At 66.9% G+C, this 53,142-nt stretch carries 49 protein-coding genes and 2 pseudogenes; 19 read left to right on the top strand and 32 right to left on the bottom strand.

Annotated features, from left to right (window positions below; all coding sequences use genetic code 11):
- From NM2_RS39965 to NM2_RS39950, 4 genes are all read right to left on the bottom strand, one after another.
- Positions 1 to 803 (bottom strand): ABC transporter permease (locus NM2_RS39965; RefSeq protein ID WP_245718456.1); only part of this gene is annotated, 803 nt, incomplete at its 3' end.
- A complete protein-coding gene (locus tag NM2_RS39960; RefSeq protein WP_067680908.1) occupies positions 800 to 1,726 on the bottom strand; it encodes an ABC transporter permease in 927 nt (308 codons plus the stop codon). The genes NM2_RS39960 and NM2_RS39965, both read right to left, overlap by 4 nt.
- A gap of 489 nt (positions 1,727 to 2,215) precedes the next feature.
- A complete protein-coding gene (locus NM2_RS39955; RefSeq protein WP_067680878.1) occupies positions 2,216 to 2,815 on the bottom strand; it encodes a maleylpyruvate isomerase family mycothiol-dependent enzyme in 600 nt (199 codons plus the stop codon).
- 74 nt (positions 2,816 to 2,889) lie between these two features.
- Positions 2,890 to 3,846 (bottom strand): RNA polymerase subunit sigma-70, encoded by a 957-nt coding sequence (locus tag NM2_RS39950; RefSeq protein ID WP_245718454.1) that lies wholly within the window; start codon positions 3,844 to 3,846, stop codon positions 2,890 to 2,892.
- A 116-nt stretch (positions 3,847 to 3,962) separates the two neighbouring features.
- Between NM2_RS39950 and NM2_RS39945 the strand changes: the two genes are divergently transcribed.
- Positions 3,963 to 4,775: a PIG-L family deacetylase gene (locus NM2_RS39945; protein ID WP_067680874.1), complete on the top strand. Its 813-nt coding sequence runs from the start codon at positions 3,963 to 3,965 to the stop codon at positions 4,773 to 4,775.
- A gap of 82 nt (positions 4,776 to 4,857) precedes the next feature.
- Here the strand turns inward: NM2_RS39945 and NM2_RS39940 are convergent, their stop codons facing one another.
- On the bottom strand, positions 4,858 to 5,817 hold the full coding sequence (locus NM2_RS39940) for an amidohydrolase family protein (RefSeq protein ID WP_067680869.1): 960 nt from the start codon (positions 5,815 to 5,817) through the stop codon (positions 4,858 to 4,860).
- A gap of 263 nt (positions 5,818 to 6,080) precedes the next feature.
- Here NM2_RS39940 and NM2_RS39935 point away from each other — a divergent pair, with 263 nt between their 5' ends.
- Both NM2_RS39935 and NM2_RS39930 read left to right on the top strand, forming a co-directional pair.
- A complete protein-coding gene (locus NM2_RS39935) occupies positions 6,081 to 7,451 on the top strand; it encodes a lipase family protein (RefSeq protein WP_245718453.1) in 1,371 nt (456 codons plus the stop codon).
- 177 nt (positions 7,452 to 7,628) lie between these two features.
- Positions 7,629 to 8,960: a lipase family protein gene (locus NM2_RS39930; protein WP_245718452.1), complete on the top strand. Its 1,332-nt coding sequence runs from the start codon at positions 7,629 to 7,631 to the stop codon at positions 8,958 to 8,960.
- A gap of 407 nt (positions 8,961 to 9,367) precedes the next feature.
- Here NM2_RS39930 and NM2_RS39925 read toward each other — a convergent pair whose 3' ends face one another.
- Positions 9,368 to 9,832: a MarR family winged helix-turn-helix transcriptional regulator gene (locus tag NM2_RS39925; protein WP_067680857.1), complete on the bottom strand. Its 465-nt coding sequence runs from the start codon at positions 9,830 to 9,832 to the stop codon at positions 9,368 to 9,370.
- Positions 9,833 to 9,906: 74 nt separating this feature from the next.
- Here NM2_RS39925 and NM2_RS39920 point away from each other — a divergent pair, with 74 nt between their 5' ends.
- The 3 genes from NM2_RS39920 (at position 9,907) to NM2_RS39910 (ending at position 13,967) form a co-directional block, all read left to right on the top strand.
- Positions 9,907 to 11,253, top strand: a complete 1,347-nt coding sequence (locus tag NM2_RS39920) for an aminomethyltransferase family protein (protein WP_067680854.1) — start codon at positions 9,907 to 9,909, stop codon at positions 11,251 to 11,253.
- A gap of 258 nt (positions 11,254 to 11,511) precedes the next feature.
- Positions 11,512 to 13,071 (top strand): MFS transporter, encoded by a 1,560-nt coding sequence (locus tag NM2_RS39915; protein ID WP_067680851.1) that lies wholly within the window; start codon positions 11,512 to 11,514, stop codon positions 13,069 to 13,071.
- A 392-nt stretch (positions 13,072 to 13,463) separates the two neighbouring features.
- Positions 13,464 to 13,967, top strand: coding sequence for a hypothetical protein (locus NM2_RS39910; protein ID WP_169816324.1), 504 nt, complete (start codon positions 13,464 to 13,466; stop codon positions 13,965 to 13,967).
- 128 nt (positions 13,968 to 14,095) lie between these two features.
- Here the strand turns inward: NM2_RS39910 and NM2_RS49790 are convergent, their stop codons facing one another.
- The 8 genes and pseudogenes from NM2_RS49790 to NM2_RS39870 all read right to left on the bottom strand — a co-directional run bounded on the left by NM2_RS49790 (position 14,096) and on the right by NM2_RS39870 (position 21,463).
- Positions 14,096 to 14,776 carry a hypothetical protein gene (locus tag NM2_RS49790; protein ID WP_067680846.1) on the bottom strand — a complete coding sequence of 227 codons (681 nt, stop codon included), beginning with the start codon at positions 14,774 to 14,776 and terminating at the stop codon, positions 14,096 to 14,098.
- Between the two features lie 35 nt (positions 14,777 to 14,811).
- Complete coding sequence (locus NM2_RS39900) at positions 14,812 to 15,306, bottom strand: hypothetical protein (RefSeq protein WP_067680845.1); 495 nt, start codon at positions 15,304 to 15,306, stop codon at positions 14,812 to 14,814.
- 268 nt (positions 15,307 to 15,574) lie between these two features.
- Complete coding sequence (locus tag NM2_RS39895) at positions 15,575 to 16,372, bottom strand: HpcH/HpaI aldolase family protein (RefSeq protein ID WP_067680838.1); 798 nt, start codon at positions 16,370 to 16,372, stop codon at positions 15,575 to 15,577.
- Positions 16,357 to 17,142 (bottom strand): 2-oxo-hept-4-ene-1,7-dioate hydratase, encoded by a 786-nt coding sequence (gene hpaH / locus NM2_RS39890; protein WP_067680836.1) that lies wholly within the window; start codon positions 17,140 to 17,142, stop codon positions 16,357 to 16,359. Before hpaH ends, NM2_RS39895 begins: the two co-directional genes overlap by 16 nt.
- A pseudogene (locus NM2_RS39885) lies at positions 17,142 to 17,846 on the bottom strand (RraA family protein); the annotation flags it as partial. The gene hpaH and the pseudogene NM2_RS39885, both read right to left, overlap by 1 nt.
- Before the next feature lie 165 nt (positions 17,847 to 18,011).
- Complete coding sequence (hpaD, locus tag NM2_RS39880; protein ID WP_067680833.1) at positions 18,012 to 19,007, bottom strand: 3,4-dihydroxyphenylacetate 2,3-dioxygenase; 996 nt, start codon at positions 19,005 to 19,007, stop codon at positions 18,012 to 18,014.
- Between the two features lie 41 nt (positions 19,008 to 19,048).
- Positions 19,049 to 20,362, bottom strand: a complete 1,314-nt coding sequence (locus NM2_RS39875) for a DUF3500 domain-containing protein (RefSeq protein ID WP_084532036.1) — start codon at positions 20,360 to 20,362, stop codon at positions 19,049 to 19,051.
- 51 nt (positions 20,363 to 20,413) lie between these two features.
- Positions 20,414 to 21,463, bottom strand: coding sequence for an amidohydrolase family protein (locus tag NM2_RS39870; protein ID WP_067680828.1), 1,050 nt, complete (start codon positions 21,461 to 21,463; stop codon positions 20,414 to 20,416).
- 95 nt (positions 21,464 to 21,558) lie between these two features.
- On the opposite strand from NM2_RS39870, the gene NM2_RS39865 reads away from it, so the two are divergent.
- From NM2_RS39865 to NM2_RS39850, 4 genes are all read left to right on the top strand, one after another.
- Positions 21,559 to 22,833 (top strand): FAD-dependent monooxygenase, encoded by a 1,275-nt coding sequence (locus NM2_RS39865; protein ID WP_067680824.1) that lies wholly within the window; start codon positions 21,559 to 21,561, stop codon positions 22,831 to 22,833.
- Positions 22,834 to 22,995: 162 nt separating this feature from the next.
- Positions 22,996 to 23,502: a YybH family protein gene (locus NM2_RS39860; protein WP_067680822.1), complete on the top strand. Its 507-nt coding sequence runs from the start codon at positions 22,996 to 22,998 to the stop codon at positions 23,500 to 23,502.
- A complete protein-coding gene (locus NM2_RS39855) occupies positions 23,499 to 24,353 on the top strand; it encodes a fumarylacetoacetate hydrolase family protein (RefSeq protein ID WP_067680820.1) in 855 nt (284 codons plus the stop codon). Before NM2_RS39860 ends, NM2_RS39855 begins: the two co-directional genes overlap by 4 nt.
- A 1-nt stretch (position 24,354) precedes the next feature.
- On the top strand, positions 24,355 to 24,753 hold the full coding sequence (locus tag NM2_RS39850) for a RidA family protein (protein ID WP_067680818.1): 399 nt from the start codon (positions 24,355 to 24,357) through the stop codon (positions 24,751 to 24,753).
- Between the two features lie 159 nt (positions 24,754 to 24,912).
- Here the strand turns inward: NM2_RS39850 and NM2_RS39845 are convergent, their stop codons facing one another.
- Positions 24,913 to 25,368: a hypothetical protein gene (locus NM2_RS39845; protein WP_067680813.1), complete on the bottom strand. Its 456-nt coding sequence runs from the start codon at positions 25,366 to 25,368 to the stop codon at positions 24,913 to 24,915.
- Between the two features lie 976 nt (positions 25,369 to 26,344).
- Here NM2_RS39845 and NM2_RS39840 point away from each other — a divergent pair.
- From NM2_RS39840 to NM2_RS39830, 3 genes are read left to right on the top strand one after another with little or no spacing between them, the layout of a single operon-like run.
- Positions 26,345 to 26,671, top strand: a complete 327-nt coding sequence (locus NM2_RS39840) for a hypothetical protein (RefSeq protein WP_067680810.1) — start codon at positions 26,345 to 26,347, stop codon at positions 26,669 to 26,671.
- A complete protein-coding gene (locus tag NM2_RS39835) occupies positions 26,652 to 27,185 on the top strand; it encodes a DUF6879 family protein (protein WP_067680808.1) in 534 nt (177 codons plus the stop codon). Before NM2_RS39840 ends, NM2_RS39835 begins: the two co-directional genes overlap by 20 nt.
- The gene (locus NM2_RS39830; RefSeq protein WP_369690359.1) at positions 27,137 to 28,027 is read left to right on the top strand and encodes a helix-turn-helix domain-containing protein; all 891 of its coding nucleotides are present in this window, start codon (positions 27,137 to 27,139) and stop codon (positions 28,025 to 28,027) included. Before NM2_RS39835 ends, NM2_RS39830 begins: the two co-directional genes overlap by 49 nt.
- Positions 28,028 to 28,066: 39 nt before the next feature.
- Here the strand turns inward: NM2_RS39830 and NM2_RS39825 are convergent, their stop codons facing one another.
- The 4 genes and pseudogenes from NM2_RS39825 to NM2_RS39810 all read right to left on the bottom strand — a co-directional run bounded on the left by NM2_RS39825 (position 28,067) and on the right by NM2_RS39810 (position 31,292).
- Complete coding sequence (locus NM2_RS39825) at positions 28,067 to 28,288, bottom strand: S1 domain-containing protein (protein WP_067680802.1); 222 nt, start codon at positions 28,286 to 28,288, stop codon at positions 28,067 to 28,069.
- A 289-nt stretch (positions 28,289 to 28,577) separates the two neighbouring features.
- Positions 28,578 to 29,772 (bottom strand): annotated as a pseudogene (locus NM2_RS39820) (acetyl-CoA C-acetyltransferase).
- Positions 29,765 to 30,418 carry a CoA transferase subunit B gene (locus tag NM2_RS39815; RefSeq protein ID WP_281182821.1) on the bottom strand — a complete coding sequence of 218 codons (654 nt, stop codon included), beginning with the start codon at positions 30,416 to 30,418 and terminating at the stop codon, positions 29,765 to 29,767. Before NM2_RS39815 ends, NM2_RS39820 begins: the two are co-directional and overlap by 8 nt.
- A gap of 130 nt (positions 30,419 to 30,548) precedes the next feature.
- Complete coding sequence (locus NM2_RS39810; RefSeq protein ID WP_439956970.1) at positions 30,549 to 31,292, bottom strand: CoA transferase subunit A; 744 nt, start codon at positions 31,290 to 31,292, stop codon at positions 30,549 to 30,551.
- 170 nt (positions 31,293 to 31,462) lie between these two features.
- Here NM2_RS39810 and NM2_RS39805 point away from each other — a divergent pair, with 170 nt between their 5' ends.
- Positions 31,463 to 32,236 carry an IclR family transcriptional regulator gene (locus tag NM2_RS39805; protein WP_067680900.1) on the top strand — a complete coding sequence of 258 codons (774 nt, stop codon included), beginning with the start codon at positions 31,463 to 31,465 and terminating at the stop codon, positions 32,234 to 32,236.
- A gap of 7 nt (positions 32,237 to 32,243) precedes the next feature.
- On the opposite strand, the gene NM2_RS39800 is transcribed toward NM2_RS39805, so the two are convergent.
- The 5 genes from NM2_RS39800 to NM2_RS39780 form a co-directional block, all read right to left on the bottom strand.
- The gene (locus NM2_RS39800) at positions 32,244 to 33,065 is read right to left on the bottom strand and encodes an HpcH/HpaI aldolase/citrate lyase family protein (protein ID WP_067680897.1); all 822 of its coding nucleotides are present in this window, start codon (positions 33,063 to 33,065) and stop codon (positions 32,244 to 32,246) included.
- A 16-nt stretch (positions 33,066 to 33,081) separates the two neighbouring features.
- Positions 33,082 to 33,582 carry a MaoC family dehydratase gene (locus tag NM2_RS39795; protein ID WP_067680796.1) on the bottom strand — a complete coding sequence of 167 codons (501 nt, stop codon included), beginning with the start codon at positions 33,580 to 33,582 and terminating at the stop codon, positions 33,082 to 33,084.
- Positions 33,583 to 33,802: 220 nt separating this feature from the next.
- Positions 33,803 to 34,966, bottom strand: a complete 1,164-nt coding sequence (locus NM2_RS39790; RefSeq protein ID WP_067680794.1) for an acyl-CoA dehydrogenase family protein — start codon at positions 34,964 to 34,966, stop codon at positions 33,803 to 33,805.
- Complete coding sequence (locus NM2_RS39785) at positions 34,963 to 36,984, bottom strand: acetyl-CoA carboxylase biotin carboxylase subunit (RefSeq protein ID WP_067680892.1); 2,022 nt, start codon at positions 36,982 to 36,984, stop codon at positions 34,963 to 34,965. The genes NM2_RS39790 and NM2_RS39785 overlap by 4 nt, the downstream gene beginning before the upstream one ends.
- Before the next feature lie 185 nt (positions 36,985 to 37,169).
- Entirely contained in the window at positions 37,170 to 38,765 is a 1,596-nt protein-coding gene (locus tag NM2_RS39780; RefSeq protein ID WP_067680792.1) for a carboxyl transferase domain-containing protein, read from the bottom strand.
- Positions 38,766 to 38,898: 133 nt separating this feature from the next.
- On the opposite strand from NM2_RS39780, the gene NM2_RS39775 reads away from it, so the two are divergent.
- The 3 genes from NM2_RS39775 (at position 38,899) to car (ending at position 44,000) form a co-directional block, all read left to right on the top strand.
- A complete protein-coding gene (locus tag NM2_RS39775) occupies positions 38,899 to 39,510 on the top strand; it encodes an SACE_7040 family transcriptional regulator (protein WP_067680789.1) in 612 nt (203 codons plus the stop codon).
- Positions 39,511 to 39,655: 145 nt separating this feature from the next.
- Positions 39,656 to 40,237 carry a TetR/AcrR family transcriptional regulator gene (locus tag NM2_RS39770; RefSeq protein WP_067680782.1) on the top strand — a complete coding sequence of 194 codons (582 nt, stop codon included), beginning with the start codon at positions 39,656 to 39,658 and terminating at the stop codon, positions 40,235 to 40,237.
- Positions 40,238 to 40,481: 244 nt separating this feature from the next.
- Positions 40,482 to 44,000 (top strand): carboxylic acid reductase, encoded by a 3,519-nt coding sequence (gene car, locus NM2_RS39765; protein ID WP_067680780.1) that lies wholly within the window; start codon positions 40,482 to 40,484, stop codon positions 43,998 to 44,000.
- Positions 44,001 to 44,051: 51 nt separating this feature from the next.
- Here the strand turns inward: car and NM2_RS39760 are convergent, their stop codons facing one another.
- The 5 genes from NM2_RS39760 to NM2_RS39740 are packed head-to-tail and all read right to left on the bottom strand — an operon-like array spanning position 44,052 to position 48,511.
- Positions 44,052 to 44,483: an OsmC family protein gene (locus NM2_RS39760; protein ID WP_067680889.1), complete on the bottom strand. Its 432-nt coding sequence runs from the start codon at positions 44,481 to 44,483 to the stop codon at positions 44,052 to 44,054.
- Complete coding sequence (locus tag NM2_RS39755) at positions 44,480 to 45,844, bottom strand: LLM class flavin-dependent oxidoreductase (RefSeq protein WP_067680775.1); 1,365 nt, start codon at positions 45,842 to 45,844, stop codon at positions 44,480 to 44,482. Before NM2_RS39755 ends, NM2_RS39760 begins: the two co-directional genes overlap by 4 nt.
- 15 nt (positions 45,845 to 45,859) lie before the next feature.
- Positions 45,860 to 46,924 carry an ABC transporter substrate-binding protein gene (locus NM2_RS39750; RefSeq protein ID WP_245718450.1) on the bottom strand — a complete coding sequence of 355 codons (1,065 nt, stop codon included), beginning with the start codon at positions 46,922 to 46,924 and terminating at the stop codon, positions 45,860 to 45,862.
- A gap of 22 nt (positions 46,925 to 46,946) precedes the next feature.
- Complete coding sequence (locus NM2_RS39745; RefSeq protein WP_067680771.1) at positions 46,947 to 47,678, bottom strand: ABC transporter ATP-binding protein; 732 nt, start codon at positions 47,676 to 47,678, stop codon at positions 46,947 to 46,949.
- A complete protein-coding gene (locus NM2_RS39740) occupies positions 47,675 to 48,511 on the bottom strand; it encodes an ABC transporter permease (RefSeq protein WP_245718449.1) in 837 nt (278 codons plus the stop codon). Before NM2_RS39740 ends, NM2_RS39745 begins: the two co-directional genes overlap by 4 nt.
- A gap of 198 nt (positions 48,512 to 48,709) precedes the next feature.
- Here NM2_RS39740 and NM2_RS39735 point away from each other — a divergent pair, with 198 nt between their 5' ends.
- Positions 48,710 to 49,342: a GntR family transcriptional regulator gene (locus tag NM2_RS39735; protein WP_067680769.1), complete on the top strand. Its 633-nt coding sequence runs from the start codon at positions 48,710 to 48,712 to the stop codon at positions 49,340 to 49,342.
- Between the two features lie 78 nt (positions 49,343 to 49,420).
- Here the strand turns inward: NM2_RS39735 and NM2_RS39730 are convergent, their stop codons facing one another.
- Together NM2_RS39730 and NM2_RS39725 are read right to left on the bottom strand one after the other, a co-directional pair.
- Positions 49,421 to 50,284, bottom strand: a complete 864-nt coding sequence (locus tag NM2_RS39730) for a COG4705 family protein (protein ID WP_084532034.1) — start codon at positions 50,282 to 50,284, stop codon at positions 49,421 to 49,423.
- Between the two features lie 130 nt (positions 50,285 to 50,414).
- Entirely contained in the window at positions 50,415 to 50,990 is a 576-nt protein-coding gene (locus NM2_RS39725; RefSeq protein WP_067680766.1) for a TetR/AcrR family transcriptional regulator, read from the bottom strand.
- A 132-nt stretch (positions 50,991 to 51,122) separates the two neighbouring features.
- Between NM2_RS39725 and NM2_RS39720 the strand changes: the two genes are divergently transcribed.
- On the top strand, positions 51,123 to 52,265 hold the full coding sequence (locus NM2_RS39720) for an acyl-CoA dehydrogenase family protein (protein WP_067680763.1): 1,143 nt from the start codon (positions 51,123 to 51,125) through the stop codon (positions 52,263 to 52,265).
- A gap of 102 nt (positions 52,266 to 52,367) precedes the next feature.
- Here NM2_RS39720 and NM2_RS39715 read toward each other — a convergent pair whose 3' ends face one another.
- On the bottom strand, positions 52,368 to 53,120 hold the full coding sequence (locus NM2_RS39715; RefSeq protein WP_067680881.1) for an SDR family NAD(P)-dependent oxidoreductase: 753 nt from the start codon (positions 53,118 to 53,120) through the stop codon (positions 52,368 to 52,370).
- Between the last annotated feature and the right edge of the window lie 22 nt (positions 53,121 to 53,142).

Here is a 53,142-nt window from a genome sequence, read left to right as displayed (position 1 = left end):
GCGATCACCATCCGGCGGCCGAGCACACCGATGGTGGCGTTCACACCGACCGCGAGCACCCCGATGGCCACCGCGGGCGCGACCACGGCGTAGGGGTTGAGCAGGATGCCCGCGCTGTTCTCCCGAACCATCAGTGCCCAGTTCGTTTCCCCGATCGAGGTGGGCAATTGCAGGAATGCGGCCGTGCTGACCAGATAGGTGGCCTCGACGAACCGTAACCCCAGCTGCGTCGCGACCGTCTCGCGCAGGTTCGGCAGCACTTCTCGAAAAATCAAGTACGACAGCCGTTCTCCGCTCGCCACGGCGACCTCCACATACCCCGAGGAAGCGGTCCGCGCGGCTGCGGCCGCGAATACCCTTGCGGTGTAGGGAGTTCCGACGACCACCGCGATCACCACCAGCCCGGCCGTGCCCGATTCCGGCCACGACAGCATGACCAGCAGGATCGCCAGCACCGGCGGGGCGAGCATCAGCGCGTCGGTGGTGCGCTCGATCAGCGCGCCGATCGCGGGCCGCAACGCGGCGACCGCGCCGATCACCGAGGCGAGCCCGGTCACCAGCACAGCGATGACCGCCGCCAGCACCAGCAGTCCCCATCCCCCGAGCAGTACCCGGCTCAGGACGTCCTGGCCCAGGTGATCGGTGCCCAGCACCGCGGTCGCCGAGGGCGGCGCATACGGAATGTCCACGGGTTCGGCGGCCGGATGCGCGGCCAGGAACGGTCCGGCGACGGCCAGCACGACGACCGCGACGGCCGGTGACGCGACCGCGCCCGCGCGCGCATACCGCATCGAGACGCTCACAGCCGCCCCCGAACTGCCCACGCCCGCAACGCATCCGCCAGCAACAGCGCGAGCGTGATCACCGCGCCGGTCACCGCGACGACGGAGACGACGACCGAAGCGTCCCGGTCGGTGACCGAGCTCGCCAGCACCGATCCGATGCCGGGATAGTTGAAGATCGTCTCGACCACCAGCGCCCCGCCCAGCAGCATCCCGGCCGAGGTCACCAGCGACGCGGCGATGGTCGGTGCGGCGATCGGCAGGATGTGGTGCGTCATGATCCGCCGGGCGGGCAGGCCGTCCAGTTCGGCGGCGTGCACGTGCGGCAGGGCCGCCGCCTCCGCCAAGGCCGCGCGGGTGACGCGAATGTTCCAGCCCGACTGGGGAATTGCCAGAGCGAGCACCGGCAGCACGAGCATCGACCACTGCGCGGGCCGCCCGGCGTGATCGATCTGCGTCACCGCCGGAAACCACCCCGCACCCAGTGAGAAGACGAACACCAGCAGCGTCGCGATCACGAATTCGGGTATCGCGATCACCATCGTCGTAGTCGGCCCGAGCACGCGCGCCACCGGCCCGCGCGGGCGCATCGTCCACCAGGCGCCACCGGCCAGCGCGGCGGCGGCCGTCACCGCCAGCGCCACACCACCCAGCAGCAGGGTGCTGGGGAACTTGGTGTCCAGCAGGGCATTGATGGACGCGCCGCGCACGGTCGCGCCGAAGTCGCCGGTGAACAACCCGCCCAGCCACGACGCGAACCGGACCGGCAGCGGACGATCCAGTCCCAGGGCGTGTTCACGTGCGGCGATCTGCGCGGGTGTGGCGTCGCGGCCGAGTACCGCGGCGACACCGTTTCCCGGCAGCAGGTCTACCGCCGCCCACACGACGAACAGCACGATCAGCAACGTCGCGGCTCGCCCGCACCCCCGGGGTCGTTGCCGCAGGCCGCCGCGGCGACGACAGCACTCGCACCAACCAGACCGGCCCCCAGAAACCGCCGCCGCGACAGACTCAACCGACTCCCCCTCACCACAGAGAATATTGGACAGCATAACCTAACCCATCTGCTCGAGCGGCTGGTTGCGGTCACATCCCTACTGCGAGTCGCCAATTCGTTCCCCGCGACGCCGCCGACCGCGGCGGGCGCGCGAGAATCGCACGGCGGCGCGGGCTTACGGGGAGCGCGAGGACAGCTCGCGGAGCGGTAGCGCGATGTCAGCGCGACGGCACGGCACAGCAGCCGTTGACGGTCGGCACGATGTCCTCGGTCCGACCCTCACTCGATGGGCCGACGCGGGACCGGCCGCGCGGCCAGGTCGAACGACAAGGTCATTGCGAGACCGCGGCGACACGCAACCACCGAATATGTACAAGAGCCGAAAGTCACCGGGAACGAACCGATGTCCACGAAATCCCGATGCGCGTCGCCGCGGTCAGTTCGCCGGCAGGGCGCGGCGGCCGGTGACGGCGAGCAGGATGTCCTTGGCGGGCATGGTGATCGGCGCGCCCGAGCCGACAACGACCTCGGCGTCGGTGGCGCGCAGTTGCCGACCGGCCAGGTCGATGCCGAAGTAGGCGAAGGATTTCGGCGTCGAGCTGTTCAGTACCATGGCGATGCGCTCCGGGGGTGCCGACGGCAGGCCGAGCGGCTCGGTGATGTCCAGGCCGTGGATGACGTCGTGGCTCAGCGCGCCCGCGGCGCCGCCGCCCGGGGGACGCCACGGGTGCCGCGCGTTGTCGCGCAGCGCCGCGAGCAACTCGGCATCCGAGAGCCGGGCGGTGTCGCGGTGCGCGGCCTTGTCCGCATAACGGTCGAAGGAGAATCGGGCGGCGATCAACCCCGTCAGAAACGACAGCGGCCCGGTCCGATAGGGCATGGTCATGTGGGCGAGGACCTCCCGGATACGCCATCCCTCGCACAGCGAGGGCGTCGCCCACTGGTCGGGGATCAATCCCGCGAGCAGGTCCGCGAGACGTTCGCGTTCGGCGATCGTGTGCTCGCGTTCGGGGGTGTGGTCGTCGGTGCCGGTCATTGCCGATCCTTCCGCTCGGAGAACGTGGGTCATCACTGTTACGACCGGGACGACCGGAAATAATCGGTGTGCGATCAGATTGTCGCGGGGAGTCCGAATTCGGCGAATCTGTCCCCGCTGCCGAGGAAGGTGACCAGCTGCGCGATCGCGCCGGCGCGCGCGTGCACGGCCACCAGCGCGAAGGGACGCAGCACTCCCTGCGCATCGGGCCGGTACTGGCCCACACCGGTGACGCCGTTCATCCGGACCGGCACCATCCGGTCCCCGGCGCAGGCGTCGCTCGAGGCGAACACCGCCAGCGTGGCATCGCGGCCGGTCATCCGCCACGCGAACGGCGGCATACCCGATTCGGCGTCCGCGCACAGCACCGCGGCCAGTCCGGCGACGTCGTGATTCTCGAAGGCCGTCGTGTACCGCCGGAGCAGATCCTGGTCGGCGGCCTCCAGGTTGGGCTGCGACGCGCTCGCCCGCGCGGCGGCCAGCGTGCCGCGGGCCCGCTGCAACGCGCTGTTCGCCGCCGCGACGCTGACGCCGAGCATGTCCGCGGTCTCGGCGGCGGTGAAGGCCAGCACGTCGCGCAGGACCAGTACCGCCCGCTGCCGCGGCGGCAGATGCTGTAGCGCCGCGACGAAGGCCAGCCGCACCGATTCGCGCTGGATGGCCAGCTCGGCGGGGTCGTCGGTGTCGATCAGGCGGGCGTCGGGCATCGGATCCAGCCACCGGTCGGGCAGTACCGCCTCCGGATCGAAATCGGGCGTCGACGGCCCCTCCCAGATCAGCATGCGCCGCCGGGCCGCGCGCAGCATGTCCAGGCATACATTGGTGGCGATGGCGTGTACCCAGGTCGACAACCGGGCCCGGTTCGGATCGTACGCATCGAACCGGGTGTAGGCGCGAATCAAGGTCTCCTGCACGGCATCGTCGGTGTCGGCGGCCGTGCCGAGCAGGCGATAGCAGTACCCGGTCAGCGGAACCCGCAACGCCTCGAGTGCGCTGGAATCCATCCCCGCCTGCCCCGGCGATGAGCTCACCGGCCAATGCTAGCCCAGCCGCCCGATTCCGCTCGGCGCGGAATCACCGCGTCGATGTCGGTGTTCATTCGTAGAGTGACAGGACCGAATCGCCGAGCACACACGGACGGGAACTCATGGCCGACCAACTGACCATCATGGCGGTACACGCCCATCCGGACGACGAGGTCATCAGCACCGGCGGGGTTTTCGCGCGGTACGCCGCCGAAGGCATCCGGACGGTCCTGGTGACCTGCACCAACGGCGAACAGGGTGACGCACCCGGCGGCATCAAGCCCGGCGAACCCGGCCATGACCCGAATGCGGTACGCGCACAACGCCTTTCCGAACTCCGCGAGTCGGCGTCACTGCTGGGCATCGAGCACGTCGAACTGCTCGGCTACCGGGATTCGGGCATGGACGGCTGGGCGGGCAACCACGATCCGGAGGCCTTCCGCAACATCCCGGTCGAGCAGGCGACCGAGCGGCTCGCGGACCTCATCCGGCGGTACCGCCCCCAGGTGGTCCTCACCTACGACGAGAACGGCAACTACGGCCACCCCGACCACATCCAGGCCAACCGCATCGCGGTGGCGGCGACCACGGCGACCGGTATTCCGGACAAGCTGTACTACGCCGCGATTCCGCGCGAGAGCTCCCTCGAGATGTTCGCGGAACTGCGCGCGCGGGGCTTCGCCGATTTCGAGCCGCCGGAGGACTTCGGCACACCGATGGATCGGATCACCGCGTTCGTCGACGTGGCCCCGTACGCGCAGCGCAAGGTCAAGGCGCTCGAAGCCCACGCCAGCCAGGGCGACAGCGTGCCGTTCCTGCGCATGCCGTCGGATCTACAGCAGATGATCTTCGCCACCGAGAGCTTCACCCGCCACTTCAACCGCGTCCCCACCGCGCCCGACCAGGAAACCGACCTCTTCGCCGGGCTCCGCTGACCGCCGCATCGGCGACGCCGGACGGACGCGATGTCCGAATGAATCCGGATGCCGACCACGATCGGCATCCGGATTCACACGCTCACTCGGAGTCCCGGTTCAGCGCCGGGAACAGTTTCCGGGTATGCCGGGTGGTGAGGGTGCGCCACGTGGGCTCGCCCGGTCTGTCGGCGGCATCGATACCGGCGATCTGCGCGGCCACGGCGGCCTGCGGCGTCCAGCAATAGTCGCTCCCGTAGACCAGACGGTCGAGACCGAACGCGGCCTCCAGCGCCGGAATCTGGTGCGGGAAAGGCGTTCCCGCCATGTCGAACCACAGACCGCGCAGCTGTTCCGAGGTCGTCCGCTCCTGCTGATTCCCGGCGAACGCGGTCCGGAACAGGTGGATGCGATCGGCGAGCAACGGCAGCACGCCACCGCCGTGGGTGAAGATCCACCGGATCCCGGGATACCGCTCGAAGACTCCGGCGAAGAGCAGATCCGTCGCCGACCGCGCGGTGTCGAACAGGAACTCCAGCATCGGACGCGGCAACCCGACCGAAATCGCCTCGGCATGCGGCGGCGAGGTGGGATGCACGAACACCGCGGCGCCGCGGCGGTCGAGTTCGGCCCAGACCGGGACGTAGTGGTCGTCGCCGAGATAGCGGCCGTGCGCGTTGGTCTCGATCGCCACCCCGTCGCTGCCGAGAACATCGAGCGCATAAGCGATTTCGGTCAGCGAGCCGTCGATGTCGGGCAGCGGCAGACTCGCGAGGTGGCCGAACCGTCCGGGATGCGCACGCACCACCTCGATCGCGAATTCATTGACCTCCCTGGCCAACTCGCGCGCGGCGGTGTCGTCACCGAAGTGCACGCCGGGCGAGGACACCGACAGCATCGAAGTCGCGATGCCGGATTCGTCCATCAGCGCCAGATGCGCCTCGGGACTCCATTCCGGCCAGCCCGGCATGCCATCGGGACGGTCGTGTCCGGCGGCGCGCGCGGCCGCGACGTAGCGCTCGGTGACGAAGTGGGCGTGGACGTCGATCAGCGCGGTGGTCACCGGGTGACGATACCGCCGCTTGTAATCATTGATAGACGGCTCGCGGACGATCCGGCCCGAATCACGTACGCGTGGTAGGACTTCCGAGTGAAGGTAGAGTCCCCTGCAGCTGCCCGGGATCGGAGTTGGGATCCGACACAATCCGACTCGAGCGAATGCCGAATCGATCACAGACATCCGGCGTCGATTCGTGAAAACCGTTGCCGGGGACCGATACTCGTTGAGGTTCGCCCGAACCGGGTATTTCGATGCGAGGATTCGTTGTGAAAGCGTTACTGGCAGTTGCGTTCACCGCGGCGCTGGTCGGTTGCACCTCCGTGGGAGCCGGGGCGGCCCATGCCGATCCGGGTGCGCCGACAAACCCGAGCACGCAACCGATGCCCGGCACCGCGGGGCCCACCCCGCTGCAGCAGTGGATCGACAACACCGTTCCGGCCCTGCCGTACACCGGTGACGACCAACTCACGGCCCTGTGGCGCGGCGAGCTGTCCCCGCCCACCGGAGACCCGATGTTCGACGCCTGGCCCAGCGATCTCGCCGCCGCGCACCCCGGCCAGATCCTCGAGGCACGGGACGTGACGGCGACCGCGGCCCCGCTCGTGGCGGTACCCATCCAGCGCGCGGTCCTGCTGAAGTTCCGTAGCACCTCGGCGACCGGCACACCGTCGTTCGGGACCGCGACGCTGATCGTCCCGGCCGCCAAGTGGACCGGACCGGGGACCCGGCCGGTTCAGGTCAACGCACTGCCGATCAACTCGCTCGGTGCGCACTGCACCACGAGTTACACGATGGCGCACGGCGTATTCGACAAGCCGAACACCGATCTGGCGGTATTCCTGCCGACGGTGTGGTCGGCTCTCGGACAGGGCTATGCGGTCGTCCTGCCCGATCACGAGGGTCCGCGGATGGCGTACGCCGAGCCGAATATCGCCGGACATGTGATGCTCGATTCTATTCGCGCCGTGCGCAACAGCACGCCGAGCGAATTCACCGACAGCCGTTTCACCGTCAACGGGTATTCGGGTGGCGCGATCGCCGCTTACGCCGCGGCCATGCTGATGAACGAGTACGCGCCCGACCTGAAGGACATTCTCGTCGGAGCCGCCGCGGGCGGTTTGGTCACCGACTACCGGGACGTGGCCCACCGATTCAACGGCAATATCGAATCCGGAATTCTGCTGTCGGTGGCGATGGCGATGACACGTGAACACCCCGAGATGTTGCAGTACATGAATCATCTCGGCGAGTGGGTGTCGACCTCGCCCATCAAGGACATCTGCGGCGACGCCGACGGACCGCTCGGCGTGGCCGGTTTCCCGGTCGATATCGCCGCGAACATCGGTAATCCGCTGGACAGCCCGATCGCCGACGAGATGTTCGGTCAACTGGATCTGACCAACCGTAAATCGGGTGTCCCGCTGTACATCTACCACGGCGGGCTCGACTGGTGGCTCCCGATCGAGGATGCCGAGAAGATGTACCGGGAACAATGCGGCAAGGGCGTGCCGGCGGTTTTCCGCAATGTGCCCGGCGAACACATCATCGGCTTCCTCACCGGATATCCCGAGATGAACGATTGGCTCAGCGCACGCCTGCACGGTGTACCGGCTCCCAGTGAATGCCCGGCGCACTGACGCGAATTATTGTGTCAGACACGATGATTGTCACTCCTGCCCGCCTGGGCTTCGGAGAGGAATGAGTACCGGCAAATACAGATGTACAAGGGTGTGCAGCGATCCGGCGCTCGGAACGAGGATGCTGATTTGAAAACCCTGATACTGAGTGTAGTTACTTTGATTGTCAGCTGTACGTTGTCTACGGCACAAACCGCGCACGCGGACGACGGATCATCCGGTAATCCCCCATTCTCGGTGACGCCCAACGCCGCCCCGTCCCCATTGCAGAAATGGATCGACGGCAACGTTCCACAGCCCGCGCTTCCCGCACCGGCGCAACAGAATGCGAACGGTGCGGAATCGGCATTGTGGAAGTCGATACTGCCCACCCCCACCGGGGATCCGACGTTCGACAGCTGGCCCGCCGGCCTCGCCGCCCTGCGTCCGGGCCAGTCGATCTCGACGCGGGACATCACCTCGACAGCGGCCACGCTGTTCAACGCCCCGATCGCGCGTGCGTCGCTGCTGAAGTTCCGCACCACCTCCTCGAGCGGCGCGCCCTCGTTCGGCACGGCGACATTTCTCGTACCCACCGCCGAGTGGACCGGCCCCGGCCCCCGGCCGGTGAACGTGGACACCATGCCGATCAACGCTCTCGGATTGCGCTGCACTCCCGGTTATACGATCGCGCACGGAGTCCGCGACAACAGCGACATCAACGTGTTCCTCCCGGCGGTCGCGACGGCGTTGAACAAGGGGCAGGCGGTTCTCATCCCCGATCACGAGGGGCCGTACATGACGTACGCGGAACCGGCCGTCGCCGGGCATCTGACCCTGGATTCGATTCGGGCCGTACGGTCGCTGTTCCCGACCGAATTCCACGACAGCCGGTACGCGGTGACCGGCTACTCCGGCGGGGCGATCGCCGCGTACGCGACGGCGATGCTCCAGCACGAATACGCGCCGGAGCTGGCCGATTCGCTGGTCGGTGCGGCCTTCGGCGGCCTGGTGACCGACTACGGCGCGGTGGCGCACGTGTTCAACGGCCACAGCGCATCGGGCATCCTGCTGTCGGTGACGCTGGCGATGGCCCGCGAACACACCGAGATGTTGCAGTACATGAACCACCTCGCTCAGTGGGCGGCGATCTCGCCGTTGAAGGACATCTGCGGTGAAGCCGACGGTCCGCTCGGCGCGGTGGGTATCCCGATCGATGTCGCCGCGAACATCGATCATCCGCTCGAGAGCGCCATCGCCACCCGGATCGAGCGCCTCACGAACCTGACCGACCGCAAATCCACCGCGCCGCTGTACATCTACCACGGCGACAACGACTTCTGGATCCCGATCGCAGGACCACGCCAGGTGTACCGCCGCCAGTGCGAACTCGGCGTGAGCGTCGAATTCCGCACTGTCCCTGGCGATCACGTATCCGCGATGCTCAAGGGCGCGGGCGGCGCCGCCGACTGGATCGATGCCAGGCTCCGCGATGAGCCCGCACCGAACGAATGTCCCGCCATGCGTTAGATCGACCGGAGAACATCGAGCAGGGGCTCGGCCGAGCCCCTGCTCGTATCCATTCCCAGGGAAAACGCCCGGAGCACAAGACGGTTCGTAGTCCCGCGCGCTTCCGGAGGCGGCAGCGTCCACCGCACCAGGTCGCGACGACGTCATCGACGTTCCATTCCAGATCGGCCAGCGTGCGAGGGCTCCGGGCGTACGTCGCGGACGGCTCGCCATATCTCGTTGCCCGCCTCGACCGGACCGTGCACTTCGTAGCCGAGCTCACCCGGAGATGCCGGTACGCAGCACGTCCACGGTCGTGCCGGCCATATCGATCCGCATACTGCCGTAGCGGCCGAAGTCATCGTCCGGCAACCGCCACCGAACCGGCCCGGAACACGGGCGGCTCCCGAGCCCGACGGTGGCGAAACTCAGTGTCGGAGAGCCTGATCCAGGGCCATCAGGACCTCGCGGAACGTCACGGCCTGTTCGAGGAGTTCCTCGGGCGCCACCTCGCGCAGCCGCCGGACCCAGAGCGCCCGGACGCTCGCCGTACTGTCGACAGCGACGTCCGTGGCCGTCAGTCGCACGTAGCGCGCGTCCTCGGCGCTCTGCTCCTTGGTGATGAAATCGCGAGATTCCAGAACCCGAACCGCGGCACTGACATTGCTGCGCCGCAGACCCGTGGCCGTGGCGATCTGGGTGGGAGTGGTACCGGGGCTCCGCAGGATTTCACGCAGCACTTCCACCTCGGTACCGGTGAGCGGAACGATCTCGCGCATATCCTCGCCCCGCAGGGCGAGTTTGCGCGCGAGGTTGTTGATCGCGTCCATGACGTCGGCCAGCCGTTCGTCGAACTCGACGCGCCCGGGAACCTCTTCTGCTTCTTCGCTCACTCTTGACATGCTATCCACTCTAGTACGTATGCTTTCGTACACATACACACTATGGGAGTGGTAGGGAGCACAGCGTGGTCACGCCAAGCGTTCAGGACGGCATCGCACAGACCGGATCCGCCGTCAATCTGCTCTGGAAGCCGGGCACCGAGCCATGGGCGGTGCCGGTGGTGGCGCCCGAATACGCGGGCTGGGCAGCCGAACAGGAGGCGTGGCGCTCGGGCGTGGCGCTGTTCGATCTCTCGTACCACATGTTCGACACGCGCGTCGATGGGCCGGACGCGACTCGCCTGCTGCGCGGGGTCAGTGCCAACAACTACGGGAAGTTCGCGATCGACCAGGCCAAGCAGTTCATCCCGGTCGCCCAGGACGGCAACATCATCGTCGACGGAATCCTGTTGCGGGAGAATGAGAACACCTACACCCTCAGCGGCGTCCCGGCCGCGCAGAGCTGGGTGAAGTACTGGGGTGAGAAGGGCGGGTACGACGTCGAATTCGACACCGATCCCGACTCGTCGGTGCGCACCGACCGCGACCCGAAGCTGTTCCGCTATCAGGTCCAGGGGCCGCACGCGATGGAGGTCATCGAGCGGGCGTTCGGCGGGCCGCTGCCCGAGGTGAAGTTCTTCCACTCGCAGCCGGTCGCGTTGGCGGGCAAACAGATTCGCGCGCTCCGGCACGGCATGGCAGGGCAGGCCGGATACGAGTTCATCGGCCGGTACGAGGACCACGAAGTCGTCAGGGACGCGCTGTTGGCGGCCGGAACCGATTCGGGGATCGTCCGGGTAGGTGGTCTGGCCTACTTCACCAACGGCATCGAAAGCGGCTGGATCCCCACGCCGACCCCCGCGATCTATACCGATCCGGCCCTCGAGGACTACCGCAGATCGCTGAGCCTGTTCTCCTACGAGGGCCAGAAGCCGCTGCACGGAAGCTATTTCTCGGAGAACATCGAGGACTACTACTGCTCGCCCTGGGAACTCGGGTACGGCCGGTCGATCTCGTTCAACCACGACTTCATCGGTCGCGACGCCCTGCTCGAAGCCAAGCAGAACGTGCACCGCTCGCGGGTCACGCTGGTGTTCAACCCCGACGACGTCGACAACGTGTTCGGCGCGGACAGCGGGTTCCAGCTCAGCTACGGCCGCTACCGCGTCGAGAATGCGAGCGGCCTGGCGGGAATCACCTTCTGGACCGCGACCATCGGGCCGGTCGGCACCATCTTGTCGCTGGCCTTGGTCGAAGACGAGTTCACCGCGCCCGGAACCGAGGTCGAAGTCGTCTGGGGCGACCACCCGGGAGCGGGCACCGCACCCGATGCGGATCTCGGGTTCCCCCGCATCCGCGCCACCGTCCAGCCGTCCCCGTACAACGAATTCACCCGCACCCGATACCGCTCGAACTCCGCAGTCGAGGGATAGGGCATCGTCAAAGTCACCCCGGGCTCGTTCAGCGACGGCGGAATACGACCACCGTAATCGCCGCGATCTCGGCAAACAGTTCGAATATCTTGCCGCGGAACAGGATCCACGTCTCTCGATGCCGGTCATCGAGGAGAGGATCGCGACGAGGTCGAATTGATCTCCATCTCATCGAATCAGACTGCCTGCTTCGACCTCGTTTCAGCGAGGCGGGGCAGTCGAGCAATTCCGGAAACCGAAAAAGAGTGGATTACATCAATGGCGCTCAACCCACCGAACCGGTCGACCACCGCATTACCCACCACACCGAGCAGGAGCGGGATCACCATCGCTCTGGCATGTCTCGGTGCGTTCGTCTCCTATCTTCCGCTCGTCGGCGTTTCGGCGGCCCTGCCGATCCTGGGAGCCGGACTGCACGCCTCCACCAGCCAATTGCAATGGATCACAGACACATTCATCCTGCCGACCGCGGTGCTGGTGCTGACCTTCGGAACGCTCGGTGAGCGATACGGCCGCAAGAGGATCTATCTGACCGCGATGACGCTGTCCTGCGTCGGCTGGGTGGTCTGTCTCACCGCCGACAGCGTGCCGCAGTTGTACGTGGGCCTCGTGCTCGCGGGTATGGGCACCGCCGCGATGATGCCCACAACCTTGGCTCTGGTCAGCCACGCTCGCGAGGATCATCGCGGGCGGGCCACCGCGATCGCGCTGTGGACCGGCTCGCTCGGACTGGGCCTGACCCTCGGTCCGGTGTTCAGCGGGCTGATCGCCGAACATGCCCAATGGCGCTGGATCTTCCTGCCCGAACTCGTTTTGTGCGCGCTGACCTTGGCCGCCGCGGCCATGGCCCTGACGGAGGTCCGCACCGAGCGAACCCGCCACCTCGACGTGCCCGGCCAACTGCTCGCCATCATCGGGCTCACGGGCGTGGTCTTCGGCGTGATCCAGGGCGGTGCCGCCGGATGGGGCACGCCCGCCACGATCATCGCCTTCGTTGTCGCCGTCCTGGCGCTGCCCGCGTTCGTCGTGGTGGAGTTGCGCTCTCCCAACCCGATGTTCGACGTCCGGCTGTTCGCCTCGGCCGCGTTCTCCGGAACCGCGCTGGTCATGACGATCACGCTGTTCGCCCAGGTCGGGCTCGTATTCACACTCAGCGAATACTTCGGCCTGGTACGCCACGCCTCGACGCTCTACATCGGCGTCCTGCTCATCGCGCTCAACGGCTTCGCGGTTGTCCTGGGCCCGATACTGGGCCGGATGATGTACCGGCTGACCCCGGGCCTGGTCCTGGTCGCCGGTCTCGGGATCGGCGGGGTCGCGGCGCTGTGCATGAGCTTCATCGCCCCCGACACCGGCACCGGTACCGCAGTGCTCTTCATCGCGCTGTTCGGCCTCGGCATCGCGCTGGCGCTGGCGCCGATCACCACGATCGCGGTCAACAGCGTGCCGCCGCGGCTGGCCGGTACGGCCGGTTCGGCGAACAGCGCACTGCGGCAGATGGGCAGTGCGCTGGGTCCGGCCGTGTTCGGGGTGGTCCTGACCAATCGGCTCCTGGCCACCTTGCCCGGCCACCTGGCCGGCTCCGCTCTGGAGCCCCGCGATCGGGGCATGGTCGCCGGGATCGTGTCGAAGGCCGGTATCCAGGCCGGAGCGTTCATGCATCTCGACAGCGGGCGCGGCACCGCGCTCGCGCATGCCGCCTACGCACTGAGTTTCAGCGACGCCCTGCACATCTGTGCTCTGATCGCCGGAATCGGGATGCTGCTGGCCGGGGCCATAGCCCTAGTGCTGATCGGTGTGCGCCGAACGCGAATGTAGGGCATTCGAACGGTGCTGCCCCGCAGCGGATCTCGCTATCGGTCGACCGGCCAGGCCGAGACCACCGGCAGATTTCGCCGCCGACCAGGCCGAACAGCTCGTCACCGTGAATGAGAACGGCCTGCTGGTCGGCGATGGAATCCTGCTGCGGCGGGGCGAACAGGACTACGTCGTCACCGGATTGCTCGCGCGACCCGAGCCACATCCCGCCGTTCTTCCGACCACGCGGATCATGCGGCGGTTGAGGAAGCGCTCGTGGCGGCCGGGGAGCAGTTCGGCCTCGAGCTCGTCGGCTCGCAGGCCTACCCGACGGCCCAGGCCGAGGGCGGATGGATCCCCGCGCCGGTCCCGGCGATCTACGACGCGACCCCGGATCAGATCGCCTATCGCTCGTGGCTGCCCCGCACACGCCGGACGGCATGCAGCCGTTGCATGGCAGCTTCTACTCACCCGACATCGCCGACTACTACGTCACCCCGGACGAACTCGGCTACGGACCATCGATCTCCTTCGACCGCGACTTCCTCGGTCGTGACGCGCTGCGTGCGCTGCGGGACGCCGACCGACGCCACAAGGTGACGCTGGTGCTGAACGCCGACGACGTACAGCGGGTCCTGGGCGCGGACCATGGGATCGTGAATACCCTTGCGCACCAACGTGTCGAGCGCGGCGGCGAATCGGTGGGCGTCGCCTTCAACGACCCCTACGGAACGATGCTGAGCCTGGCCCTGCTGTCCGAGCAGGCGGCTGTGCCCGGCACCGAAGTGACCGTCGTCTGGGGCGATCACCCGGGCGGCGAGGTCGCCCCCGACGCCGACCTCGGACTCCCGGTCATCCGTGCGGCCGTGCAGCCGTGCCCCTTACAACGAGCCCGTGCCGGATACCGGCGGAACTGACGTCCAGAGGAACGATACGGGGTGGCACCGCTGGAGCAGTGCCACCCCGTTCGCTTCCGGTGCCCGGTTCGCTGGACCGTGCCGGAATCATCGCGCGGCCCGGCGTACCGTGCGGCATACCGGAAGTGTCAGCCGCGGGGGGCCGCGGCGCGCTGTGCCTGCATCCGGTTGTACTTGTCCACGGTGACGGCCACGCCCACCGGGATGCCGACCGCTCCGGCGCCCAGCATGCCGCCGACCGCCGCGCCCATCGCCGCGCCGCCCATGCAGCCGCCGATCATGCCGGGGACGGTCAGCGCGGTGGCGGACATGACGGTGACCATGCTGCCCAGGGTGATCGCGCCGATGGGACAGCCGACGGCCGCACCGGCGAATCCGCCTGCCATACCACCGATTCCGGCCGCGAGGCCGGTGTACGCGCCCGCCTGCTGCCAGGCGGTGTGCACGTCACCGAGAACGTTGCCGCTCGCCGCGGGCGCGGTGGGCGCGGCCGCCGGAATGGCGGCGGGCGTGGCCGGATCACCGGCGACGGTCTGCAACGGAGTGCCGAAAACCTGTTGCCGCGCGGCATTTTGGACCGAGACCTGTCCGCCGTGCATGGTGACGGTTCCGGCCGGGGTGGTCAGCATCGACGAATTGTCCGATGTCGCACCGGTGAATTGAATGCCGGGCGCGACCTGAACGCCTACCTTGCCGGGATCGGTGGGGGTCGTATCCGCGTGCGCGGAACCTGCGCCGAACGCGACGGCCACGGCTGTCAATGCGGTGACCGTGGTTCCCGCGGTGGTGTATTTCATGGTGATACTCACTTCATCGTGATGGAGGTCCGGCGATCGGCCGGGAGCTACTGCGCGGCGGGCAGCGGGGCGGAGACGAATCCCTTGGCGTGCAACTGGTTGTACTGGTCGGTGGCCGTGCCGACCAACGGCGGAATGCCGGTGAGCGCGCCGCCCACCAGGGTGCCCAGACCGCCGCCGGTGACGCCGCCGAGAATGCAGCCGCCGACGACGCCGACCGGGGTGAGTGTCCCCGCCGAGACCAGGACGGTCAGCGTGCCGCCGGTGATCGCCCCGATGGGGCAGCCCAGCGCGGCCCCGATCGTGCCGCCGAAGAGCTTGCCGTCGTTGGCGCCGTTGTTGAACGCGTTGCTCACCGCGCCGACCGCGGCATCGATGGCGGCGCTGCGGTCGAGATCACTTGTGGGAGAGGGCGAATCGGAAGCATCGACCACTGCGGGCGATGCGGCCGGAGCGGGTGCGGCAGAGGCGGCGCCCGCGGTGGCGGCCGTCGTGGCCATTGCCAGCACGGCCAGTGCCGCGCCTCGGGGAATATTGTTCATGATTTCTCATTTCGATTTTTCTCACCTTCCCGGCCCTGTCCGGCCGGAAAACTGCGCAGCTCACCCACCGAGTTGTTCGGCGAGCACGCCGAATTCGTCGGGAATGGTTTCCGCTATGCCGAGACCGAAAGTCTCCGCACGCCGGGCGGAGCGTCTGCGTCTCGCCCCTCGGTATGAACTTGGTTGAAAGTTCCTTCCCTACAACGCTTTCGGTGGTCGCTCCCCGATCGCCGATCCGACCGGACGGACCGGTGGATCCGCCGCGCCCTCATGCGGGCGCGGCAGATTCCCCGGCACTGATGAAGCGCGCGGCCAAGGTTTCCGAACCGCGTGCCAGGAGGGCGACGTCGGCCCCGACGAGCACGAAGGCGGCGCCCGCGGTCAAGTACCCGTCGGCGACGGCATGGTCGAATGCGTTGACGCCCACGGGAATTCCCGCATCCGCGACCGCTTCGAACGCGCGCAGCACGGCGGCGACGACATCCGGGTGCGTCTGCTGCCCGAGCAGGCCCATCGATGCGGCCAGATCCGAGGGCCCGACGAATACGCCGTCGATACCGTCGACCGCCGCGATCTGTCCGGCGACCTCGACCGCGTCGATCGTCTCGACCTGAACGAACAGCGACACATGGGAGTCGGCGTCGGTCAGATATCCCTCGACACGGTTCCAGCGCGCCGAGCGCGCGAGCGCCGAGCCGACTCCGCGCCGGCCGCGCGGTGGATAGCGTGCCGCCTCCACGACCCGGTGGGCCTGTTCCGCGCAGGACACCATGGGGACCAGCAGGTTTCGCGCGCCGAGATCGAGCACCTGTTTGATGACCACGGGATCGTCGCAGGCCAGCCGGACCACCGGCGAGATCGGATACGCGGCGATCGACTGTAGTTGCGCGAGAACCGATTCCAGGCCGTTGGGGCCATGTTCCATATCGATCAGCAGCCAGTCCAGACCGCTGCCCGCGCAGATCTCGGCGATCAGCGGGCTGCCCGAACACACCCACATCCCGGCCAAGGGACGCGAGCGGGCGGCGAGGACATCGCGGAAGGTGGAGGTCAGCGGAAGCGGCACGAGATGGTTCCCATCGGTCCGTAGTCGCACAGCACGCTGTCGCCGCGCTGGATCCACACCGGGCGGGTGAACGATCCGGCGAGGATGATCTCGCCCGCGCCGATATGTGCGTCGTGTTGGTGAAGTTTGTTCGCCAGCCACGCGACCCCGGTCGCGGGATGGTTCAGCACCCCGGCCGCCACGCCGGTCTCCTCGATGGCCTCGTTGCGGTAGAGCAGCGCGGACACCCATCGCAGGTCGACATCGGCCGGGGCGGTCGGGTTGCCGCCCAGCACCAGACCGCCGTAGGCGGCGTTGTCGGCGATGGTGTCGACGATCGTGCGGCCCTCGAGTTCGATGTGCGAGTTGAGGATTTCCAGTGCGGGAGTGACGAATTCGGTGGCCCGCAGTACGTCGAACACGGTGCAGTGCGGTCCGCGCAACGGCTGGGCCAGGACGAAGGCCAGTTCGACCTCGATGCGGACGTTGGAGAAGTCGTCGAAGGGCACGACCGCGCCGTTCTCCCACACCGTGTCGTCGAAGATCACGCCGTAGTCGGGTTCGGTGATTCCGGTGGCGGCCTGCATCGCGCGCGAGGTCAGGCCGATCTTGCGGCCGACCAGACGTCGCCCGTCGGCGATATTGCGATCCCGCCACCTCCCTTGGATCGCGTAGGAGTCCTCGACGGCGGCGTGCGGGTAGCGGGCGGTGATGCGTGGGATCAGCCCGCGGCTGCGGCCGGCCTCGGCCAGTTCGTCGGCGATGGCGGTGATCGTCTCGGGAGGCAGCATCAGTGCTCCTTCTGCGCGGCGCGCCACTGCTCGTATTTCTCGCGCCACCGCGCGTTCATCGGGAACAGCCCTTCGACGCGATGTCCCGCGGCTACCTGCGTGGCGATCCACGCGTCCTCGTCCTCCTGCTCGAGGGCGGCGTCCACGACGTCCTCGGCCAGGGCCCGTGGCAGCACGATCACACCGTCGGCATCGCCCACGATGATGTCGCCGGGCTGGATCGTCGTCCCGCCGCAGGCGATCGTGAGATCGGTGTCCCACGGCACGTGCACGCGGCCGAGCACCGCGGGGTGCGCACCGGCGGTGTAGACCGGAATGCCAACCGCCGCAACTGCTTCCACATCGCGCACGCCGCCGTCGGTGACTATTCCGGCCGCACCCGCGACTCGCGCGCGCAATGCCAGCACATCCCCCAACGTGCCCGACCCGGTTTCGCCCCGCGCCTCGATGACGATGATCTCCCCCGGACCGACCGAGTCGAACAGCCGCTTCTGCGCGTTGTATCCGCCCCCGTGCCCGGCGAACAGGTCCTCCCGGTTGGGCACGAACCGCAGCGTTCTCGCCGTGCCCACCATCTTCACGCCGGGCGTCAGGGGCCGCACGCCCTCGATCGTCACATTGTTCAGCCCGCGCTTGCGCAACTGCGCCGAAAGACCCGCAACGGTCGCACTCATCAGCTTGTCCCGCAACGCATTCGGCAATGCCGAGGGATTCACCGCATCAGCCGCCTCGATCGTCATCGGATTTCCGCCTCGGATACCCCGTCGTTCACTGCGGCGAGATGAAAGCGCGGGTGCGTGACAACTTCTTTCGATAGCACGTGGGCTCCTGGGGAATTGTGTTGGCGGGTTCGGGGTGCAGGGGCACCGTTAATGGATGCCGAGGTAGTCCTCGAGGGTGTCCGGGTTGGCCTTCAGCAGCGGTTCGTGAACCGCTTCGCCCGGAAATTCGCTGGCCTCGAAGAACCAGCGGCGCGAGGCGGGCATGCCCCACAGTTGCGCGCGCCGGGGGTCGGTAACATCCCAGCGGATGGGCGGCGTCTCGAGGTCGATGAACTGGTAGTGGGTATTGAACAGTTCGATCCGGTGCTGGTCGGGGTCGCGCAGATAGAGGAACAGCGCGTTGCTGATGCCGTGCCGGCCAGGGCCGCGGTCGATCTCGTCGCCGAGTCCGAGCGCACCGACGACGTCGGCTGCGTGGATCAGCGACGTGGCGTCGGGTACGGCGAAGGCGAAGTGGTGCAGTCGCGGACCTCGGCCATTGGTGAACACCAGATCGTGCGTGTTGCCCTTGACCTCCATCCATGAACCCCACAGTTCGTCGGTGCCGTCCTTGGCGGTGTACTCCGACATGCGCATGCCGAGTCCGGTCCAGAACTCCGTGGCCGCGCCCACGTCGTAGGTGACCACCTGGAAGTGGTCGATACGTTGCGGCGCACCGGATTTGAACTCGTCGTAGTTCTGCATCCGGCGCGGCACGACGTCCATCTCGGAGGTCAGTTCCATGAGCGTGCCGACCGGGTCGCGGAACTGCAGGGTCGCACCCTGGTACGCGCGTTCGATCCGCTGATGCTCGATGTTGTTGTCCGCGAAGAACTTTTCCGCGAACCGAATGTCCGCATCGGTGCGCACCCGCAGACCGACTCGCCGCGCCTGGGCGATTTCGGACTGTTCCAGGACGAGGCTGTGGTGCGCGGCCTCCTCCAGGCCGCGCAGGTACACGGTGTCGCCGGTCTCCTCGGTGACGACCAGGCCGATGGCGTCGCGGTAGAAGTCGCGACTCTTCGCCAGATCGGTGACGGCCAGGGTCACATGGCTCGCGCGGGTGATCCGAAAGGCGGGATTCGGGTTGGTGACAGGTAGCATGATGACTCCAAAACAAGTGTGGGGCAGTCGATGTCAGCTCCTCAGCGGGAGCGCGACTCCCACTCGGCGATATATCTGCGCCCGTAGTCGTTGCCATTGGGCAGCCGGAACGTGCTGTGCACATGGAATCGGGCCGGTAGCCGATTGGTCAGCCACACACCCGCGTGGTGATCCAATTCGGCCAGGAACACCGGACTTTGAATGCGCAGATAGGTCGGCTGGGTGCCATCGGTCGCGCCGTACCAGCTGAACCATGTCTCGTCGAGGTGGGCGTCGAACTCGGCCATGGTGAGCGCGCGCTGCGCGTCCTGGATCAGCAGGAAGTCCTCGGCGATGGCGCGCAACAGCATTCGCTGACGCTGGTCGAGCTCACCGGCCCGGATGCCCTCGTACGGCACCACGCGATTGTCCCGGAACGCGCCCGCGACGTGCCGCTCGTCCGCGGGATGCAGGCGCCCCTCGGGCATCGCCGGATCGAGCACCGATTCGTAGACCACGGCCTTGGCCCGCTGATCGGCGCTCAGCGACGACGCGAGTTCGATCGCGAGCCGCTCCCGCGCCTCGAAGATCGGCGGGCGCACTCCGTCCGAAATCGCCGGTTCGGCCCCGATGAACACCGGCGCGGCGACGTGCCGCCCGGCCACCGAGACGAAATTGACCGCGACATGATGCCCGAACAACTGCCAGCCCCACGCGCCACCGACGGCGGGCGTGCCGTACAGCGCCGCGAAGTAGCTGCGGTCGTTCATGATCGTCGGCAGGTCCACGAGCTCCCCGAGGAAACCGTTGAGCGCCATGGCCTCTCGGACGCGTTCATATCCTTCGGCACTCAGCGACGCCTGCACGAGGGCCAGGAAGGCATCCGAGGATTCCCCTCCGAGATCCTCGAGCCGCAGGCCGACCCGATGGAAGACGAACTCCGGATTGCTCCATGCCCGGAATTCGTTGTCGCCCAGGGAATGTGCGAATTTCTCGCGCTGCTGCGGGGTGAGCAGCGCGAGCACCTTCTCCGCGGCGGCTACCGCGGCGGCGTCGTCGGTCGCGGGGTCGTCCGGGAGGGAGTAGAGCCCCTCCCGGACGACCCCGTCGGAGGTGATGCCGACGAACGGCTCGTCGAGCAGTTCGTCCCAGAAGCTGAGCAGATCCCGCAGGAAATCGGCGGACAGATATCGGTCGGTCGCGAACTGTTCGTAGGTCATCCCACGGAACTGGGCGATCTGCGGATCGTCGTGGTCGAACAGATATTTCGTATATCCCGCGGCCGGGAGTTCGATCGCTTCCTCGCGCCCGGCCGTACGCGCGGTGGAGAAGAAGCCATCGATGTCCTCGCCGTCCTGCGGTGTGTGCTCACTCATCGCCCTCTGCCTCGGTCCTGATCGTGATCCGTCTGTGGTCCGGCGTATGCGTCAGATCGGCAGCTTGAACATCTGCTTGGCGTTGCCGTACAAGATCAGATCGCGCTGCTCGGGAGTGATGTCGAGCTCGTTCTGCACAAAGTTGACGCCCTGGCTCATCCAGCCGTAGAACACCGGGAACGACGAACCGAACATGTAGTGGTCCGCACCGTTGACCTTGATCGCGCACTCGACCTGATCCTTACCCCACGAATGCGGGTGGGTCATGTCGAAATAGATGTTGCGCTCCATGAAGTTCTGGATCTCCTTGCCGCCGGTCGAATCGAGGCGGACCAGCGACTCCTTCTTGTTCGACACGTGCGGAGTCAGCAGCGCTTGATTGGCGAACCAGTTGCCGCCGAACATCGTGTGCACGAACCGGAGACCGGGCATCCGATCGAACATCCCGCTGAACAGCTCACGCCCCACCGCGGTCGCCTGATCGACGATGCGGCCGAACTCACGGCGCAGATTCGTGTAGTCGATCACCGACTTCCACTCGACCGGCAGCGGCGTGTGGTGCACGATCACCGGGATGTCGAGCTTCTCGATGACCTTCAGATAGGGCTCGAATACCGGGTCGTCCAGGTAGAGCTGGCCGTAGTGACAGGCCAGCTGCACACCGACCGCACCCAGATCACCGACACAGCGCTCTAGCTCGTAGATGTTCTCCTTACCTCCCCACGGGGGTACGCACGCGGTCATGAACAACCGGCCCTCCGAGCGCTTGGTGATCTCGAAGGCGTTGTCGTTCACGGCTTTACACGTCTCCAGTCCCAGCCACTCCTGCCACACCGGAACGCGCATGATGGCGTAATCGACACCGGCGTCGTTCATCACGGCGAGTTTCGCCTCCGCCGAGTAGTCGCCCTCGACGTAGTTGAGGTTCTGATGCCCGGCGGGCTTCTCGAGGATCATGTGCTTCTTGCCGCTGTCCATGGTCTCGACGCGGGCGATCTCACCGAATCCGCGCGGGACGCTCGTGAGGAACCCGTTGAGCATCTTCTCGTTGGTGAACAGGTCCTCGGGCAGGTGGTGGATGTTGATGTCGACGACGGTCATGCAGGCCTCTCCTGACTTCTGCTATAAAGATACTGTTTTCGAAATCATACACATTTTTCGGCGCGGGACAACGCCCCCCACGGAATGAGGAATCGATGACCGACATCGCCATCGTCGGAGCCGGACCGGCCGGTCTAGCAGCGGCACTTCGCTTGCACCAGAAGGGTTTCCGCCCGCGGATCTACGAGACGGTTTCCGAGCTGCGCCCCCTGGGCGTCGGCATCGACGTCAAGGTCTACGGCACGAAGGAGTTCGAGGAGCTCGGTCTGCTCGAGGAGTTCCGCGCGATCTCGGTCGACGCCCAGGAGTCTGTCTTCTACAACAAGTACGGCCAGGAGATCTACGCCGAGCTGTGCGGCACGCACATGGGCTACCTGCACGAACAGCGGTTCGTGCATCGCGGTGTGTTGCAGATGCTGATGTACCGGACCGTCCTGGAACGGCTCGGCCAGGATTCGGTGGTACTGGGCGCCCGCACCCTCGGATACCACCAGGACGGCGACAAGGTCACTCTCGACATCGAGCACGTCGACGGCTCGACCGAGCAGATCGTCGCCGATGTGGTCATCGCGGCGGACGGCATCAAATCCGTCGTCCGCCGCCAGATGCACCCCGAGAGCGCGGACCCGGTGTACTCCGGCATCACCATGTGGCGCGGCACCACACTCATGGAACCGTTCGCCACCGGCGGCACCATCCTGCACATCGGCGCGCCGCAGATCTCCAGCATGATCGTCTACCCGATCGCCGACGACTGGCAGGGCAGCGGCAAGACTCTGGTCAACTGGGTCGTCGAGGCCACCCGCGACGAATCCGTGGAGGACTGGAACCAACTCGGCTCGATCGAGGAGATCCTGCCCTACTACGACCAGACTCAGATCCCGATCCTGGACGTGCAGCAGATGCTGCGCGACGCCGGCGAGGTCTACCTGTTCCCGCTGATCCGCCACGATCCGCTGGACACCTGGGTCGACGGACGGGTCGTGCTGATCGGCGACGCCGCACACGCGATGTATCCGCGCGGCGGCAACGGCGCGTGCCAATCGATCGTCGACGGGGCCACCCTGGCCGACAAGCTCGCCACCATCGAGGATCCGCACGAAGCGCTGAAGGCGTTCGAAGCACAGCGCCTGGCCATGGTCAACGGCATCGTTCTGTCGCACCGCGGCGAGGGCTACGAGGTCATCCGGCGGATGGTCGAGGAACGCACGAACGGCGAGCCGTTCGCGGACATCGAGGACGTGCTGCCGCTGGCCGAGGCCGACGAGATCTTCAGTAAATACCACGCTCTCGTGGGCCAGCCGCGCCCCGGCCATGAGGCCGGTGACGCGACCGGATTCCGCACCAAGTATGCGCAGACCGCGCACTGACCCCATTCGGCCGGCAGCGCGCCCGCAGCGCCGCGCCGGGCCGGATACCACCGCCTCATTCATACGAACGCACTATCCGAAAGAGGTTGTCGTGCACCACGGACAACACACCCGCCTTGTCCTCCCCGCCATGAACGGCAGAGTGTCCGAGGAGGAACTTCGATGACCGAATCCGACCCCACGCCGGTGACCAGCGCGGACGGGCAGACCCGGCAGGAGATCTTCGCGGTCGAGAAACGGCGCCACGAGACGTTGATGGCCGCCGACACCGATGGGCTGAGCGAACTGCTCGATGAATCGCTGGTGCACATCCACGCCCCCGGGCTGACACACAGCAAAGCCCAACTGCTGGAACATGTTCAGAAGCGCCAGGCGTACATCGAGATGCGCAGGGAGCAGCTGCGGGTCCGGCTGATCGGCGAGCACGTCGCGATCATGACCGGGCGGCTGATCAACCGCCTGCGCTCGCCCGACGGCGGTGAGCGGATCGTCGCCGGGGTGGCCACGCAGGTGCTGCGCCGACGCGCGGACGGCGGGTGGCTGTTCGTCAGCTTCCAGATGACCCCCGACGGCGAACATGTCTGGCCCGCACTGGATTCGGAACTCGTCGCCGACGACGAGGGCGACACCATCGACACCCGAGCGAACAGCGGAGGCGAACAAGAATGAGAATTGCCCGATTTCATCTCGGCGACAACCCATCCCGGCTCGGCCGCGTGGACGGGGACCGACTCACCGACATCTCCGAGGTCCCCGGCGTCGGGACGTCACTGCGCGCGATCCTGCCCCGGCTCGATGAGCTGAAGGACTCGATCCTCGCCGCCGACGGCCCGAGCCACGCGCTGTCCGACATCGTGCTCGAGCCGCCGATCGACGACCCGCAGAAGTATCTCGGCATCGGCATGAACTACAAGGCGCACGCCGAGGAGGCGCGGCAGGCCGGTATCCCGATTCCGACCAGCCAGATGTGGTTCAACAAGCAGACCTCCTGCATCGTCGGGCCCTACGACGACATCGTGAAACCCGCTGTCTCCGACGAACTGGACTACGAGATCGAACTGGCCGTCGTGATCGGTCAGCGGTGTCGGCACGTGAAGGTCGAGGATGCGCGGTCGGTCATCGCGGGGTATCTCGTCGCGAACGACGTCTCGGTCCGCGACTGGCTGCACAAGCGTTCTCCCACATTCACTCTCGGCAAATCCTTCGATACGCACGGACCGATCGGACCGTGGCTGACCACCGACGACGAGATCGCCGACCCGCTGAATCTGCACATGACCCTGACGGTCAACGACCGCGTCCGCCAGGACTGGTCGACCGACGACATGATCTACGACATCTACGATCAGATCGCCTACCTGACCCAGGTGATGACGCTGCTGCCCGGCGATATCCTCGCCACCGGAACGCCATCCGGAATCGGTGCTCCCACAGGCGATTTCATCGTCCCGGGAGATATCGTCCGAGCCGAGATCAGCGGCCTGGGCGTCATCGAGAACCGCGTCATCCCGGAGGCATGACATGGCCCGCCGCGTCAGCATCGACGTCCCCGGATTCGGCCATGCCAACCCCATCCCGGTCGGCAGCCGAATCGGCCCCTTCCTCGCCTCCGGCGTACTCACCGGCCGCGACCCGGTCACCCACGAGCTACCCGACAGCCTGGACGCCCAGTGCGCCAACGTATTCGACCACGTTCGCGCACTGCTGACCGCGGCGGGCGGCACCACCGACGACATCCTGAAGATGACCTTCTGGCTAGCGGACTACCGCAACCGCGAAGCCCTCAACCGAGAATGGCTCGCAATGTTCCCCGACCCCGCCACCCGCCCCGCCCGCCAAGCCGTCGCCGCTCACCTCGACGGCGGCTCCCTGGTCCAGTGCGACCTGCTGGCCGTCCTCGACGATCCCGCCACGCGATGATCGGCATGTTCGACGCCGTCCTCGACCAGAGGCTCACGTTGCCGCGAGCCGTCATGGGGCGCGACGCGCTAGACGTTCCCGGCGAGGGATTCTGGCCTGAGTCATAGAGATATGCACCCCAGCGGAAAATTTCCCTGGGGTGCATCCGTCGTGCGCCCGTCAGCGCTCGGACGGATAGAACCCGGTCTCGCCAGAGCCGACAACCAGAGCAGGGATGTACCGCTCGCGTTCCCCACCCCCGGTGACTGCGAACAATTCTTCATCGTCTTCCAGCGGCATCGCGTAGTACCGCATACCGAAGTGATCCTGTGTCTGTTCGGCTTCGACCGTCAGGGCCCGGTGCGTCGTCTCGATCTCGATACTCGGGAACTCGGCGGGGAACCGAACACCTACGAATGTCGGGAACCCGTCATCCTTGGACACCCAGAACCGAACACCTTCGTCCGGTTCTCTCTGGCCTCCGATACCTCCGGCGACCACTCGGCCCGCTTCGTTTCGAGCCTCGATGTACGTCCAGTCCGGATTGTTGGGGTCGCACCACACGCGCCACGCGTAGCCGCTCTCGTACCGCTCTGCGGTTACCGGCGTCCAGCCTTCATCTGCGAGCGTTGTCATACGTGAATCCTTACACACGGATACCCCGGAATAGTGGTGTGTCCGAGCGGGTCCCACCAACCCGCGCACAGTTGTGTGCCGTCCCAAAACTCGCCCGTCGGTCCGTAGGAGTCTCGACGGTCAAACCCTCCCCCGACACGTACAGCGTCACCGCCCCATCTTGCCGCTCAGCATCCGCACGAGCCGGACCGGCGCCGACTGTGAGCGCTGGACTCAACCCAACGAGTACAGCGACGAGAACGAGCCATGGTCTTGTATTCATCTGTCCCCCTGCATATTTCGTGTATCATCTGCAGGTTCCATGCATTTGAGTGCGTCACGAAACCGAGCTATTACCTCAACTGGCAACGGCGCTGCCTCAGCTCCGGTAGCCAACTCCGGAGCCATGTACGTTCCGGGCTCGCTGCGCTGATCAAGCACGGATCTCACCCTCTGCGCGGCCAGAGCAACAAGGCGAAGAACGCCACCAACGGCACCCCGAAGGCCAGACACAACCCCATCACGCGGATTCCGTCTCGTCGTCGACAAGCCTGAGCCCCTGCGTCTCCTCACCGGGACCGAACGCCCGAGCATCGGCGCAAGACTGTCGAGTCTCCAAATACACTCCGGCACCCGGTACGTCGCCGGGGCACTCCTGTATCTCGAACACCCCGCCCGGAAACGTGTAAAGTCTTGTACGCGTGTTTGATTGGTCTCCACCTACACCCATTTCGACCCCCTGTAGTCGTGTCACTGCCCGCGCGGGGACAGCATCGGTTACGGACATACGTCCGCTGGTTTGGTAGGCACCCCGCAGTCGGTGGCGTCACACGCCACGGGGGCCACGTACGACGCTACGAAGCGGGTAACAGACTGGTCCAGAAACTTGCTCGAGCTTGCACAGAATGAAGCTTTCGCTTTCGTAGCGCACTATCTCGAGGGAACATGGAACTCAGAGGTGCAAGCCCGTGCACATCAGTAGACGAGAGGTAGCCCGATGAGATTGCATCTGCTCGGAAAAGGCGGCTCCAAGTCGGGCGACTGTCCGAGCTTGCTGGCCACGGATCAAGGAACGTACGTGGCCCAAGGGTGGCGGACCGGCCGCGCCGACACCGTTGAGATCCCGCACTTGCTGACCGGCTTCGCGGAGCCGGATACCTACCTCGGCGCAACACTGACCGATACCGGACGGGGCACATTTTTGGTGACCGGCCGACCGATCTCGGAGCCGGACGTGTTGGCACAGCTGACCTTGGCGGACGATGAGTCCGCTATCGAGATTCCGAAGAACCGGAGAGCCTTCTATGGAGCTGAAGCCAAGTAGCCCTTGGCCCGAACTGTTCGGCCGCGCTCAGCGTTCGGCCATCCACGTCGAAGTTCGCGACAGTTACGCCGTACCTGCCGAATCGGAACCGTTCCGGCGGTTCCTGGCCGGCGAACCTCGGGAGGCTGAGCCGGACAGCTATTGGCAGGCATGGGCCGACGTGGTGAAGGACGCCACTGGACGAGGCATAACCGTATCTCGTATCCGAGTCGTCTCCGAACCACTCAGCGACTATCACCGGTGGCTGCTGACCGAGACCGGCGACAACATCGATATCGGCGAGGACATCCGGTACTTGCCAAGGCATTTCGCCAGCGCCGACGAAGTGCCGACTGATGACGCATGGGTGTTTGACGGCAACACAGTGGCGTTCAACCTCGTTGACAGCCACGGTAGCCCGGCCGGAGCAGCAGTCACCGCAGATCCCGGTGTCGTGGCGTATTACCGGCACGCCATAGACCGTATGTGGTCAATGGCTACGCCGTACGCCGATTACAATTCTGGTCAACGGTGACCAATTCGGTTCAAGAGCAACGGGAGGCACTCGGGCAGAGACTTCGGGAGATGCGCCAAGCATCCGGGGTCACTGCCCGGGAACTTGCCCGCCGCGAGGGCTGGCACGAGTCCAAGTGTTCGAAAATCGAATACGGAAAGATCAGGCCATCGGAGACTGATATCAGGGCATACTGCGCTCATACCGGCGCAGAGGAACAATTACCTGACCTGCTCGCCAGTCTTAAAAACCTCAACGCGGCGTACATGGAGTGGCGCCGATTACTGGCTACTGGGACGAAGAACCGGCAGATACAATCGCTGAAGCTCGAAGCAGAAACTGAAATAATCCGAAATTGGCAGCCGCAGGTAATTCCAGGACTGTTGCAGACCGCCGATTATGCAGCAGCGATCCTCCGATACAGTATAGAGTTCTACAGGGTGCCGGATGATGTCGACAAAGGTGTCTCCGCCCGTATGGATCGTCAACGAATCCTGTACAAAGGAACTCATCGGTTCTACTTCTTGATAGCTGAACAGGCGTTGTACACCACAGTAGGTGGTGATGATGTTATGACCGGTCAACTGGACCGGCTTCATTCGATTATCGGTATGCCTCGAGTCACGCTAGGAATTGTTCCACTAATGGCTGAGGCAAAGGCAGCGGTAGAGAACTTCGTCATGTTCGATAACCGCGTGGTGAAGATTGAGGGTGCTACAGCTGAGCTGACTATCATCCAACCGCGAGAGATAGCCCAATACGGCCGGGCATTCGATACGCTCGCCGGGCAGTCCGTGACCGGTGAGGCTGCCCGAACATTGATCCGTAAGGCGCTCGCAGTCCGCACCAAGGCAGCCGAGTAGGCCAGTCCGCCGAACCGGACGTACGGCGGGCGGTCAGAATCACCCGTCGATGTGTTTGCGCACCGATATCGCCCGGCATGTGAACTCCCCCTGCGGTACATCTTCGATCTCGACATCCACCAGGTCACCCACGCGCAAGGCCATGTAGTCCTCGGGCGACATGGTGGACAGGTGGAACCACGCCGGAGTTCCGTCCGCTCGGGTGAGGACGCCGGTCCCTTTGCTCAGGTTCCAGCGGTACACCGTGGCGATCTCTGCCATGCTCTGCGTTCCCCTCTCACCTGCATCGAATGCTCCAGGTCAACCTCATAGTCGTATCGAATCGTCCACGCCGCTGGATCTTTAGATGGTTCACGCCGCTGCGTGCCCACTCAGGAAGCGCCACCGCAACACTTCCTGAATGCGCCGTCACGCAAGCAGCGACCCCGAGGAAGTCGCACGCCCAGCAACGCGCAGCAATCCGTGGCAGCACGCGAGCACGGAAACTCTTCTGCGGCAGTCCAATCGGCCACCTCGATGACGAGCCCGGACAGGCTCGCTCGAGCTGAGGTCAGCCGGCCGATCGGATGATGAGCGCGTCGCCCTGGCCGCCCCCACCGCAGAGGGCTGCCGCGCCGATGCCGCCGCCTCGACGTTTCAGTTCCAGTGCAAGGTGCAGGACGATGCGGGCGCCGGACATGCCCAGGGGGTGGCCGATGGCGATTGCGCCGCCATTGACGTTGACCTTCTCGGGGGCGATGCCGAGTTTGCGGGCCGAGGCGATGCCGACGACCGCGAATGCCTCGTTGATTTCCACCAGGTCCAGGTCGGTCGGTGAGATACCTTCCCTCGCACAGGCTTTTGGCGATTGCGTTGGCGGGCTGCTCTTGGAGGGTGGAATCCGGCCCGGCCACCACGCCTGCCGCGCCGATCTCCGCGATCCAGCTCAGGCCCAGCTCCTGGGCCTTGGCCTTGCTCATTACGACCACCGCGGCCGCGCCGTCGGAGATCTGCGAGGCGGAACCCGCGGTGATGGTGCCGTCGGGGGCGAAGGCGGGACGCAGTTCGGCCAGGGACTCGACGGTCGTGTCGGCCCGGATGCCTTCGTCCTCGCTGATCACGATCGGATCGCCCTTGCGCTGCGGGACCGACACCGGGATCACCTCGTCGGTGAACACGCCGTTCTTCCAGGCCGCCGCGGCATTGCGATGCGAGGCGGCGGCGAAGGCGTCCTGATCCTCGCGGCTGATGCCGTCCACGGTGTTACGGGTGTCGGTCAACGTACCCATCGCCTGACCGGTGAAGATGTCCTGCAAGCCGTCGGCGATCATGTGATCGTCCAGGGTCGCGTCGCCGTATTTGAAACCTTCGCGGCTCTTGGTCAGCAGATGCGGCGCGCGGCTCATCGACTCCTGCCCACCGGCCACCACGATCTCGTACTCCCCCGCGCGAATCAGCTGATCCGCCAAGGCAATTGCGTTGATTCCCGACAGACACACCTTGTTGAGCGTCAGCGCCGGAACGTCCATCGGGATCCCCGCGGCCACTGCCGCCTGACGCGCCGGAATCTGGCCCGCACCCGCGGTCAGCACCTGCCCCATGATCACGTAGTCGACCTGTTCGGGCGCGACGCCGCCCTTCTCCAGCGCGGCTTTGATCGCGAATCCGCCCAGCTCGGACCCGGAGAATCCGGCGAGCCCGCCGAGCAGCCGCCCGACCGGAGTACGGGCACCGGCGACGATGACGGAAGTACCTGCCTCAGACATGCGCTTGCTCCTCCAGGGCGACGATCAATTCGTAACCGGTTGCGGCAGTGATCTGTTCGACGGTCACATCGGGTGCGAGCTCGCGCAGCAGCAACGTGCCGTCCCGGACGTCGATGACACCGAGATCGGTGATGATGCGATGCACCACGGCTTTACCGGTCAGCGGCAGCGAACACCGTTCGACGATCTTGGGGCCGCCGTCGCGATCGGTGTGTTCCATGAGAACGATGACGCGCCGGGCGCCGTGCACCAGGTCCATCGCGCCGCCCATGCCCTTGACCATCTTGCCCGGCACCAGCCAGTTGGCCAGGTCGCCCTCGTGCGAGACCTGCATCCCGCCCAGGACAGCGGTGTCGATATGCCCGCCGCGAATCATGCCGAACGACAACGCCGAATCGAAGAACGCCGCACCCGGGTTCACCGTCACGGTTTCCTTGCCCGCGTTGATGAGATTCGGATCGACCGCGTCCTCGGTCGGGTACGGACCGGTGCCCAGGATGCCGTTCTCCGAGTGCAGCACCACGTTCACGCCGTCGGGAAGGTGGTTCGGAATAAGGGTCGGCAATCCGATCCCCAGATTCACGTACTCACCATCGACCATTTCGGCAGCGGCACGGGCGGCCATCTGCTCACGATTCCAACTCACGCTGCGTCCTTTCCGTCGCGAGCGAGGCGCTGCGTAGTCACGCTCCGCTGCCGTCGGCTCACCTGACCGCTCATGCTGTGCCGGTTCTCGGCATGAGCCGGGCGCTTCGTGCTCACGCTTCGCCGACCGCTCACGCCGAGACCGTCCTCTTCTCGATTCGCTTCTCCTGCACGCCCGTATGCACCAGCCGCTGGACGAACACGCCCGGCAGATGGACCTGCGACGGATCGAGCTCACCGGGCTGGACGAGCCGCTCGACCTGCACGATCGTCGTCCGCCCGGCCATCGCGGCGAGCGGATTGAAGTTCAGCGCGGTCTTGTCGAAGACGAGATTGCCCAGGGTGTCACCGATTTCGGCGTGCACGAGCGCGAAGTCGGCGACGATCGACTCCTCCAGCACATAGCTGCGGCCGCGGAACTCGCGGGTCTCCTTGGGCGGCGAGGCGATCGCCACCGAGCCGTCGGAGTGGTAGCGCCACGGTAGCCCGCCCTCGGACACCGGCGTGCCGACACCGGCCGGGGTGAAGAACGCCGGAATCCCGGCGCCACCGGCGCGCAGCCGCTCGGCGAGGGTGCCCTGCGGGGTGAGCTCCACCTCCAACTCGCCCGCGAGGTACTGCCTCGCGAACTCCTTGTTCTCCCCGACATACGACGCGGTGACGCGACGAATCCGCCCGGCCGACAACAGGATTCCCAAACCCCAGTCGTCGACGCCGCAGTTGTTGGAGAACACCTCTAGCCCGGACACCCCGCGATCGGACAGCGCGCCGATCAATTCGTTCGGAATGCCGCACAGGCCGAATCCGCCGACGGCGAGCGAGGCCTCGTCGGGGATGTCCGCGACGGCCTCGGCCGCCGAATCGTATATCTTCACCGCCACTGGGTACCGCACCTTTCGTCCACTGAATGGACGTCGCACTTCTACCCCGGTAGTGAACATTGTGCTGCATCGACCTGGAAAGTACTTCGAGCGAAGTGCTCGATATCCGGCCGGATGGGCACCCACGCGTTCATTGAATGAACACATCCGCCTATGCTGGCGGTATGCCCCGATCGACGCAGGAGAGTTCGCACGTGGTCGAGCGCGCGGCGCGCCTGCTGCGCGCCATCAGCGCGTACCGCGCCGACGGCGCGTCCACCACCGAACTGGCGAATACGACCGGCCTGGCGCGTCCCACGGCGCACCGACTGCTGGTCTCCCTGGCCGAACAGGGCCTCGCCGATCGGGATGCGAAGACCGGACGCTGGTCGCTCGGACCCGAGCTGTATCTGCTCGGCGCGGTGGCCACGAACCGATACGACATCACCGACCAGGCCCGCGACATCGTCGATCAGCTCTCCCGGCTCACCGGCGAGAGCGCCTTCCTGTCCGCCCATCGAGGCGACGAGACCGTCTGCATCCTGTGCCGCGAGGGCAGCTTTCCGCTGCGGTCACACGTCCTGCACGAAGGTAAACGCTTCCCACTGGGCGTGGCCTCGGCGGGCCTGGCCATTCTCAGTCATCTCCCGGCCCGGGAGATCGACGACTATCTCCGGGACACGGACCTCGCGCCGGAGTGGGGTGAGGTTCATTCGGAAGAGCAAGTGCGCCAGCGGATCCGGACAACGCTCGCGGACGGTTACGCGGTGAATCCCGGACTGATCGTCGAGGGCAGCTGGGGTATGGGGGCCGCGGTCTTCGACCGGAACGACCGGCCCGCGTGGGCCCTGAGCCTCACCGGAGTCGAGACCCGTTTCCGGGAACCGAGACGAACCGAGCTGGGTACGCTGCTACTCGAGCATGCCCATCGACTCTCGGTTCGGCTCAAATCCCTGTGACCAGCCCTCACACGGTGTGCCGGTCACCCGCCCGGCGCACGATCTGCTCCGCGTGCCGGAACACCGGAGCGTCGACCATCTTCCCCTCGAAACTGAAGACACCGCGCTCGTTTCCAGCGGCAGCGAGAACCCTTCGGGCCCAGTCGAATTCCTCGTCGGTAGGTGCGTACGCCGCGCGGACCACCGCCACCTGACTCGGGTGGATCGAGACCTTCACATCGAATCCGACGGCGACCGCGTCGTCGGCTTCGGCACGCAGCCCGTCGAGATTCTTGATATCGAGGAATACGCCATCGAGCGCCAGCTTGCCGTACGCCTTCGCGGCCACCAGACACGTCGAACGCAGATGAACGGCGACATCCCGGTACGTTCCATCCGCACGGCGACTCGCCGTGCCGCCGAGACCGGCGACCAGATCCTCCGCACCCCACATCACGGCCAACGTATTGGCCGCCCGCGCGGATTCCGCGACCGTCACCACACCGAGCGGCGACTCGACCAGCGCGATCACCTCCAGCGGCGCTAGTGAGGAAACCTGTTCCGCCGACTCGCATTTGGGCAGCATCACGCGTGTGTACCGCGTCTCGCGCAAGGCCTCCAGATCCAGGCGCTGATCCTCGGTGCCGTGCGCGTTGACGCGCACCACGGTCCGCTCCGGATCGAGCGGGGTGTCCACCACCGCCCGCCGCGCCGCCGCCCGGTCCGCCGCCGCGACACCGTCCTCGAGATCCAGGATCACCACGTCGGCGGCGGCCGCCGCCTTCGCGAACCGCTCGGGCCGATCGGCCGGGCAGAACAACCACGCCGGACCCGCCGGGGTCCAGGACACATCCGTCGAAACCATCTCACTGCCCTTCCGGCCGTTTGCGCACCATCGTCTTGCGGACCGCGGTCGCGACGACGTCACCGTGCTGATTGCGAGCCGTATGGGCGAAGGTGACGATGCCCTCCCCCGGACGGCTCTTCGACTCACGCTTGTCGATGATCTCGGTCTCCGCGTACATGGTGTCGCCGTGGAACAGCGGCTTGGGGAACGCGATCTCCGAGAATCCGAGATTGCCGACGATGGTGCCCTGCGTCAGCTGCGCCACCGAGAGGCCGACGAGCGTGGAGAGGGTGAACATCGAATTCACCAGGCGCGCGTTGAACGGCGGCAGGTCGTCGGCGAACGCGGCGTCCAGGTGCAGCGCCTGGGTGTTCATCGTCAACGTGGTGAACAGGACGTTGTCCGCCTCGGTGACAGTGCGTCCCGGGCGATGCTCGTACACCACGCCGGTCTCGAACTCCTCGAACCACAACCCGCGCTGCACGATTCGACGCGGCTGCCCCGCCGATTGCTCACTCACGATTCCACCTCACTGACGCTCGGGTCCGCCGCGCGCGAGCCGCACAGTGCCGATAGTCCGCTCCGCTGCGCTCCACTCACGACTCCACCTCGCCAACGTTCGACTCCGCCACACGCAGGCCGCGCAGTGCCGATGGTCCGCTGCCCTCCACACACGACTCCACCTCGCCGACACTCGGGCCCGCCGCGCGCGAGCCGCACAGTGCCGTGGTCCACTCCACTCACAGTCCCGCCTCCCGCGCGATCAGCATCAGCTGCACCTCGGTGGTGCCCTCGCCGATCTCCAGGATCTTCGAGTCCCGGTAGTGCCGCGCCACCGCGTATTCGTTCATGAAGCCGTAGCCGCCGAAGATCTGCGTCGCGTCCCGGGCGTTGTCCATCGCCGCCTCGCTCGCCGCCAGCTTCGCGATCGACGCCTGCTTCTTGAACGGCTTGCCCGACAACATCAATGCCGCCGCGTCGTAGTAGGCGGTGCGGGCGGTGTGCGCGCGGGCCTCCATCCGCGCGATCTTGAACGCGATCGCCTGATTCGCGCCGATCGGGCGGCCGAACGCCTCGCGCTCCTTGGCGTACCGCACGGATTCGTCGACGCATCCCTGTGCCGCGCCCACGGACAACGCCGCGATCGCGATGCGGCCCTCGTCCAGGATCCGCAGGAAGTTCGCGTAGCCGCGCCCGCGCTCACCGAGCAGATTCTCGCGCGGCACCCGGACGTCGTCGAAGCTGAGCGGGTGGGTGTCCGAGGCGTGCCAGCCGACCTTGTCGTAGGCCGGTTCGGCGGTGAATCCGGGCGTGGAGGCGGGCACCAGGATCGTCGAGATCTCCTTTTTGCCACCGTCTTTCACGCCCGTCACCGCGGTCACGGTGACCAGCTTGGTGATATCGGTACCCGAGTTGGTGATGAACTGCTTGCTGCCGTTGATCACCCAGTCCGCGCCGTCCTCGGTGGCGGTGGTGCGCGTGCCACCGGCATCGCTGCCCGCGCCGGGCTCGGTCAAACCGAAGGCGGCCAAGGACTTTCCGCTCGTCAGCTGCGGCAGCCACTCCTGCTTCTGTGCCTCGGTGCCGAAGCGGTACACCGGCATCGCGCCGAGCGATACGCCCGCCTCGAGGGTGATCGCGACGGACTGGTCTGCCTTGGCGAGTTCCTCGAGCGCGAGGCACAGCGCGAAGTAGTCCCCGCCCTGCCCGCCGTACTCCTCCGGGAACGGCAGGCCGAACAGGCCGAGTTCGGCCATGCCCGCGATCACCTCGTAGGGGAAGGTGTGGTTGCGGTCGTGCTCGGCGGCGACCGGCGCGACCACCGACCGGGTGAAGTCGCGGACCGTCTTCGCCAGCTGGGCGTACTCGTCCGGCAGCGCCCCGGTGGATAGATAGTCGGTCATTTCTCGTCGTCCTTCTCGCTCTGTTCGTTGGGAATCACCCGGGCCAGCAACTGGTCCACCTTGACCTGGTCGCCGGTGGAGACATGGATCTCGACGGTGCCGTCGACGGGTGCGGTCAGCGCGTGTTCCATCTTCATCGCCTCGACGACCACGACGGTCGTGCCCGCGCTGACGACGGTTCCGGACTCGACGCCCACCGCGATGACCGAGCCGGGCATCGGGCTGGTCAGCTCCGCCTCCCCGGCGTGCGCGTCGCCCGTACGGACATTCTCCTCCGCGACCTCGCGGATCGTCACGACCCCCGAAGACGTTGCCAGCCAGAGGTTTTCACCCTGCACGGCGACGCGGTACACCTCGCCCAGGCCACCGATCGTCACCCGCAGCTCGGGCCCGGCCAGCGACGCCGTCAGGGATCGGGGCTCGCCGTCATCGAGCGTGACGACCGCCGCGCCGGGACTGCCGGTGACGCCGACATGCACGACGCGACCGGACGTCGCGAGCCGGAACGTGGTCGGCTGCGCACCGCCCACCCGCCACCCGGTCGGCACCTCCCAGGGGTCGGCGGCGTCGGCGGGCCACAGGCTCAGCCAGCGGAACACCCCGGCGGCGATGATCTGCTCGTCCGAGGGCTCGGCCGCGACGAAATCCGCCACCCGCCGGTCCAGCAGCCCGGTATCGAGCTGACCGGCCACGACGTCGGGATCCGCGAGCAGGAAACGCGCGAACTCGATATTGGTGACGACCCCGAGCACCGCCGTCTCGGCCAGCGCCCGATCCAGCCCGCGCAGCGCCGCCGCGCGGTCCGAGCCGTGCGCGATCACCTTCGCCAGCATCGGGTCGTAGTCGCTTCCGACGACCGTCCCCACGCGCAGACCGGAATCGACGCGAACCCCCGCACCCGTCGGCTCGACGAGATCCACGACCGTCCCACCGGTGGGCAGGAAGCCGCGCGCCGGATCCTCCGCGTAGACGCGCGCCTCGATCGCGTGCCCGGTCATCGTGATCCGGTCCTGGGCGATGGTCAGCTTCTCACCGGCCGCGACACGCACCTGCCATTCCACCAGATCCAGGCCGGTGACCAGCTCGGTGACCGGGTGCTCGACCTGGAGACGGGTGTTCATCTCCATGAAGAAGAACTCGTCAGGACGATCCGCGGACACGATGAACTCCACCGTCCCCGCGCCCGCGTAGTCGACACTGCGCGCGGTATCGCAGGCCGCCGCGCCGATCCTGGCTCGCGTCGCCTCGTCCAGCAGCGGTGAGGGCGCTTCCTCGATCACCTTCTGATGCCGCCGCTGCAGGCTGCACTCGCGCTCGCCCAGATGGATCACGTTGCCGTGGGTATCGGCGAGGATCTGCACCTCGATATGCCTGGGCCGCAACACGAATCGCTCCAGGAACAACGTGTCGTCGCCGAACGCGGACGCCGCCTCCCGCCGCGCGCTGACCAGCGCGGCCGGGAGCTCGGCCGGATCTTCGACCATCCGCATCCCCTTGCCGCCGCCGCCCGCGGACGGCTTGACCAGCACCGGATATCCGATATCGGTGGCGGCCGCGATCAGGTCGGCGTCGGTCAGTCCCGGTTTCGCGATGCCGGGCACCACCGGCACGTCGAACGCCGCGACGGCGTTCTTCGCGGTGATCTTGTCCCCCATCACCTCGATCGCGCGCGCGGACGGGCCGAGGAACACGATCCCCGCCGCCTCCAGCGCCGCGGCGAAACTCGCGTTCTCGGAAAGGAACCCGTAACCCGGATGCACCGCCTGCGCACCCGTCCGGCGCGCGGCGTCCACCACCTTGCCGATATCGAGGTAGCTCTCCCGCGCCGCGGCGGGACCTAGCAGCACCGCGACGTCCGCCTCGCGCACGTGCCGCGCATCCGCGTCCGCTTCGCTGTACACCGCGACCGAGCGAATGCCCATCGCCCGCAGGGTCCGGATGACCCGCACCGCGATCTCACCCCGATTGGCCACCAGCACTGTGTGGAAGATGCGGGTTTCGCCATCAGCCGTTGTCATCCCGCTCACCGTCATGTCGTCACCTCGGTCCGATCGGCCACGGGCACGTCGCGGAACGGCCGAGTCTCGTCATCCGCGGTTGTTGTCGCCATCTGCTCACCGTCATCTCGTCACATCCGCCCACTCTGGCCACCGGGACGGTAGGGAACAGGCGAACCTCGCCGTAATAGTCATCCGATTCACGGTCACATCCGGAAGACGCCGTAGGAGACCGGCTCGATCGGGGCGTTCGCGCACACCGAAAGTGCCAGTCCGAGAACCGTTCTGGTGTCGGCGGGGTCGATGATCCCGTCGTCCCACAGTCGCGCCGTCGAGTAGTACGGGTTGCCCTGGGCCTCGTACTGCTCTCGGATCGGGGCCTTGAACGCCTCCTCGTCCTGCGCCGACCACGGTTTGCCCGAGGAGTCGAGCTGCTCGCTGCGCACCGTCGCCAGGACCGAGGCCGCCTGCTCGCCGCCCATCACCGAGATCCGGGCGTTGGGCCACATCCACAGGAAACGCGGCGAGTAGGCCCGCCCGCACATCGAGTAGTTGCCCGCGCCGTACGAACCGCCGATGACCACCGTCAGCTTCGGCACCCGCGCGCACGCGACCGCGGTGACCATCTTCGCGCCGTGCTTGGCGATCCCGCCCGCCTCGTACTCGCGCCCGACCATGAATCCGGTGATGTTCTGCAGGAACAACAGCGGAACGCTGCGCTTGTCGCACAGCTCGATGAAGTGCGCGCCCTTCATGGCCGACTCACCGAACAGCACGCCGTTGTTCGCGACGATGCCGACCGGATGCCCGTGAATGCGAGCGAAACCGGTGACCAGCGTCTTGCCGTACTCGGCCTTGAACTCCTGGAAGCTCGAACCGCCGTCCGCGTCACCGCGATCGACCACCCGGTCGATCACCTCGTGCACATCGTACGGTGTGCGCGAATCGGTGGGCACCACGTCGTACAACTCGGCCGGGTCCGCGACCGGATCCAGCGCGGGGGCCACCTCCCACGGCCGCGCCGCGCGCGGTCCCAGCGTGGCCACGATGTTCCGCACGATCCGCAGCGCGTCCCGATCGTCGGCGGCCAGGTGATCGGTCACGCCGGAGACCTTCGAATGCAGATCGCCGCCGCCGAGTTCCTCCGCCGTGACCACCTCGCCGGTGGCCGCCTTCACCAGAGGCGGGCCGCCTAGGAAGATCGTGCCCTGATTGCGCACGATCACCGCCTCGTCGCTCATCGCCGGGACGTACGCGCCGCCCGCGGTGCACGAGCCCATCACCGAGGCGATCTGGGCGATGCCCTTGGCGCTCATCGTGGCCTGGTTGTAGAAGATCCGGCCGAAATGCTCCCGGTCCGGGAACACCTCGTCCTGGCGCGGCAGGAACGCTCCGCCCGAGTCCACCAGGTAGATGCACGGCAGGTTGTTCTGCAACGCCACTTCCTGCGCGCGCAGATGCTTCTTCACGGTGATCGGGTAGTAGGTGCCGCCCTTGACCGTCGCGTCGTTCGCGACGATCACGCATTCCCGTCCCGACACGCGCCCGATGCCGGAGATCATCCCCGCACCCGGGCACTGGTCGTCGTACAGGCCGTTGGCCGCCAGGGGCGAGAGCTCGAGGAACGGGCTTCCGGGGTCGAGCAGCGAGTTCACCCGGTCCCGCGGCAGCAGCTTGCCGCGGTCCAGATGACGTTGGCGCGCCTTCTCACCGCCGCCGAGTGCGGCCACTCGCAGATATTCGCGCAGTTCCGCCACCAGCCGCTCGTGTTCGGCCCTGTTGCCGTCCCGGTCCAAACCCATCTCGCCGCCCGTCGTATTCCGGCCGTCCGTGGCCGTCGAGTCGATTCGGTTAATCCTCGATCACCGAAATTCAAGATAACTGTGATTAACTGAGTTGTCCACACCACCTGCGCGGAGAGGAGATTCGCTCGTGATGCCCGACCGTGCGCCGATCGACGAGCCGAGGCCCACCCGGCGCAGCCAGGCCAAGGCCGACCGGCGGCGGCAGCTGCTGGAGGCGGCCGCGCGCCTGATCGCCGAACGCGGATACGCCGGGGTCCGGCTCGAGGATCTCGGCTCGGCCGTCGGCATCAGCGGCCCCGCGGTCTACCGGCACTTCCCCAACAAGGAGGCGGTGCTGGTCGAATTGCTCGTCGGGATCAGCGCGCGCCTGTTCGAGGGCGGCACCGACGTCGTCGTCTCGGCCGCCGACCCCGGCACGGCTCTGGCGGGCCTGATCGAATTCCATCTCGACTTCGCCCTCGGCGAGTCCGATCTGATCCGCATCCAGGACCGCGACCTGGGATCGCTCCCCGACGCGGCCCGCCGCCAGGTGCGCCGGTACCAGCGCCGCTACGTCGAACTGTGGGTGCAGGTGCTGCGCGAAACCGATCCGGATCTGTCCGAGACCGAGGCGCGCACCAAGGCGCACGCCACCTTCGGACTGATCAATTCCACGCGGCACAGCATGGGCCGCACGTCGCCGACGCTCACCCGCGACGTGCTGCGGCGGATGACCGTCGCCTCGCTCGCCCCCGGCGTATGAACCCGCCCCTCCCCGCCACCGGTAACACGTATCCGTACCCGAATCGGACATCCGCCCTTTACGATGAGGCGGCTCGTCGAGAACAGACCCAGAGGTGATCGTGGCCGCACCGACCGACCGGGCCCCGACAGCGGGACGCCCCCGTATGCCCGGGATCGAGGACGCGGTTGTCAAGGCCACTATCCACCGGCTCGTCGAGGACGGCTACCGCGGCATGACGCTGGCCAGGATCGCCGCGGACGCGGGCACCACCCGGCCGACGGTGTATCTGCGCTGGGAGACCAAACAGGCACTGGTCGTGGACGCCGTGCGCCGCACACTGGAACGCAAGGTTCCGGAGATGCCGCGCGCCTGGCACGACCTGCCCGCGAAGGAACGGCTGGTCCGCGTGCTCGAGCTACTGCACCAACGCGACGAGCCCGAACGGGGCCTGCTGCACGCCACAATCCTGGCCGAGAGTCACCGCCTGCCCGAATTGGGCGAATTGCTGCGGGAGTACCTGCTCGACCCCCCGGTCCGGGAGATCACCGATCTGCTCGAGACGATGCGGGCACGCGGAGAGGTCCGGGCCGACCTGGACTGCGCGCACGCCGCGAAGATGCTGTACGGGATGCAACTGGTCGATCACTTCGAGACGGGTGGCACTTCCCTCGAAATCGACAGGGACAGTGTCGAATTCCTCTGGCCGCTGATCGGCCGGCCGACCGGCGAGGGCACCGCGCCGTAGCCGCGCGGGCCCGGCGTCCCGGCGACGTCGGGGCAACCAGAGTTCCCACTCGCACGCCCGATCAACGCGCATCGTAGTGAGCGGAGTCTCACAGTCGTTCGCCGTGCTAATTACATTACTTGACAGTACAGTCAAGCAATAGGTTCTGGGGTCCGGTGAGTCCGAGCAGGGGCAGGACGGTTCCCTCCCTCCCAGGGCCGTATTGGACCGATATCCGCAGCTCGTTACGGAAGCTGGTGATGGCGTGAGTAAGAAGGATCAGCAAGACCCCCAGGACAGGGCAGCTCGGCTCGAGGCCGAACTCAGAGCGTCCGACCGTGAGTTCCGAGAGGCATTACCGCTGGATGCGGTCACCGCGGCCGCGCGCGAACCCGGCCTCGGCCTGGCCCGGACCATCGAACGGATCATGACCGGCTACTCAGATCGGCCCGCGGTCGCGCAGCGCCGGACCGAACTGGTCCGTGACCCCGAAACCGGCAGGGCCACAACACGTTTGCTGCCGGAATTCACGACCAGAACCTACGGCGAAGTATGGGATCGGGCGCGCGCGGTCGCGACCGGCTGGTCCGCACAGGGCATCCGCCCCGGCGAGTTCATCGCCACCATCGGTTTCACCAGCGCCGAATACCTGACGCTGGATCTGGCCACCACCTACCTCGGCGCGGTCGCGGTGCCGCTGCAGCCCAGCTCCGTGGTGCCCCAGTTGCAGGCGATCGTCGACGAGACCGCGCCGAAGGTGCTCGCGACGAGCCTGGCCTACCTCGACAAGGCGCTCGAACTGGCCCTGGCCTCGCCCGCGAAGCCGCGGGTCCTGGTCTTCGACGTCGATCCCGAAGTGGACGACGACCGCGAAGCGCTGGCGGCTGCCACCGAGCGACTGACCGCCACCGGCCAGTCCATCGACACCGTGAACGAGATCGCCACCGCCGCAACGGATCTGCCGACCGTGCCGCTGTTCGACCCCGAGCCCGGCGAGAGCCCGCTCACCCTGCTGATCTACACCTCCGGCAGCACCGGAGCCCCCAAGGGCGCGATGTACCAGGAACATCTCGTCCGTGGACACTGGACCGGCGAGGCGATGGGCACGCGGGAATTCCCCTCGATCACGGTCAACTACATGCCGATGAGCCATCTGATGGGCCGGGCATCGATCATGGGCGCGTTCAGCCGCGGCGGGATCAACTACTTCACCGCACGCGCGGACCTGTCGACCCTCTTCGAGGACATCGCACTCGCGCGCCCGACCGAACTGGCCGCGGTGCCGCGCATCTTCGACATGCTCTTCCAGATGTACCAGAGCGAATTGCACACGCGCAGTGGCGAATTCGATGACAGTGAGCAGCTCGACGCGGCCGTGAAGGCGGATCTGCGCGACCGGGTGCTGGGCGGGCGGGTGCTACACGGGCTCGTGGGCAGTGCGCCGATCTCCGCGGAACTCAAGGCGTTCGCCCAGTCGTGCCTCGCCGTGCCGCTGGTCGAGGGTTACGGCTCGACCGAATCCGGCATCGTGGTGATGGACGACAAGGTGATCCGCCCGCCGGTGATCGACTACAAGCTCGCCGACGTCCCCGAACTCGGCTATTTCAACACCGACCGGCCGTACCCGCGCGGCGAACTGCTGATCAAGACCGAGAACATCTTCCCCGGCTACTACAATCGCCCCGACGTGACGGCCTCGATGTTCGACGCGGACGGGTACTACATGACCGGGGACATCATGGCCGAGACCGGCCCGGACGAGCTGCGCTACGTCGACCGGCGCAACAATGTGCAGAAGCTCTCGCAGGGCGAGTTCGTAGCGCTGTCCAAGGTGGAGTCGGTGTTCAACACCAATCCGTCGATCCAGCAGATCTATCCGTACGGCAACAGCGAACGACCGTACCTGCTGGCGGTGATCGTGCCGACCGAGCAGGCGCTCGAAGACGCCGGCAGCGTGGAGGCGCTCGAGCCGATCCTGGCGGAGGCGCTGCAGCGGACCGCGAAGGAAGCCGGGCTCGAACCCTACGAGATCCCGCGCGACTTCCTGATCGAGACCGAACCGTTCAGCATGGCCAACGGCCTGCTCTCCGATATCCGCAAGCTGCTGCGTCCCCGGTTGCGCGAACGTTACGGCGACCGGCTCGAACAGCTCTACACCGAACTCGCACAGAGTGAGGCCGCGGAACTGCAGGCGCTGCGGACGAACGGCAGGGACCAGCCGATATTCGAGACCGTCGCGCGCGCGACCCGGGCGATGCTCGGCTGCTCGGACGCCGAGACCCGTCCCGACGCGCATTTCACCGATCTGGGCGGCGATTCGCTCTCGGCGCTGTCGTTCTCGAATCTGCTCGGGGAGATCTTCGAGGTCGAGGTTCCGGTCAGCGTCGCGATCAGCCCGGCGAACGACCTGCGCGCGATCGCGGATTACATTGCCGCGCAACTGGATCAGACCGGCAACCTGCCGACCTTCAGCTCGGTGCACGGCGTCGGCGCGACCGAGATCAAGGCGAGCGATCTGCGCCTGGACAAGTTCATCGACCGCGACATCCTCGCGGCCGCAGAGCAGTTGCCCGCCCCGCAGCACACCGAGCCCCGAACCGTATTCCTCACCGGCGCAACGGGATACCTCGGCCGTTTCATGTGCATCGACTGGCTCGAACGGCTCTCCGAACGCGGCGGCAAACTGATCTGCATCGTGCGCGGCAGCGATGACGCGGCGGCGCGCAAACGGCTCGACGACACCTTCGACACCGGTGACGCCGAACTTCTGGCCCACTACCGCAAACTCGCCGAAAAGCACCTCGAGGTACTCGCGGGTGATCTCGGCGCGCCGCGGCTGGGACTGGACGAGGGCACGTGGAACCGCCTCACCGCGGAAGTCGACGTGGTCATGCATCCGGGCGCACTGGTCAACCACGTGCTGCCCTACGACCAGATGTTCGGACCGAACGTCTTCGGCACCGCCGAGCTGATCCGGCTGGCGATCACCACCCGGCTCAAGTCGTTCACCAATGTCTCGACCCTCGGCGTCGCCGACCAGATGGCGCCGGGAACGTTCGACGAGACCACGGACATCCGGAAGCTGAGTTCGGTGCGGCGCGTGCACGACGGCTACGCCAACGGATACGCGATGAGCAAATGGGCCGGAGAGGTCCTGCTCCGGGAGGCGCACGACGCGTTCGGCCTGCCGGTGACGGTGTTCCGGTCCGATATGATCCTGGCCCACAGCACCTACACCGGCCAGCTCAACGTGCCCGACATGTTCACCCGGCTGATGCTCACGCTGGTGGCCACCGGCCTGGCGCCGAAGTCCTTCTACACCCTGCAGGAGGACGGCACCCGCCCCCGCGCGCACTACGACGGGCTGCCGGTCGATTTCAGCGCCGAGGCGGTGGACACACTGGGCGTCCAGCACCCGGACGGCTACCGCACCTACCACCTGTTCAACCCGCACGACGACGGTATTTCGCTGGACACCTACGTCGACTGGCTCATCGACGCGGGCTACGCCATCAAGCGGGTGGACGACTACGCCGACTGGCTGTCCCGTTTCGAGACGGCGATCAAGGCGCTGCCGGAGAAGCAGCGCCGGCACTCGCTCCTGCCGCTGCTGCACTCCTACGAGAAGCCGCAGGCCCCGGTGTCCGGCGAAGTCGCACCGACGGACGAGTTCCGGCGTGCGGTCGCCGAGACCGGAGTCGGCGGCCGGCACGAAATCCCGCAGGTCACTCCCGGTCTGATCGTCAAGTACATCGACGACCTGCACCAACTCGACCTGCTGTGAACCGTTCCGGGGCGGGGACACCTCGTCAGCCCCGCCCCGGGGGCCGAACAGTTATCGAAGTTGCCCGGCGACGACCTCCAATTCGATGCCGGTACCGCGGCGGACGGTGTTGTAGATCGGGCAGGTCTCGGTGAATCTCGCGGCCAGCGTCTCGGCAACCGATGCGCCGACTCCCTGTATTCGCACGGTGATTCGCGTGTGGTCGTAGCGGGTCGGATCCGCCACCCCGCGCGTGTGGGTTGCGCTGACCTGGATGCCGGTCACCGGATATCCGGCTTCGGTGGCGGTGGATTCGATATTCGCCATCGCACAGGAGACCAGCGAAGCGAGAAACAATTCTCCGGCCTGGATCGATTCGCCCGGTCCGAAACGGGAATCGGTGAGGAGATGGTTGGTGCGGGCGTCCAGGACGAACCGGCCGGGAACGCCCGAAATGGTGTGGCCCGAGACCGTTACGGTGTTGTCCGATCGTGCTTCGCTCATGACGCCACCCGCCGGGACACCGGTGCGCGATGCTCCCACTCCCCCGCTCCCGGACGGTCCAAGCCGAGATTCTCGCGCAACGTACGTCCCTCGTACTCGGTGCGAAACAGCTTGCGCCGCTGCAGTTCCGGCACCACCTGACGGGTGAATTCCTCGAATCCGCCCGGCTGATAAGGCACCTGCACGGTGAAACCGTCGCACGCGCCGCCGGTGAACCATTCCTCGAGGCCGTCGGCCACCTCGGCGGCGGTCCCGACGAATCCGCCCTCGACCCGGCCGCCGTACTGTTTGCCGAGTTCGCGCAGGGTCAGCCCGTCCCGTTCGGTGATCTCGCGAACCTCGCGGTAGTGCCCCTCCACACCGGGCACCTCCACCTCCGGCAGCCGCTCGTCCAGCGGGAACGTCGACAGGTCGACGTCGAGATGGTAAGCGAGCGTGGACAATCCGCCCAGCGGCGGCACCATGTCGTAGATTTCGTCATGCAACCGGCGGGCGTTCTCGGTGGTGGTGCCGATGATCGGCGTGATGGACGGCAGGATCTTGATCTGTCCGGGATCACGTCCGTGCGCTGCCGCGCGTTCCTTGATCTCGGTGTAGAAGGCCCGCGCGGATTCCAGCGAGGCGTGGCTGCAGAAGATGACGTCCGACCAGCGGGCCGCGAAATCCTTTCCCTTCGCCGAGGCGCCCGCCTGGATCAGCACGGGATAGCCCTGCGGCGGGCGCGGCACGTTGAGCGGGCCACGCACGGTGAAGAATTCGCCGTCGTGGTCGATCTCGTGCACCTTTCCCGGATCGGCGAACAACGGTTCCGCCGCGTCGAGAACCAGGGCGTCCTCGTCCCAGCTGTCCCACAGCTTTCCGGCCACCTCCAGGAATTCGTCGGCCCGCTCGTAACGCAGTTCGCGCGGAAACTGGCTGTCCCGGTTGAAATTTCGCGCCTCCGCCTCTTGGAAGGAGGTGACGATGTTCCAGGCCGCGCGCCCGCCGCTGAGATGATCCAGGGTGGCGAACGAACGCGCCACCGTGTACGGCTGCGCATAGGTGGTCGACACCGTGGCGGCCAAGCCCAGCCGGTTCGTGACCGCGCTCATCGACGAGAGCACGTGCAGGGGATCCAGGCGCAGCGAGCCCAGCGCCCCGTTGCGGAGTTGGCTGTCGGTACTCCCGCCGAATCGGTCCGGCACCGACAGGATGTCGGCGAAGAAGGCCAGATCGAAACGTCCGGCCTCGAGGGTGCGGGCGATGTTCTGGTAGTAGTCGGCATTCAGCCATCCCGGCACCGAGGACGGGTGCCGCCAGCCACCGGGTCGGCCGGGCCCGGCGGTGACGAAGGCGGCGAGATGCATCTGTGGAATCGACATGGTTACGGTCGCAATCTATTTCGTGAGTTCCTGGTCGATGACGCGCTTGATCGAGTCGAACCGCGAGTTCTGCAGCCAGCTGGTCACATCGACCCGGTCCGGGTAGACGCCGAGGCGATGGAAGTTGTCGGCGAGATCCTGGGTGCCCGCGATCGCGTCGTGGCCGACCGTGCCGAAAGAGCCCGCACCGGAGTACGACAGCCGTCGGCTCACGATCAGGTCCTGATACACCTGCGCCTCCAGCGCGCTGTTGCCGAATCCGCCCAGACGCGTGAATGCGCCGACCGCACGCTGCGGATCGCTCTCGATCCAGCGTTGCGCGTCGCGCACGTTCCGCACCAGTGTCGCGGCCTGCTGCGGATGGTTGTTCGCGAACGACTCGCTCGCCACGAAGAAGGCGTAGTCGTAGGTGCGCACATCGGGCAGCGTCGCCGCATTGTGTTTGCGGCGAGCCAATTCCGCGGTGGGCTGCCAGGTGATCCAGGCGTCGACCTTGCCCTGCGCGAACGCGGCCTCGGCGTCGGCCGCGGTCAGATTCGCGTACTGGATGTCGGAGATCGTGAGTCCGGCGCTGTCCAGATATTTGATCAGGCTGTAGGTTCCGGTGGTGCCGCGCTGGTCGGCGACGCGGCGGCCCTTCAGATCCGCGGCCGACCGGATCGGCGAGCCCTGCGGAACCAGGATGTCGACCTCGTTGGCCGGCAGCGGATACGCGACCAGCGGGACGATCGGCACCCCGCCGCCGATGGCGTAGATGACGGCGGTGGCGGTCGCGAAGGAGAAGTCGACGCTGTGCGCCTTGATCGCCTCCATCACCGGCAGTGAGGCCGGGAATCCGGTGGGCCACTCGATCGGCACGCCGAGTTCGGCGCTCGGGTCGACACCGCTGAGCTTGTTGCGCAGCACGGTGCCCGGTTCGGCGCGGCCGTCGCCGATCAACGCGTAACGCACCTTGGTCAGCGGTCCGCTGTCCGATGTGGTCGTGCCGCATCCGGCGGCCGCGAGGGCGGACAGGCCCAGCAGCCCGGCCCCGGCGGCGACGAAGCCGCGTCTGTTCAGCGTGCGCGGGGGTGATGACATGGGAAACCTTCCGTTCATGGAGTCAGGGCTGCAGTGCCTGGTCGGCGGCGAGCAGCGCGTCGAGGAGATCGGCTTTGCGGGCGGCCAGTTCGATATCGCCCGGTGAGCGGGGGCGGGCCTGGTCGATGCGGATATCGCGGACGATGCCGGCGCCGGTCAGCAGCAGCACGCGGTCGGACAGCAGCAGGCCCTCCTCGACGTCGTGGGTGACCAGCACTACCGTGCGCGGATGTTCGGCCAGCAGTCGTTCGAGCAGCCGCTGCATGGTGACGCGGGTGATCGCGTCCAACGCGCCGAAGGGCTCGTCGAGCAGCAGCACGTCGGGCCGGTGCAGCAGGGCCCTGGCCAGGGCGACGCGCTGGCGCTGGCCACCGGACAGTTCCCGCGGCCAGTCCCGCTCGCGCCCGGCCAGACCCACCGCGCGCAGCAGTTCCACGGCGCGGTCGCGTCGGCCTCGCACACCCAGCTGGACGTTGTCGAGCACCGAACGCCAGGGCAGCAGCCGATCCTCCTGAAACATCATGCGCGAGAGCACTTCCGCGCCGCCGGTCGAGCGCACCCGGCCCGCGGTGGGTTGTTCGATGCCCGCCAGCAGCCGCAACAGCGTCGATTTCCCGACTCCGCTGGGTCCCAGGATCGTCACGAACTCCCCGGGTTCGATGGTGAGGTCGATCCCGTCGAGGATCTGCTGACCCCGATAGCGGTGGCCGACGCCGGACAGTTCCAGCCCGCCACCGGCACGCGTCCGGCTCATCGGCGATTTCCCTTGCGGTAGTTGATATTCCAGCGCAGCACGCGCCACTCGATCAGCCGGACCAGCTGATCGGCGATCAGTCCGGCCAGTGCGTAGAGCACGATCGCCAGCACGATGCGGTCGTTGCGCAGCAGGTCGCGGCCGTTCTGGGCGAGATAGCCGATGCCGTCGCTGCTGGCGATCGTCTCGCCCACGACCAGGGTCAGCCAGGCGACGCCGAGGGCGTACCGGATGCCGGTGAGAATCATCGGCATGGCTCCGGGGATGACGATCTCGCGCAGCAGACCCGGGTACCCGAGCCCGTAGGAACGGCCGAGTTGCACGAGTTTCGGGTCGACCGAACGGATTCCGGAGACCGTGTTCAGGTAGACCGGGAACACGACGCCGAGGGCCACCAGTACGACCTTGGGCAACTCACCGATGCCGAACGCGGCGATCAGCAGCGGCACCACCGCCAGATGCGGTACCGCGCGCAGCATCTGCACGCTGCGGTCGATCAGCGCCTCGGCGACTCGCGACAGGCCCACCAGGAACCCCAGGACCAGGCCCACAGCGGCGCCGATGCCGAATCCGATCGCCACCCGGCGAACGCTGGCGCCCAGGTAGCGCGGCAATTCGCCGGTGCCCCAGAGGTTTTCGGCGGTATCGAGCACCTTGCTCGGCGGCGGCAGAATCTCGGCCGAGACGATCCCGGTGGAGGCGGTCCACTGCCAGACGACGATCAGCAGCACCGGGACCGTCCAGGGCAGCAGCGCGGTGAACGGTATCCGGCGGCGGGCGGGCGCGGTGCTGCGCCGCGGCGGCGCGACCGGGGTGATCAGGGTGTCAGACACGGTGCCGAGACCTCGGCGACCGGGTGGGAACGTACATGGCTCTCCTCGCAGAACAACGTGTGCGAGCAAGACACTGTCACCATCGGACACAGATGCCGCCATTTGTATACAGCAGGATTCAAACTCTTTGCACGGTGCGGCGCGCCCTGGTAGTCGTTGGAAGGCAGCAGGAGAGGGAGTCGAAAGGGAGTGGGGCCGATGGGCAACGAGTCGTCGTCGCCGTACAAGCAACTGCGCGACCGCATCACCGGGCAGACCTATCCCCCGGGCACGATGCTGATCCCGGCGACGGTCGGCGCGGAGCTCGGCGTGTCCAGGACACCGGTGCGCGAGGCGCTGCACCGCCTCGAATACGAGGGACTGGTGGTGCAGGCCCCGCGCGGCTACCGGGTCCGCGAACGCACCGGCGAGGAGTTGCTCGAGATCTGCGACGCGCGCATCGCGCTGGAATCGGCCGTCGCCTTCTCCGCGGCGACCCGCCGCTCGGAAATCGATCTGGCACGCCTGACGCGTATGTTCGAAACCGCCGTCGCCGCAAGCGATCCCGAGACGAGCCTGCGCCTGCACAGCGACTGGCACCACGCGCTGCGCGCCGCGGCGCACAACCGGACCATCGAGGAACTCATGGATCGGCTCGATGCGCAGATGCGGGTCTACGAGACCGAACGTTCCCAGTCACCGGACAATCTGGCGCAGATCGAGAAGGAGCATCGCGACATCCTGAACGCGGTCCTGGACGGCGACGCCGAAACCGCCCGCACCGCGATGATCGCCCATCAGGTCCGCACACGTGACATCCGCATCGCCGCGGCGGCAGCACGCGGGGCGTGACCGAATCCCCGCCGCGATGACGACGGACGACTCGGTTGGGACAGCACGGGATTGCGCAGACCTACGACCGGGCCGGAATCACTCCGCACTCACCAGGTCACGGACACTCGGTTGCCCGGCGCGACGCAGGATGACGTACGAGTAGACCACACCGCCGATCAGGACTGCGGCCAGGACCGCCGACACCGCGTAGGTGCCCAGTGCGAGTCCGCCTTCGCTCCGCGGTTTGGACAGGTAGTTGCCCGCGGTGGCGCCGAGCGGGCGGGTCAGGATGAACGCGATCCAGAACAGCACCACTCCGGAGATGCGGGTGAAGTAGTGCGCAGCCAGGATCACCGCCATCACCAGCGCGATCACCAGCGCGGCACGCCAGAAACCGAGGCCGGTCTCGTCGGCGAGGTAATCCCCCGTCGTGGTGCCCAGCGTATTGGACAGCAGGATCGCGGCCCAGTACAGCAGCTCGCCGCGGAACGTGGTGACCCTGGTGACGTCGTAGCTCAGGCCGGTCGCCTTCCACACCGCGAACACCAGCGCGAGCCCGGCGATCAGCACCAGCGCGCCGCCCGCGTAGCCGAGCCCGCCCGCCGTGTCGGTTCCCGAGCCGGGTCCCCTGGTCAGCAGATCGGCCATCGTGGTGCCCGCCGTACTGGTCGCCGCGATCACCAGCCAGTACAGCCCGGGGTGAAACCGCCGAACCCGCAACTGAACCAGCAGTGCCACAAGGAAAATCGCGAACAGCACCACCGACGCGGCGACGTATCCCAGATGCAGTGTCTGCGAGAGCATGTCGCCGCCGGTCTCGCCCAATGTGGTCGCGGCGATCTTCAGCACCCAGAACAGCGCGGTGATCTGCGGAAGCTTGTATTCACTCGACGAGGCGCGGCCGGGGGCCTCCCGCTCCCCCGCACCGCCGTGTCCGGAACTACCCGATGCGTAATCCATGACGCGCACCCTGCCGTGCCTCCGCTGTGGAGACGCTGAGACGCACGTGAACGTCGGGTGATCCGTCTATGGCGCCACATTTCGCCCCGTCGGCATCCCGGCTTCGACCAGCGTTGTGCCGCAGTCACATTCAAGCGCTGATTCCCGCGGTCAGCAATGTGGCGAGTTCCCGGTACGCGTCGGCGTGATCGAGTCCGGTGCGGTCTCGCACGCCGCCCTGCTGGATCCGGACCATCATGGTGGCGGTGAGGTCCGCGGCGAATGCCGCGTGGACACCGCGGAATTCGCCCGCGGTGACGCCCTCGTCGATCAACTCGCGCACGCGGTCGGCGGCGATGCGGGTATTGCGTTCGTAGATCTCGCGGGCGGGCGGGAAGGCGTCCAGATCGGTCATGAAGCGATCCGAGGCCGTGGACAGTTCCGCGCCCACCGCGGACAGGTACGCGACGATCCGCTGGCGCGCGCCGGTGATCGGCCGGACCCGGGCCTCGACCTCCTCGGTGGCGCGACGGAAGAAGTGTACGGTCGCGGCGCGGACCAGCTGTTCCTTACTGCCGGCGAGGGTGTAGAGCGTGGACTTCGAGCAGCGCAGCCGCGCGGCGATATCCCCGAGGGTCAGGTGCGCGAACCCCTCGGCCAGGAACAGGTCGACCAGGGCGTCGAACAGTTCTGTGCGCCGCTGCGTGGCGAACTCGGTCGGAGTCATATTCGCGATGATGCCATATCCGGAGCAGTACTGAAGTACTGCTTGCAGTACTGTGCGGTCTGACAGTACTGTGGCTCGTAACTCGGTACTGATACACGTACCCATTTCGTTCGAGTGGCAAGGGAGTTGTCCGTGGCCGTCGATCGTCTGCTGCCCACCGCCGAGGCGCATGATCTGATCCAGCTGACCCGCGATATCGCCGACAAGGTGCTCGCACCGATCGTCGACGCGCACGAGAAGGCCGAGACCTATCCCGACGGGGTCTTCGCAACGCTCGGTGAGGCCGGTCTGCTGAGCCTGCCGTATCCGTCCGAATGGGGTGGCGGCGATCAGCCGTACGAGGTGTATCTGCAGGTGCTCGAGGAGATCGCGGCCCGGTGGGCGGCCGTCGCGGTGGCGGTCAGCGTGCACAGCCTCTCCTGCCATCCCCTGATGGCGTTCGGCACCGACGACCAGAAACAGCGCTGGCTCCCGAATATGCTGGGCGGCAGCACGATCGGGGCCTACAGCCTGTCCGAACCACAGGCGGGTTCCGATGCCGCGGCACTGGCCTGCAGGGCCACCCCCACCCCGGACGGCTATCGGATCTCCGGCACCAAGGCGTGGATCACCCACGGCGGCGTCGCCGACTTCTACACCCTGTTCGCCCGCACCGGCGAAGGCTCACGCGGCATCTCGTGCTTCCTGGTCGACAAGCACACCCCGGGACTGATTTTCGGCAAGCCCGAGGAGAAGATGGGCCTGTCCGCGATCCCCACCACCACCGCCCACTACGACGACGCGATCATCGACTCCGCGCGACGCATCGGCGACGAGGGCCAGGGCCTCCAGATCGCTTTCAGTGCACTGGATTCCGGGCGTCTCGGCATCGCCGCGGTAGCCGTCGGCCTGGCCCAGGCCGCGCTCGACGAGGCCGTGGCCTACGCCAAGGAGCGAACGGCGTTCGGCCGCAAGATCATCGACCACCAGGGTCTGGGCTTCCTGCTCGCCGACATGGCCGCCGCCGTCGACTCCGCCCGCGCCACCTACCTCGACGCGGCCCGCCGCCGCGACGCCGGACTTCCGTACTCCCGCAACGCATCCGTCGCCAAACTCGTCGCCACCGACGCCGCCATGAAGGTCACCACCGACGCGGTCCAAGTGCTCGGCGGCTACGGCTACACCCGCGACTTCCGCGTCGAACGCTACATGCGCGAAGCCAAGATCACCCAGATCTTCGAGGGCACCAACCAGATCCAGCGCCTCGTCATCGCCCGCACCCTCGCCCAATCCTGACCGATCCGGCGAACATCCGTCCCGGTAGCCGACGATCGGCCCCGGGAACCCACCGCTGTGTACGACCTGGACGGCGCTCGTATACCGCTGCTGCACAACAGATCACGTGTCGGAGGAGTCCTCCGCCAGCGCCCGGACACGTCCCAGGACATCCGGGTAGCGCCGCAGGTGTGCGCCGCCGTTGAGATCGATCGTCGCGCCGGTCATCCACCGGGTCTGATCCGATGTGAGGAACACCGCCGCATCCGCGATCTCCTCGGGACGGCCGCTGCGGCCGAGCGGAGTGTTCTCCAGGTATTCCTCGCGCAGGCCCGGGACCAGCGCGATTCCGGCCACCAGTGGGGTGTCGACCAGGCCCGGGGAGATGGCGTTGACGCGGATTCCACGCTCGGCCAGTTCGAGGGCGGCGACCTCGATCAACATCAGCACACCGGCCTTCGCGGCGCAGTAGGCCGCCATGCCGGTACCGGGTTGGCGGCCGTTGAGCGAGGCGATACACACGATGCTGCCGCGGTCGGCGAGATGCCGTCCGGCATGTTTGACCACCAGGAAGGTGCCGGTCAGACAGACATCGATGGTCGTGCGCCAGCCGGACAGCTCGAGTTCGGTGATCGGACCGGGTACCGAGACGCCCGCGCAGTGCACGACCGCGTGCGCGCCCGCCGCCGCGGCGAACACCTCCGCGACCGAGTCCTCGTCGGTCACGTCCATCCGCGCGGAGGTGACCGCGTCGCCGAGTTCGTCCGCCAGCGCAGCGGCGGCGGCGTCATCGATATCGGCCACGACGACCCGATACCCGAGGGCGGCCAATGCCCGCACCGTGGCCGCGCCGATTCCCGATGCCCCGCCCGTCACGACGGCCGTGCGAGTCTCCGGC

It is taken from the genome of Nocardia miyunensis NBRC 108239, assembly GCF_001613065.1.
Classification (GTDB): domain Bacteria; phylum Actinomycetota; class Actinomycetes; order Mycobacteriales; family Mycobacteriaceae; genus Nocardia; species Nocardia miyunensis.
Note: the sequence above shows the minus strand (reverse complement) of the source record. Positions and strands in the feature narration are given on the sequence as shown.

Bases quoted from the DNA above. Each gene is read 5' to 3' on its own strand.
- NM2_RS39955 (WP_067680878.1), bottom strand. From the start codon at position 2,815: ATGACCGGCACCGACGACCACACCCCCGAACGCGAGCACACGATCGCC.
- NM2_RS39945 (WP_067680874.1), top strand. From the start codon at position 3,963: ATGGCCGACCAACTGACCATCATGGCGGTACACGCCCATCCGGACGAC.
- NM2_RS39915 (WP_067680851.1), top strand. From the start codon at position 11,512: ATGGCGCTCAACCCACCGAACCGGTCGACCACCGCATTACCCACCACA.
- NM2_RS39900 (WP_067680845.1), bottom strand. From the start codon at position 15,306: ATGAACAATATTCCCCGAGGCGCGGCACTGGCCGTGCTGGCAATGGCC.
- hpaH (WP_067680836.1), bottom strand. From the start codon at position 17,142: ATGCTGCCTCCCGAGACGATCACCGCCATCGCCGACGAACTGGCCGAG.
- hpaD (WP_067680833.1), bottom strand. From the start codon at position 19,007: ATGCTACCTGTCACCAACCCGAATCCCGCCTTTCGGATCACCCGCGCG.
- NM2_RS39875 (WP_084532036.1), bottom strand. From the start codon at position 20,362: ATGAGTGAGCACACACCGCAGGACGGCGAGGACATCGATGGCTTCTTC.
- NM2_RS39870 (WP_067680828.1), bottom strand. From the start codon at position 21,463: ATGACCGTCGTCGACATCAACATCCACCACCTGCCCGAGGACCTGTTC.
- NM2_RS39865 (WP_067680824.1), top strand. From the start codon at position 21,559: ATGACCGACATCGCCATCGTCGGAGCCGGACCGGCCGGTCTAGCAGCG.
- NM2_RS39860 (WP_067680822.1), top strand. From the start codon at position 22,996: ATGACCGAATCCGACCCCACGCCGGTGACCAGCGCGGACGGGCAGACC.
- NM2_RS39855 (WP_067680820.1), top strand. From the start codon at position 23,499: ATGAGAATTGCCCGATTTCATCTCGGCGACAACCCATCCCGGCTCGGC.
- NM2_RS39850 (WP_067680818.1), top strand. From the start codon at position 24,355: ATGGCCCGCCGCGTCAGCATCGACGTCCCCGGATTCGGCCATGCCAAC.
- NM2_RS39845 (WP_067680813.1), bottom strand. From the start codon at position 25,368: ATGACAACGCTCGCAGATGAAGGCTGGACGCCGGTAACCGCAGAGCGG.
- NM2_RS39840 (WP_067680810.1), top strand. From the start codon at position 26,345: ATGAGATTGCATCTGCTCGGAAAAGGCGGCTCCAAGTCGGGCGACTGT.
- NM2_RS39835 (WP_067680808.1), top strand. From the start codon at position 26,652: ATGGAGCTGAAGCCAAGTAGCCCTTGGCCCGAACTGTTCGGCCGCGCT.
- NM2_RS39825 (WP_067680802.1), bottom strand. From the start codon at position 28,288: ATGGCAGAGATCGCCACGGTGTACCGCTGGAACCTGAGCAAAGGGACC.
- NM2_RS39805 (WP_067680900.1), top strand. From the start codon at position 31,463: ATGCCCCGATCGACGCAGGAGAGTTCGCACGTGGTCGAGCGCGCGGCG.
- NM2_RS39790 (WP_067680794.1), bottom strand. From the start codon at position 34,966: ATGACCGACTATCTATCCACCGGGGCGCTGCCGGACGAGTACGCCCAG.
- NM2_RS39785 (WP_067680892.1), bottom strand. From the start codon at position 36,984: ATGACAACGGCTGATGGCGAAACCCGCATCTTCCACACAGTGCTGGTG.
- NM2_RS39780 (WP_067680792.1), bottom strand. From the start codon at position 38,765: ATGGGTTTGGACCGGGACGGCAACAGGGCCGAACACGAGCGGCTGGTG.
- NM2_RS39775 (WP_067680789.1), top strand. From the start codon at position 38,899: ATGCCCGACCGTGCGCCGATCGACGAGCCGAGGCCCACCCGGCGCAGC.
- NM2_RS39770 (WP_067680782.1), top strand. From the start codon at position 39,656: ATGCCCGGGATCGAGGACGCGGTTGTCAAGGCCACTATCCACCGGCTC.
- NM2_RS39760 (WP_067680889.1), bottom strand. From the start codon at position 44,483: ATGAGCGAAGCACGATCGGACAACACCGTAACGGTCTCGGGCCACACC.
- NM2_RS39755 (WP_067680775.1), bottom strand. From the start codon at position 45,844: ATGTCGATTCCACAGATGCATCTCGCCGCCTTCGTCACCGCCGGGCCC.
- NM2_RS39750 (WP_245718450.1), bottom strand. From the start codon at position 46,924: ATGTCATCACCCCCGCGCACGCTGAACAGACGCGGCTTCGTCGCCGCC.
- NM2_RS39745 (WP_067680771.1), bottom strand. From the start codon at position 47,678: ATGAGCCGGACGCGTGCCGGTGGCGGGCTGGAACTGTCCGGCGTCGGC.
- NM2_RS39735 (WP_067680769.1), top strand. From the start codon at position 48,710: ATGGGCAACGAGTCGTCGTCGCCGTACAAGCAACTGCGCGACCGCATC.
- NM2_RS39730 (WP_084532034.1), bottom strand. From the start codon at position 50,284: ATGGATTACGCATCGGGTAGTTCCGGACACGGCGGTGCGGGGGAGCGG.
- NM2_RS39725 (WP_067680766.1), bottom strand. From the start codon at position 50,990: ATGACTCCGACCGAGTTCGCCACGCAGCGGCGCACAGAACTGTTCGAC.